Origin of the sequence: Rhodomicrobium udaipurense JA643 (assembly GCF_000636015.1) — a bacterium.
In the GTDB taxonomy this organism is placed as follows: domain Bacteria; phylum Pseudomonadota; class Alphaproteobacteria; order Rhizobiales; family Rhodomicrobiaceae; genus Rhodomicrobium; species Rhodomicrobium udaipurense.
Genome location: NZ_JFZJ01000015.1, coordinates 1 through 43,530, shown reverse-complemented (window position 1 = coordinate 43,530; position 43,530 = coordinate 1). Strand labels below are relative to the sequence as shown.

Here is a 43,530-nt window from a genome sequence, read left to right as displayed (position 1 = left end):
ATCCTCGCGCTCGGCGACGCGGCACTCGCTGCCCGCGTCGACGCGTGGCGCGCAAACCGCTCGGCCAAAGTGGCGGATAAGCCGAATGACGTTCCGTGAGCCTCTCCCGCCCGGCGCCACCATCGGCATTTTCGGGGGCGGGCAACTCGGGCGTTTTCTTGCCGTAGCAGCCGCGAAGCTCGGCTTCCGGACGGCCGTCTATTCCTCGAAGGAGGACAGCCCGGCATTTCAGGTCGCGTCGCAGCATTGGTGCGCATCCTACACGGACGAGGTCGCGCTCGCGGAATTTGCGCAGAACTGCGATGTGATTACTTTCGAATTCGAGAACGTGCCCGCTGCCGCGCTTCAGATCGCCGCGTTGCGCACGCCCGTTTGGCCACGTGCGCGCGCCGCCGCCATGACGCAGGATCGGATCGCCGAGAAGCGCTTCCTGACGGCGCTCGGCCTTGATACGGCGCCCTACGTTGTGGTCGAGACGGACGCCGATCTTGCCGCTGCCGCCTCGTTCCTCGCGCAGCACGGACGTGGCATCCTCAAGATCGCGCGCGAAGGCTACGACGGCAAAGGCCAGGCGCGCGTGTCGAGCGAGGCGGAGCTTCGCGACGCGTTCGCGGACTTTGGTGCCGCGTGCGTGCTGGAAGGCATGGTCGACTTCGCGCTTGAGATTTCCGTGATCGCGGTGCGCGGAGCCGATGGCGCGGTGTCGGCTTATGACTGCCCGGAGAATCGCCACCGGGACGGTATTCTTCATCGGAGCATCGTGCCAGCCGCTTGCCCGCCTGCGCAGCAGGTCGCTGCGCAGGAAATTTCCGCCCGGATCGCTGCCGCGCTCGACTATCGCGGAACGCTCGGGGTTGAATTTTTTGTCATGCCCGGCGGCGAACACGTTCTCGTGAACGAGATCGCGCCGCGCGTTCACAATTCCGGTCACTGGACGATGGAAGCCTGCGTCATCAGCCAGTTCGAGAACCACATTCGCGCCGTCGTGGGGTGGCCCATCGGCAGCGTGGAGCGGCACTCCGACGCGGTGATGACGAATCTCCTTGGCTCGGATGTGCTTGAGTGGCAGGACATTTTAAACCGCGATGCGGGTGCTTCCCTGCATCTCTACGGCAAGTCGGAGGTCAAGGACGGTCGCAAGCTTGGGCATGTGACCCAATTATCACCGGTGAAAAAACAACCGTGACGCTTCGCGCGCTACGTCAAGCTTAAATAGACAGACAGGGTAAAGCCTGATAGAGTGCGCGCAATAGCCTGCACTTGTGCGGGCTTTTTTATTCCAGCCCATCGAACCAAGGGAGTCAGCGTGCAGGTACACGTTCGCGATAACAATGTCGATCAGGCGCTGAAGGCGCTCAAAAAGAAAATGCAGCGCGAAGGTATCTTTCGCGAGATGAAGCTGCGCAACTACTACGAAAAGCCCTCCGAAAAGAGAGCCCGCGAAAAGGCCGAGGCCGTGCGCCGCGCCCGCAAGCTCGCTCGGAAGAAGGCTCAGAGAGAAGGCATCGTCGCTCCCGGCCGCGCCGCAGCACGATAAGTCTTCGTTTCAGTTTATACACAGCCGGCGAAAGGTTTCGCGCCGCCATTCCGATTGTGGCCTCATTCGAGGCCCAGTGTGGCGACACTTGAGAACCTTTCGCGAGGGTGGAGCCTGTATTGTGACGACGGGGACGATAAAACGAGCGTTGACGGCGGGTGGTGTGTGTCTTGCGATTTTCTCGCTAGCGGCATGCGAAACCCCCGGAGTGAGCGATCAGCGTGCCGCCGACCGTCTGAACAATCCGCAGGTCGATCCGAGAAATAACATCGCTTCCATCTCACAGGTTCTCGCGAAGAACCCGCGAGATGCGAGCGCTCTGAATCTTCGTGGCACCGCCTACGGTCAGGCGGGAGACGGTGAGCGAGCCATCGCCGATTTCTCGGCCGCAATTCAGATCAATCCGCAATTCTACCAAGCCTACAACAATCGCGCGCTGATCTATCTGAAGATGGGCCGCTACGACGCTGCTCTTGCTGATTACAATCAGGCGCTGGCGATCAAGCCGGATTACGCCGGAGCCTATGTCGGCCGTGGCAATGTCTACAAGGACCAGCGCAATTATCCGTTGGCCGTGGCAGACCTCAGCAAGGCCATAGAGCTAAAGCCCGACGATCCTGCACCGTACTACAGCCGTGGCTTGATCCATCAGGCCATGAATGACCATCGCAACGCGCTGGACGACCTTAACGTCGCCGTGAATTACCGGCCCGACGCGCCGGATCCGCACTTCGCGCGCGGCCAGAGCTACATGGTTATGCAGGACTACAAGAAGGCTTTCGAGGACTTCCAGGTTGCGGGAACCAACAAGGTCAACAATTATGAGGCGTGGGCCGCTGCAGGTCAGGCTGCGGAAGGCATGGGCGACCGGAAAGAAGCCGCAGTCGCTTACAAGCGCGCGCTTCAGATCAACCGGGAAAGCCGCGTCGCCTCTGAGGGGCTGCGTCGCGTCGGCGGCGAGGACGCGTAAAGCATTCGATTCGTGTTGGGTTCGCGTTGCGTGCTGACTTGCTGCGAGTGCGCTCTTGCACATGCGATCAGGTTTATTGCGCTCGGGAAGTCCCGCTTGGCGTCGGGCCAGAAAGCGGCCACCGCCCCGGTGATGAAAAGCGTGGGCGCTGTGTCAGTGCTTCGTTGAATAGAACGAAACGACCACCTCGCGTAAGGCGCTCAAATTCTGCTGACAGTGCCGGCGCGCGGCGGAGCGGTCTCCGCGTTCAAGCTATCGGCGCGGCTAGCCAACCCGGCGGGCACTGAAACGATTTTTTCTGACGTGCGCAGCCATCGGCTTGGCAGATTTGTTTCCTTAAAAATGCTCGTCTTCAGTCCCGTCGCTTTATATCGATGGATCTCAGCGTCCGCTTGCCGGTTTGGAGAACGAAAGTGACTGGCCTTGGTTTAATTCAGCTGAGGCACCCCATGTTGATGGGCGATGTGCTTAGAGTCTCGACATCGACTTGCGACAGTGGCTTCATCGCCGCCGGTCCTTCGGGCTTCGGGCGGCATTTATCCGATCTCGCTATACTTACTCACAAGCCAGGAGCGACCATGAGAATACACGTTGGCAGCGAAATGACATTCGACTTTCCTCAGCCGACGCCGATGATTGCTCTGCTCAATGTCCATTACTCGCGCTTTTCCGACCTCGAACACCCGGATTGTCTTGTGACGAGCCCGGCCGCGCCGATCGAAGGGTATCGCGACAGTTTCGGTAACTGGTGCAATCGGGTTGTTGCCCCCGCAGGCCGCTTCACGTTGCGGACCGATGCGGTCATCCGGGATAACGGCTCATCCGATCCCGTGGACGTCAATGCGTTGCAGCATCAAGTCGAACATCTGCCCGCCGAGACGCTGCAGTTTCTTCTCGGCAGCCGCTATTGCGAAACCGACGTCTTGTCCGAAGACGCCTGGCGGCTTTTCAAGGATCTGCCGTTGGGCTGGCCGCGCGTGCAAGCCGTATGCGACTTTGTGAATGGCCATCTTTCGTTCGGCTACGAACATGCCCGCGCCACCCGCACCGCCGCGCAAGCCTATGCCGAGCGGCGCGGCGTCTGCCGCGACTTCGCGCACCTCGCCATCGCCTTCTGTCGGTGCCTCAACATCCCCGCGCGTTACTGCACCGGTTATGTGAGCGACATCGGGCTTCCGCCGCCATACGCGCCGATGGATTTCGCGGCCTGGATGGAAGTCTATCTCGGCGGGCGCTGGTACACGTTCGACCCACGAAACAACGCCGTCCGGTTTGGCCGTGTTCTCATCGCGCAAGGCAGGGACGCCGCCGACGTGCCCTTGACGCAGATTTTTGGTCCCGGCACGCTTTCCAGCTTCCAGGTCTGGACAGAAGAACTCTAAGCTGCCCGAGCCGCACCTTAAGAAAAACCCCGCCGATACGACGGGGTTTTTCTATGAGCTGCCCCGCGATGGGGCGTAAACCTCAGACTTGCGAGCGGCTTTCACGGGATTTTCCCCCGTGGCTCGCCTGACCGCCCTTGCGGCCCGCCTGGGCGGCAAGATCGCGGTTGCGCGAGAAGCTGCGGTTTTCGTCCGACACGTTCTGCCCGCCCTTGCGACCGGCTTCGGCGGCAAGCGAGCGGTTCTGGCTGAAGCTTCTCTTCTCATTCGGGACGCTCTGCCCGCCCTTGGAGGCGATGGCGCGCTGCTTTTCGGCGTCCATGGAAGCGAAGCCCCTATTCGAGGTCGAACCCTTCTTGGGAGTTTGGGAGGCCATTCAAGCTCCTATCATGACTGTTTTGTAGCAGTCTCAGACTGAGACTTTACGCTGCTAACAGCCTGCTCCCGTCGTGGTTCCGCTGATACTGCGAAGAATTTGCGTCGGACACACAGATTTTCTTCACGTTTTCGTCAAGACAAGCTCCAGGTGGCACAACGAGAAAGGCCGTCGGACAGGGAAAATGTCCAACGGCCATCTGCGTCAAGGTTTCGCTTTACTTGGTAATTAGGTTGCAGGCAGAAGCTAAAGCGCGGCCTTCATCGAAGTTGCAGCCGCTTCCTCGCCATACATCGACAGCATCGGCTCATCTTCGAGAACAACCTCGTCATAATAACCGCAGCCATTGAAGTGGCTCGCCATCACGCGACCATACGCGCCGATATTGCCGATTTCGATGAAGTCGCCCTCATCGATGCTTTCCGGCAGCATGAACGGACCCGCCAGATAGTCGGCGCTGTCGCAGGTCGGACCGTAGAAGTCGAACGCCTTCTCGCGCCCGCGCATGGGAACCCCGTTCGACGCATAGGCGCGCGTCGGGAAAACCCATTTGCAATGCGCAGCGTCGTACAGCGTGCCGAACGCGCCGTCATTGACGTAGAGCGTATCGCCGCGCCGCGCGTCGACCCGGACGATCACCGACTCGGCTTCGGCCACCAGCGCCCGCCCCGGCTCGCACCAGAGCTGGCAGGTGTAGCCCACCGCCATCTTGTCGAAGGCGCCGCGGATCTCGTCCATGTAGGCGTCGAGCGCAGGTGGCTCCATGCCCGGATAGCGGGACGGAAAGCCGCCGCCGACGTCGACGATATCGACAAGCGTAGCAGCCCGCACGATCTGCTGCGAGACGGTCCGAAGCACCTGGCCATAGCCGACCGGGCACATCATCTGGGAGCCCGCGTGGAACGACACGCCCAGCATGTTGGAGTTTTGACGCGCGCGGCGGATCAGTCCCGGCGCTTCGCTCCATGGCGCGCCGAACTTCCCTTCGAGCGAGATTTCGCTGTAGGTCGACGGGCACGCCACGCGCACGACGAGCGTGAGATCCTTCGCATTGCCGGTGACGGCGAGGATCTTGTCGAGTTCCGAATCGGAGTCGAGCGAAAATGTACGGACGCCATAATCAAAATAGGCCTCCGCAATGAACTTGCGCGACTTGACCGGATGCATGATGTGCATGACCGCGCCCGGAAGATCCGCGATGGCGCGAACTTCCGTTGCGGAAGCAACGTCGAAATGCCGGATACCCGCATTGAAAAGCGCCGCTACGGCCTTGGGCGAATCGTTCGCCTTGACCGCGTAAAGCGTTTCCCCCGGAAAACTGTCCAAGAACCAGCGGGCAGCGCGGGCTGCCGCGTGCGGACGGAATCCAAGAACGGGGCGATCTACATGAAGCTTGCGGAGAACCTCCGCCGGCGTCGGGTAAATGTCCATCGCATGGGACCTCCCATTTAAGAGTTAATCCGATGCTGCTGACGAACGCTTCACCGCGCTATGCGGAGTTTGCCAGACAGGCGTATTTCTGCACGTTCAGCATACGGGAGGCGGGATTAGCCTCAGAGCGCAGCCTTTATGAGCAGAAGTCACCTCCCCGGCGCCCTGATATGGCGCAATCGTTTCGCAATCGAGCTGCTTTAAGTGGCCATATCGCCCCGAAGGTCAAGACCTTTTTTCGCGTGGGGGGAGAAAACCGCCGACGTGATGTTTGCTTCACGCAGTGAATCGACAAAAGCCGTTAATTATCAGGGGCATTTCAATGAGCGCGCTGGCGCGTCGGACGCGGCCGCAACAGCGGCGGAGGCGAGACGAAATCCCCATGGATTTCAGCCGAAGCGTCTGGCGTCCGAGGTTTGCGAAGGGGCGACCCGCGAATTGCGAACGCGAGGGCGGAAGCTAGGGAACGGTTCATCACAATCGACGGTTTCACTGCGAACGGGCACACGGCGTGGTACAACCACAGCCTTGTTTCGCTTGCCAATTCCAACAGTTCTCCGAAAGGATCGCGAGAGGACGGCGCTGCGACTCTCAACCCCAGGTGGTGATTGGAATTTTCGCAAGTGACCCTAGATGTGTTCTCGATGAATTATCGCTTTGGATATGCGGACAGAATGAGTTCCGATTCTGAGATGCCCTTGCAGGGAGCCAAGATACTCGTGGCTGAGGACGACGCAATCCTTGCATTCGATATCAGCATCCTGCTTCAGAAGGCCGGAGCGTCGATCCTGGGGCCGGCTGTTACCCTCAATCATACGATGACCATCGCCGCCAATACGCCGATGTCCGCCGCGTTGCTGGACGTGAGCCTGCGCGGTGAGGAGGTCTTTCCAGCCGCGCGCGTACTCACCGAACGCGGTGTGGGCGTGGTTTTCTACACGGGTTATGCCGAGGTGGACAAACTCAAGCGTGAGTGGCCGAACGCCGAGGTGCTGACGAAACCCGCGCCTCCGCGCCGCCTCGTCGACGCGGTCGCCCGCGCCTGGGGCGAAAGCACGGTCGTCTGACCCCTCCCGTACGGGCATCGGCGGCTGCGCGGCAGCAGTTCCACGCCGACCAGCGCAACAATAAAAGCAATAAAATCCGCGTCAAAATCCGATGCAGCAAGGCTGCTGTTGCGGAACTCCAGAGTAGCGCAAGTTTCAAGCATGGCGTCTGCGGTAAATTAATGGCGCGCATAAGAATTTGCCGAGTGGAGATTCGCGATGCCGATGCCGTTGAACGTGAAAGCCTCCCAGGCCATGCCTTTTCCGGCGCGGGCTATCGGTCTGGCGTGCCTCCTTCCCTTCACCTTGGGCGCTCTCGCCGTGTGTCTTGCACCCGAGATCAGGTCAGAAGCCGCTTCGGCGCTGATCGTCTACGGCGCTATCGTGCTATCCTTTCTGGGCGGTGTCCGTTGGGGTTTCGCGGTGCTCGAAGGAGGGGAGGCGAGTTGGAGCGCCTACGGGTTGGCGGCAATTCCGTCCCTGATGGCGTGGATCGGCGCGGTCTGTGGCGGCCCGGACGGGCTTGCCATTCTCGCGCTGGCGCTCACGGTCTGGTTCTTTGTTGAAAAGGCCGCTCCGCCCGCATTGCCGCTGCCCGCCTGGTACGGCCGAGTGCGCGGTGTACTCACCACCATCGCAACGCTCTCGCTCGGGGTGGCCGCCTTTTCATGGTAAAGAATCGGTAATAAGGTCAACCCTTGGCTGAACTGTGGAACCATCTTATCTAAAGATGTGTTGGGCGTTTAGTATTCAGAGAGGGTTAACATGTCCCAAATTTTCAAGGCGTCATGCATCGCAGCGGCGCTAGGTGCTGCAATGACGATGACATCGTATTCGGCGAGCGCGGCGCCGCTTGTATCAGGCTTGGAGGGCGCGCTGTCCTCTAACATCATGGCTGTGCAATACGGCCCCGGCAAGCACGGCGGCCACAAGCCCGGTTTTAGACCCGGTCCGAAGCATGGCCCCGGTTTCGGCCCCGGCCGGCGTGGCGGCAATTGGGGTCATCGTCGTCGCGGACCAGGCGGCGCGGCCATCGGACTTGGCATCGCGGGTGCGATCATCGGCGGCGCGATCATCGCCAACGAGGCCAATCGAGCTTATGCCGCACCGCCGCCAGCCGCTTATGACGACGGCTACGGTCGTTGTGCGGCCACGTTCCGGTCTTTCAACCCGAACACCGGCACATATGTCGACCTAAACGGCTACGAAAGGCCGTGCCCTTATCTTTAAGCTCTACGCCTGACGTGATCCTGCGGTCAGCTTTCCATGGCTGATCGCGGGAAACGGCGGTGGTACCGATTTCACGAAGTCATCGCCGATGGCCTTTGTCGCGCGCGAGCGCTTACCCCAACAGCTTGCTCTCGGGTGGCACCAGCCGCCGGGCGTCGCCGTCCCATCTCCACGGCGCGCGCGATGTGATGCGGACGCCGCCGATAGCGCGGTCGATGCGCCGATGCTGCAAGGCGTCGGCATGGCCTGAAAGCACTGATACGCCCAGATGCGTCAGCGAAAGCCGCGAAGCCATATAGTCGTCACGCGCGCCCTCAGGCAAGCCGGGTGAGAAGGCGCGGCCATTAAGCCCGGCAATAAACGGCGCCGAGGTATCGCCCAGCGCATCCAGCAGGCAATAAAAGCTCCAGTCGCCCATGAACAACGCCACCTCGCTCTCGCGATAGGCGTCATAGACATATGCCGGATGGCGAACGCCGTCGTGGATCAGCGTGAGGATGGTCGTTTCCGTGCGCGAAAGGCCGGTGCGATGATCCGGCAATTCTTCGAGGAGCCGCAGTATCGCGAGGCGCAGGAACGGCAGAACGTGCGTGCTGAGGCGCAGCAGGTTCGCCCACGGCTCTGGCGAAGGGGCACGGAACGCGTTCCAAGTAAGCCAGGCGAGCGCGAAATGTGCCTCCGTCGCGCGCTCCTGAAGGTGGAGATGCGGCTTCAGGCCGCGCGGCGTCTCGGTGCCGATGTAACGCCCCGACTGAATGAGCGACACGCCCTCGCGCCGCCCTTCGCCCGCGAGAAAATCGAGCACTTGAACGAGCTGCAACTGATCGTAGAGATCGTGCTCGAACCACAGCACGATTTCGCGAAATTCCGCGTGACCGCGCAACACGTCGTCACGAGCGCGGAACGCCGCGCGAAGCTCTTCCTCCGAGGTCCAGCCGCGCTGCGCGAGGAAGCGGGCGCGCACGTCGGAAAGCTCGTCGAGCGGCAGCGAGGGGACCGGCCCCTCATAGAGAATATCTCGCCACGGCAGAATTTCGCCGTCGATGCGCGCCTCTCGCATGCGCGCGACCGCCTCGTCGCCATTCGTGATGATCAGCCGGTCTTTCATGCGTCATTTTTAGCCGCGCCCACGGTAAGGCGCAACGCCCTGTTCGGGTACCCACAGGCCGTGCGGAAGATCGCCAACAGCAAAGAACACATCGATGGGCATGCCGCCTCTGGGATACCAGTAACCGCCGATCCTGAGCCAGTGCGGGTTCAGCGTTGCGTCGAGCCGCTTGCCGATGGCGACGGTGCAATCCTCGTGGAACGCGCCGTGATTGCGAAACGCGCCGAGATAGAGCTTCAGCGACTTCGACTCCACGAGCAGGTCGCGCGGGACGTAGTCGATCACGATGTGCGCGAAATCCGGCTGGCCCGTCACGGGGCAGAGCGAGGTAAATTCCGGCGCGGTGAAGCGCACGACGTAGAGCGAGCCCGTGTGCGGGTTCGGAACGGTTTCGAGCGCGGCCGCGTCCGGCGATGCGGGCAGATCGGCACGTTGCCCGAGTTGCGTCAGGTGAACCGTGGGGTCGTTCATGCGATTAACTCCGTCTTTGGCCGGGCGGTCCGGGCGCCCTCGTAAACGCGCGATTGGCCCAACAGGTGCCACATCGAAACCCTGCGCGCAAACGCCGCCTCGGCGCTGTTCACGGTGGACCGCATCTTCGACGCCTGGAGAGCTTGTGGCCGCCATGCCATAGTCGCTTCACAAAATGGCCATGCCGCCGCGCTTCAGTCTCGACCCATCGAGCGCCAGATCGGCTCCCGGTCGCGTTCGCCTTCGAGTACAGAGTCCATGCGCCGTTTTCTCATCCCGTTCCTCATCCTCGCGCTTCTCCTGCCGGCCAGCGCCGCTCCGCCGCCCGCAACCGCCAATTGGCCGGAGGCCGGTCAACGCTGGATCAAGAAATATCGCGCGAAGCACGAGCCGCTCGCGGTTCCCGCCGTGATCCAGATGCTGAGCCATTCCGGCGCGCTGAAGGAGCCGGATTCATCCGGCCTCTATGTCGGCTTCCTCGCCGGGGTCCTGAACGCGAACCCGAAAAAGGCGCAGGCCATCATCGAGAAAACGCTGCCGCTGCCCTTTGAGGATCAGTGGATCGTGATACGCGCCGTCGCCTATTCCCAGATTCCGGACTGGCGCAATCACATGAGCGTGCTGGCGGCGCGCCTGCCCGACCGGCGCGTGATGGCCGAACGCTATCTTTCGGGCGAGTTGCCGACGCTGAACCAGATCGCGCTCGAACCCTACAAGGCCGGCACGGTCGAGAAGGTTCAAAGCTTCTTCAACGGCGACATGTTCTTCAAGGACAAGGACAAGGAAAAAGAGGAGAGGAAGCGCCAGATCACCTTTGCCTCCAACGCGGAGCTGATCGACACGCTGTGGGGCATCTATTTCGCTACGGGCCGCGAGGGGCCGATCGCGCAGATCGTGACGCTGCTGCCGTGGTCGAAGGAGCGCGACAGCGTGGACAAGCTCACCATCGGCAGCATGGCGCGCTTCACGCTGGCGTCGAACGCGGCGCGCGACGCGGATCTTCTGCGCGTGCTGAAGAATTTGCAGGAGCGGCAGCCGAAAAAGGTGAAGCCCATCCTCGCGGAAGTGATCGAAGCGGCGGAACTCGCGGACACCGCGCGGCTCGGCAAGGACGCGCTCGCAGCGCTCGACGAGTTGAAGCGCAAAGGGCCCGGCTCGACGCGCGATCTTCTCACATGGGGCTCGGTCGGTCAGGCTGCTGTGTCGGCGGGGTGCCTCGGCCTCGCGGTGGCTAGCGTCGGGACGGCGGGCATACCGTGCGTGGTCGGCGGTGCGCTTTCAACCGGTGCGCTTCGTTATATCGGCAGCTCGGGCGGCGTAGAGTAGTGATGTGGACTTGGCAAAAATTCGATGACGACAGTGATGGCATTACCATCACACGTGAGATCGCTACGAATGACATCGGTGTTTCCATCGAGCCATGGGGAACTCAGGGGGCGGGGAAACAGATTATGTTTAAATATAGTCACGGAGATATTGAGATCGAACTTACAGCGCGGCGATCTCCGAAAAGCGTCACCCACCAGAGTGAAATCAAATTTGGTGGCGCGGATTTTCCTTTAGGCCCAATCTGTCAAGTCTGGTTCGATGATCGCAAGATGACGTTCATCAAAAAGCGACCGCTTACAGTAGTGCAACGACTAGCAATCGAGGAGACCTTCAGCGATTTTTTGACGACGACGTTTCGCGACTGTTCATACTCGGTTCCGCCATGCGCCGAACAGGTGGAATTTTACTAGAGCCTTTCGCAAGAAAAAAGCGCGAAATATCGGCCAACTATTCGCCATCGTGCCGCGTGCCCTCTTCGTCGAGGATCGCTACGCTTCGCATGTAGGACTGATAGGCCTTCTCCTGCGTATCGCCGATGGCCAGCACGCCGAGCTTTCCGAACTCCGACAACGCGCCGACGAGATGGAACACGACGCCCTCCTGCTTCGCAGCGTCGAAATGCAGCCCCTGCGTCGCGGCGATGTCGATAAGGTCGGTCGGCGTCAGCCCGCGGTAATGGTCCGCGTGGAGATTGTCCGACGCGTAATAGAAGCAAGGCTTGCCTGCCGCGCTGTAGAACAGGCCGGTTTCGTGCTCGTAGCGCCCCGCCGTGAGATATTGCAGCATGAGGAACGGGTGCGTCGTGCCGCCCTTGCGGAGGTTGATCTCGATGGCGTAATGCCGCCACGGCGCGCTCTCGTCGTCCTTCACCGACATGAAATCGATGGCGAAGCGGCCGAGCGCGCCTTTCGACGCGAGCACCTCGCCCGCGCGGCGGCCGAGTTCCTGAATGTCGAGGCGATAGCTTTCATCCGCAGGAAATTTGCAGCCGAGAAATACCTGCTCGTTCGCCCCGCCGAGCACCTGATCGTGCGTCGAGATGGTCTCAAGCGTGCCCATGGGATCGACGCGGAATTGCGATGAGGGCGAACGCTTGATCTTGCCCTCAAGGAACTCCTCCGCGATACCGCCCATCAGCTCGAATTTTTCCATGAAGGCGTCGAACGTCATTTCCGCCGATTGAAAGCCGAGATGCGGAAGCTGCTCACCCACCCACTCGCGAAGGCCGGTTTCCGGCGCGCCCTGGAAGCAGAACACCGCGTTGCCTTCGCCTGAAAAGCCGTCGTTCAGCTTGACCACCGCGCGGCGCAGCGCCGGATTCCGCTCCTTCAGCGTGACGAGCGCATCCACGATGTCGTCCGCGTTCTTCAGGTCTTCGAAGCCTGCGGGCATGGCGATGCCCGCTTCCCTGAAAATCTTGCGCGATCCGCTCTTCGACCCCCAGCAGGAAACCTCGGGATCGGAGCCGTAAATCGGCAGGTCGAGCTTCAGTGCGAGCTTTTTTTCGAGCGGCGTCACCGTGAAAAAGGTTACATGCGCCGCGTGCGGATCGGGGATCGCGGCCTTGATCCGCTCGATGAGGCGCGGGCGCGCGAGGATCTTCGCGGAAAGCGGCGCGTCGGAACTGTCGTAGCAGGAAAGAAGCACGAGCCGCTTCTTGGCGTGCTGGGCCGGGATGCCTGGGAGAAGATGCAGGTAATAGTCTATGATCGGCGTGGCGATCGGCGTGCTTGTGACGTAGATCACACGGGTGCGCGGGAAGCGCAGCAGCAGAAGCAGGCAAAGCAGCCGCTCCTCGTAGTGATGCACGCCCGCTATGCGCGCCATCACTTCGCGGTCGAAGGTGATGCTCGGCACGATGACAACGGTGCGCGGGGTATTCGGGTCGGCGAAAATCTTCGCGTAGGTCTCGCGGAAGTGATCCTGCAAGACTTTCGATCTCGCCAGTTCGACCGGCTCGAAGGTTACCCCATTAGCCCCGCTCAAGCGCGCTTTCCCGTGGTTCTTCCGCTCTTTATCGAGCGTTCCAATATTATACTGAAAAGGTACCGGCATTGCTTCCAGACGACAAGCGAAGCCATGCGGCACGTTCCCTGCTCGTTAAGGAAAAATCGATGACTTCAGTTCCCGAGACCGGCTCTATCCCCCGCGATGTCCGCGCGCTGCTCGAAGATTTGGGTGTTGCAAGCGAGACTTGGTCGGGCGGCGCGTTCGAGGCGAAGACCCCGGTCACGGGCGAAATCATCGGGCGTGTGCGGCTCGGCGGTGCGGCGGACATGAACGCGGCGGTTGACGCGGCGCACGCGGCGTTTCTCACGTGGCGCAGCGTTCCGGCGCCCGTGCGCGGCGAACTTGTGCGGCTGTTCGGCGAGGAACTCCGCGCCAACAAGCCCGCGCTCGGCCGCCTCGTCACAATCGAGACCGGCAAGATCGTTTCCGAAGGTCTCGGCGAAGTGCAGGAGATGATCGACATCTGCGATTTCGCGGTCGGGCTCTCGCGGCAGCTCTACGGCCTCACCATCGCGAGCGAGCGCGCCGATCATCGCATGATGGAGATTTGGCATCCGCTGGGCGTCGTCGGTATCATCTCGGCGTTCAACTTTCCCGTGGCGGTGTGGGCGTGGAACGCGTCGCTCGCGCTCGTCTGCGGCAACGCGTGCGTGTGGAAGCCGTCCGAGAAGACGCCGCTGACCGCGCTCGCCACGCAGGCGCTGTTCGAGCGGGCGGCGGAGCGATACCGCAAGGCGGGTCACGTCGCGCCGGACGGGCTTTCGGCGGTCGTGATCGGCGCGCGCGAGGCCGGCGAGGCGCTGGTCGATAACCCACGCGTGCCGCTCGTCTCCGCCACCGGTTCCACGGCGATGGGCCGCGCGGTCGGCCCTCGGCTCGCCTCGCGCTTCGCCCGCGCCATCCTTGAACTCGGCGGCAACAACGCGGCCATCATCTGCCCTACGGCCGACATCGACCTGAGCCTCCGCGCGGTGGCCTTCGCAGCGATGGGCACGGCGGGCCAGCGCTGCACGTCGCTGCGGCGGCTGTTCGTGCAAAATTCGGTCTATCACAAGCTCGTCCCGCGCCTGAAGCAGGCTTATACGACCGTGAAGGTCGGCAATCCGCTGGACGACGGCACCCTTGTCGGCCCGCTGATCGATGAGGCGGCCTATGCCTCGATGTATAAGGCGTTCGAGGAGGCGAAAGCCTCGGGCGGGAGTCTGTTCACCGGCGGCGAGCGCATTCGCGCGGGCGTGCCGCAGGGCGGCGTCTATGTGCAGCCGACGCTGATCGAAATGCCCGAGCAGGTGGGACCTGTGCTGAAGGAGACCTTCGCGCCGATCCTCTATGTGATCCGCTACAACGACCTTGAGGAAGCCATCCGCCTCAACAACGAGGTGCCACAGGGGCTTTCGTCGTCCATCTTCACGAACGATCTGCGCGAGGCGGAACGGTTCATCTCGGCGCGCGGTTCGGATTGCGGCATCGCGAACGTCAATATAGGCCCATCCGGCGCGGAGATCGGCGGCGCGTTCGGCGGCGAGAAGGAAACGGGCGGCGGCCGCGAGGCTGGCTCCGACTCATGGAAGGCGTATATGCGCCGTGCAACCAACACCATAAACTACGGCTCGACACTGCCGCTCGCGCAGGGCGTCAAGTTCGAGGTCGGGCGGTAGAGAACGCGGCACGGCGAACGGAGGCGCAACAGGCCTCCCCGCGCCAGCCTTCGCGCGCTCAGCTTCGCCAGTCGATGTAGACGTTGCCGCGTGCATCCGCGCCGATCACGACATCATCGAACTTGGCGAGGCGTAGCTTGCGGACTTCGCCCATGGCGGTGCGTTCGGTCGTGACCTCTTCGATGAACGGGAAGTCCTTCAGGTTGCGCCAATCGACCTGCTCTTCGAGCGGGCCACGCGGCGTCGAGATTGTCAGCGTGCCCGCTTCTTCTTCGCTGGCGACGATTGAAACACTCGTCTCATTGCGCGAAATGGTGATGTTCGCGCCCTGCGTCTCAGGGGCCGGGCTGACGTTGATGTGCGAAGGCCAGACGCTGCGATGGAACGGGATGACTTCTCCGGCGCGCATAGTTGTGATCCTCCAGGTTCGTTGGAGGACAGTCTTTACGAAGAACCCTGCGCGGGGCTTTTTCCGTTATTCGCATTCAATTAAAAGTTGAATCAATGCGTGCGGGATCGCCGCTCCTTCACCCGCTCGATCAGCTTTTCGACGTCGGTCAGGATGTTGCGCACAACGACCGCGACGCCGTCGCCGGTCGGATGCAGGCCGTCCGGCTGGTTGAGCGCGGGGACCGTTGCGACGCCCTTGAGAAAGAACGGATAGAGGATCGCGTTGTAGTCTTTCGCGAGGCGCGGCCACATCGCGCGGAATTTTGCGGCATAATCTTCGCCCCAGTTGCGCAATGGCTCCATGCCCGCGATGAGAAGCTCCACGCGCTTGTCGGATAGCGCCTTAAGGATCGCATCAAGCGAGGCTTCCGTCTGCTTCGGATCGAGGCCGCGCAGCATGTCGTTCGCGCCGAGTTCGACAATCGCCGCATCCGCCGGCTCGGACAGGCTCCAGTCGAGCCGCGACGCGCCGTCCGCCGCCGTGTCGCCCGAGACGCCCGCATTCAGCACGCGCACGGCGTGGCCCTTCGCCCGGAGCGCGGCTTGCAATTGCGCCGGAAACGCCTTGTCGGGCGGCAGTTGAAAGCCCGCCGTCAGGCTGTCGCCAAGCGCGAGGATCACGATTTCCTTCTCCGGCTCGGCGGCGCGCGCGGGCGCGACGTCGAAAGCGGTTACAAAAATCCCGGCGCACGCGGTCGAAATTGCGAACAATCCTATCCATATGAAGCGCGGCAAAGAAGTCTCGAAACGGTGTCTCATTTGCAATTCCCCTCGGTTTCCGAAGCGCCGCACGCAGGCACCCCTCGCCGCGCCGCACCCGTCATAGATCTGAAAGGCGTAACGCTCACGCTGAAAAGCCGCGCGGGCTCCGTCGACATCCTGCGCGGTATCGATCTCGCCGTGCCGGAAGGCCAGTCCGTGGCGCTTGTCGGGCCGAGCGGTTCCGGCAAATCGTCGCTGCTCATGGTGATGACCGGCCTTGAAGCCGCCACCTCGGGCCGCGTCGTCGTCGCGGGCGAGGATTTCACGACGCTTGGCGAGGACGCGCTCGCCGCGATCCGGGGCCGCTCCATCGGCATCGTGTTCCAGTCCTTCCACCTGATCCCGACCATGACAGCCATCGAGAATGTGGCTCTGCCGCTCGAATTTCTCAATCGCGCCGATGCGTTCGAGCGCGCGGAGGCGGTGCTTTCCGAGGTTGGGCTGTCGGGCCGCTTTCACCACGTGCCGGGGCAACTTTCGGGCGGCGAACAGCAGCGCGTCGCGCTGGCACGGGCGCTCGTCGCCGAGCCGAAAATCCTGTTCGCGGACGAGCCGACCGGCAATCTCGACGGTGAGACCGGGCGGCAGATCATGGATCTGATCTTTTCGCTGCATCGCCGCTTCGGCACGACGCTTGTGCTCGTGACGCACGACACGGCGCTGGCGAAACGCTGCGAGCGCGTCGTTGCCATGCATGACGGGCGGATCGCGGCGTCGATCCATGAAACGGCGTCGGCATGACGGTCGCCGCCGAAACGCGTGCGCCGCATTCGCGCGGCCCGGCGCTGCCGCTCGCCCTTCGCCTTGCGCTGCGCGACCTTCGCGGCGGCGTGGCGGGCTTCTGGATCTTCCTGATCTGCGTCGCGCTCGGCACGGGCGCAATCGGCGCGATCAACGGGCTTTCAGGCGCGATCCGCGATGCGCTGGCGCGCGACGCGACGCTGCTGCTCGGTGGCGACGTCGAGGCGACGCTCATCCATCGGCAGGCCAACGCCGACGAACGCGCCTTCCTCGAAAGCGTCGGCCGCGTCAGCGAGGTCGCCACCATGCGCGCGATGGCGCGGCGGCCCGACGCGAACGCGCAGACGCTGGTCGATCTCAAGGCCGTGGACAGCGCCTATCCGCTTTACGGCGCGGTGAAGATGGATGAGGGAGCCGACCTCGATACGCTTCGGCGCGGCGGGCTGGCCGTGGACCGCACCATCCTGGACCAACTGGGCCTCAAGCTCGGCGACGAGATCACGCTCGGCAAGGCGTCTTTCCCGGTCGTCGCCGTGCTCGGACAGGAGCCCGACCGTTTCGCGGCGGGTCCGGCTTTCGGCGCGCGCATCCTAATGTCAGCCGACGCGTTGAAGGCGACCGGGATCGCGGAACCTGGCGCGCTCGTGCGCTGGGCCTATCGCATCAAGGTCGAAGGCGGCGCGCCGCCGACATTCAAGGCGGCGCTGTCCACGGCGTTTCCCGAGGCGGGCTTTCTGGTGCGCGACACCTCCGACCCCACGCCCGGCATCCGCAACACGCTCGACCGGCTCGCCGAGTTCCTGACGCTCGTCGGGCTGACGGCGATGCTTACCGGCGGCATCGGCGTGGCGAACGCGGTGTCGGCCTTCGTCGAGCGGCAGCGGCGGACTATCGCGACGTTCAAGGCGCTCGGCGCATCGCAGCGCACGATCTTTCAGGTATTTTTCATCGAGATGGCGCTGTTCGCCGCGCTCGGTATCCTCATCGGCTTCGGGATCGCAATCGCCGTGCCGTGGCTTGTCGCGGGGCTGGCGAGCGGCCTCCTGCCGGTGAGCCTTGAGCCGGGTTTCCAGCCGGAAGCGCTCGGGCTCGCGGCGTTGTTCGGTGCGCTGACGGCGCTGCCCTTCATCCTGTGGCCGCTCGGCCGTGCGCAACAGGTGCGGGCCGCCGAACTGTTCCGCAATGGCAGCGAGGACGCGACGTGGTTTCCGCCGCGCGCCTATCGCTATGCCTCGCTCGGCGCGGTGGCGCTGCTCGCTGCCGCCGCCATTCTTCTGTCGCAGAACCAGAAGATCGCGGCCGTGACCGCCGCGGCCCTGTTCGGGGTCTTCGTGCTGTTCTGGTTTATTGGAGCGGGCATACGCCGGTTCGCCGCGCGGCTTCCGAGACCGAAGCGGCCTGAAGTGGCGCTCGCGCTCGCCAACATCGCGGGACCGGCGAGCCTCGCGCGCACCATCGCGCTGTCGCTCGGCGCGGGGCTGACGCTGCTGACCGCCGTTTCGCTGGTCGACGCATCGCTGACGAACGAACTCAAGACGCGGCTGCCGGAGCACGCGCCGAGCTATTTCTTTATCGGCATCCCGAAGCCCAGCCTCGTCGCGTTCGAGGACTTGCTGGAAGAAAAGGCGCCCGACGCGCGCATCGCCACCGCGCCCATGCTGCGCGGACGGCTCGTCGCGTTGAAGGGTGTGCCGGTCGAGCAGATCAAGGCTCCGTCGTCGGCGGAATGGGTGCTGAACGGCGACCGTGGCATCACCTATTCGGACGCTGTGCCATCCGGCTCGCAGATCACCGAGGGCGCATGGTGGCCCGCCGACCATAATGGCGAGGCGCTCGTTTCGTTCGAGGCGGAGATTGGCAAGGCGCTCGGGCTCGCGATCGGCGACACGGTGACGGTCAACGTGCTTGGGCGAAACATGCAGGCGAAGATCGCCAACTTCCGCAGTGTCAAGTGGGGTTCGATCGACATCAACTTCGTGATGATCTTCTCGCCGAACGCGCTCAAGGCCGCGCCGTTCACATGGCTCGCGACGCTGTCATGGCCGGAGGGTCAGACGCCCGACGCGAAGGCGGAAGCCGAGGTGATGAAGGCGGTCGCGGGCGCTTATCCCGCCGTGTCAGCCGTGCGCGTGCGCGATGCTCTCGCCGCCTTCAACGGCGTGTTCGAGAAAATCATGACGGCCGTTCGCGCGGCGGGCAGCGTCACGCTCATCATGGGCGCGCTGGTTGTGGCAGGCGCGCTGCTCACGGCGCAGCGGCGGCGAATCTACGAGGCGGTTGTGCTGCGCACTCTCGGCGCGAGCAAGCGCCGCGTCATAACAGCGCACATCCTTGAATATCTGATCCTCGCGATGTGCCTTTCGACCGTCGCGGCCGCGCTTGGGCTTCTGGCAGCGTGGGTTATCGTGAAATATGTCATGGGATTAACTTTTGTAGTCTCGCTATCGGCGCTATTGCAGCCATCGGTGATTGAAACCATATTCGTCACTGCGCTGGGTGCGTTGGGGACGTTCAAGGTCCTTTCAGCGAAACCGGCGCAATATCTGCGTTCCGAGTGAACGTCTGGATGGCGACGACAGGGCAGGCCGCCTGACAATGGGCCGTGCTCCAGGCCGTCCGGGGTGAAACCTGGAAGACCTTCTGCGCAGACCTTTTGAGAAAAATGTCAGGGACCAAAGAGGACAATGGCAGACTACGACACGTCTCGAGCATATAACACGAGTGCTCGCGCGCGCACGGACGCCTTCGCGATTGACGAGGGTCTGCGCGCTCACATGATCCGCGTTTACAGTTACATGGGCATCGGGCTGCTGGTGACGGGCATCATGGCCTACACCATCTACAGCCAGTCCGTGATTACCAACGATGCCGGCAAGATCGTCGGCTTGACCTCACTCGGCACGGTCATCTTCAAGAGCTGGGTGAAGTGGCTTGTTATGTTCGCGCCGTTGATCGTGGTATTCGCCTTCTCGGCGACGATCAACAGGATGAGCACAGCAACCGCGCAGGGCGTATTCTGGCTGTTCGCAGCGTTGATGGGCCTGTCGCTTTCGAGCATTTTCATCGCCTATACGGGCACCTCGATCGCGCGCATCTTCTTCATCACCGCCGCGACCTTCGGCGCCGTCAGCATCTACGGCTACACCACGAAGGCTGATCTTACGAAGTTCGGCTCGTTCCTGATCATGGGTGTCATCGGCCTCGTGATCGCGAGCATCGTGAACGCGTTCCTTGGCTCGACGGGCCTTCAGTTCGCGATCTCGGTTCTCGCCGTGCTGATCTTCACGGGCCTCACCGCCTACGACACGCAGCAGATCAAGGATAACTACCTTGCGCAGGCGCAATATGGGGAACAGAGCCTCGGGCACGCGGCCATCCTGGGCGCGCTTAGCCTGTATCTCGACTTCATCAACATCTTCGTTGCGTTGATGCAGCTCTTCGGCGAGCGTCGCGAATAGCTTCTCCACAAGTGCAGCCAAAGGCCCCGCAAGGGGCCTTTTTTTCGCCCGCCGCTCAGAGCTTAACCGGTCACCGGGTCATCTCTTGACGAGGCGGAGCTTGCGGTCGAGCACGAGGAGCACCTTGACGACCAGAGTTTGAATGAGACCGAGGCAAAAGAAAAAGATCGAACCCAGCCGTCGTTGAAATTGGGACGATCCTTGCAAGACGCCGTTCTGCCGCGACCTCAAGTTGATGGCTCCATCAAAACGGAGCCATCAACTAAATTGTCCTTCAAGAATCGGCCCGAAGCGCTTTCGCCGCCGCGACCATATTGGCGATAGCCGGTCGCACCTCCTCCCAGCGGCGCGTTTTCAGGCCGCAATCCGGGTTGACCCAGAGCTGGCCGTCCGCCAGCCGCTCGCGTGCGAGGCGAAGAAGCGTCGTCATTTCCTCCACGGCAGGCACGCGCGGCGAATGGATGTCGTACACGCCGGGCCCGATCTCGTTCGGATATTTGAAGCTTTTGAACGCATCCAGCAGTTCCATCTTCGAGCGCGACGTTTCGATGGAGATCACGTCGGCATCCATGGCCGCAATGGCGTCGATGATGTCGTTGAACTCCGAGTAGCACATATGCGTGTGGATCTGCGTCTCGTTGGCGACGCCCGACGACGCGAGCCGGAATGACGTAATCGCCCAGTCGAGATAGGTCTGCCAGTCGGCGCGGCGCAGCGGAAGCCCCTCGCGGAGCGCGGCCTCGTCGATCTGGATCATCGGCGCGCCGGCCTTTTCGAGGTCCGCCACCTCGTCGCGGATGGCGAGCGCGATCTGGCGGCAGGCGACGCTTCTCGGCACGTCGTCGCGCACGAACGACCAGTTGAGGATCGTGACCGGCCCTGTCAGCATGCCTTTCATCGGCCGGTCGGTCTGCGACTGCGCGTAGAGCCACCAGCCGACCGTCATCGGCTCGGGGCGCGACACATCGCCGTAGAGAATCGGCGGGCGCACGCAACGCGAGCCGTAGGACTGCACCCAGCCGTTCTTCGTGAACGCGAAGCCGGAGAGCTTTTCGCCGAAATATTGCACCATGTCGTTGCGCTCGAATTCGCCATGAACGAGCACGTCGAGGCCGACTTCCTCCTGCCAGCGGATCGTGCGCGTGGTTTCCTCGCGAAGGAACGCATCGTATTCGGCATCCGTCAGAGCGCCCTTGGCGTGGGCGGCGCGCGCCTTGCGCACCTCCGCCGTCTGCGGGAACGAGCCGATGGTTGTCGTCGGGAACAGCGGCAGGCCGAAGCGGCGACGCTGAAGCGCGGCACGTTCGGGGTACGGCGAGCGGCGGAGCGCCATCTCCGGCGTCACGGCCGCGAGCCGCTGGCTTACGGCGGCGTTATGCACCTTGGGCGATGCTCGCCGCGCGGCGAGCGCTGCGGATGCGGCTTCGAGCGCGGGCGCGACCGATGCGCGCCCCTCGGAAAGCGCTCGACCGAGCGTCGAAAGCTCGCCCATCTTCTGCACACCGAAAGCGAGCCAGCTTTTCACGTCGACGTCGAGATCGCGTTCAAGTTCCAGATCGACCGGCGTATGCAGCAGCGAGCAGGACGGCGCGAGTTGGACGTGATCGGTGCCGCGCTTCGCCACCACGGGCTCCAGCCGGTCGAGGATCGCGGTGATGTCAGCACGCCAGACGTTGCGGCCGTCGATGACACCCAGCGACAGCACGAGGCCGCGCGGCGCTTTCGCCAGCACATCGTCGAGTTGGCCGGAACCGCGCACGAGATCGAGATGCAGCCCCGCCACGGGGAGCGAAAGCGCCGTGTCCAGATTGTCGCCGAGCGCGCCGAAATAGGTCGCGAGCATGATCTTGAGGCTCGGCAACGCGTCGGCGAAGCGGCGGTAGGTCTTCCGAAGCGCATCGCGCGTAGCGTCGTCGAGGTCGAGCACGAGGCACGGCTCATCGATCTGCACCCACTCCGCGCCGTTGGCGGCAAAGCGGCGCAGCACGTCGAGATAGACGGGGAGCAGAGCGTCGAGAAGGGTAAGCGGATCGAGCGATGGGTCTTTGCTCTTGCCGAGCTTGAGGAACGTCACCGGTCCGAGCAGCACGGGCCGCGTTTCGTAGCCCAGATGTTGCGCCTCGCGATATTCATCCACGGCCTTCAGCGAGGCGAGCGTGAAGCGTTGCTCCGCCGAAAACTCCGGCACCATGTAGTGATAATTGGTGTCGAACCACTTCGTCATTTCCTGCGCGGGCGCGCTGCCTGCGCCGCCCTCGCCATGCGCGCCGCGCGCCATCGCGAAATATGTGCCGAGGGTGACACCGCCGGTCTTCCAGCCGTAGACCTCGGGGATGGCGCCGACCATGACGCTTGTGTCGAGCACCTGATCGTAGAAGGAGAAGTCGTTCGACGGGATCACAGTCACGCCCGCCGCCTTCTGGCGCGCCCAATTGTCGGCGCGAAGCCGGGCCGCTGTCTCGCGGAGCTCTTTTTCGCCGATCTTGTGCGCCCAGTAAGCCTCAAGCGCGGTTTTCAACTCGCGGCGCGGACCGATGCGCGGCGTGCCAAGCGATGCGATTTTTATGCTGGAAGACACGTTCTAACCCCATTGCGTTGGGGCAAGGCTGTGATGGGACGCGCGCGAACGCCGCCAGTCGGCGGGCCGCAACCGCTCCATCGGGACACCCCGCCCGAGGACTTCGATTTCGTCGCGGCAGGTCTCCTGGCTTGCGGGTCAGCGCTCCGGCCCGTCTTCCCGAAGCGGTCGCTTCAGTGACATGGGTGGGCCGGAACTCGCCGCTTACAGTTGCGGGGGCAGCACCGGACTTGCACCGGCTTCCCTCTTGGCTTCGGGCTAGCGCCCGAAGACCGCGACAGTGGTGAGTGTGATCGAGATCGACGTCGCCGTCAATCTCGATATAACGACATCTTTATATGCTGATTCCGTTCTATGCTTGCGGCAGCACCGTCCGCACGATGGACGCGTCGAGCGCCTCGTAACGGGCGAGGCCGATGGTGTCGTAAAGCTCGGCGCGCGTCTGCATCTCGGGCAGCATCGCCTCCGTGCTGCCGTCGCGGGCGAGCGTGGCATAAAGCTTCGCCTGCGCCTTGTTCGCGACCCGAAGCGACGAGACGGGCCAGATGACCATGGCGTAGCCCCAGGCCTCGAACTCGGCGGCCGTATAGTGCGGTGTGCGGCCGAACTCCGTCATGTTGGCCAGCAGCGGCACGCCGGGCAGACGCCGCGCAAACTCCTGGAACATGGCCGCGCTCGTCAGCGCTTCGGGGAAGATCGCATCCGCACCCGCCTCGACATAAAGCCGGGCGCGCGCCACTGCCGCGTCGATCCCCTCGCTTGCGGCGGCATCGGTACGGGCCACGATGACGAGATGGCGGCGCGCCTTGGCAGCGGCGGCAACCTTGGCGGCCATGTCGCGCGCATCGGCGAGCTTCTTGTCGTTGAGGTGCCCGCACTTCTTCGGCAGAAGCTGGTCCTCGATATGCACCGCGCCCGCACCCGCATCCTCGAAGGTGCGGACCATATGCATGACGTTCAGCGCCTCGCCGTAGCCCGTGTCGCCATCGACAAGGAGCGGCAGGCCGCTCGACCGCGCGATCTGGCGGATGAAGAACGCGACCTCATCCACCGTGATGATGCCGAGGTCGGGCAACCCCATGGAAGCCGTCATCGCCGCGCCTGAGAGATACAGCGCGTCGAAGCCAGCCGCCTTTGCCTGAAGCGCCGCCATGCCGTTATGCGCGCCGGGAAGCTTCAGGATGCCGCGACGCTCCAGCAGCTCGCGGAAGCGGAAACCCGCCGTCTGGTCCGGCAGGTCGAAACCGTTGAGATAAGGCATCGCCGCTCCTTACGCCGCACGCGCGGAAGACGGCGCAGGCGCGCGCCCGCGATCTTCCAGCGGCACGAAAGCCACGTTTTCCGGCCCGACATAGTTCGCGGACGGGCGGATGATCTTGTTGTCCTGCCGCTGCTCGATGATATGCGCCGCCCATCCGCTCGTGCGCGCGATGACGAAGAGCGGCGTGAACATCGCCGTTGGCACGCCCATCTGATGGTACGAGACGGCGCTGAACCAGTCGAGGTTCGGGAACATGCGCTTCGTCTCGGCCATCACGCTTTCGATGCGCTCGGCGATCTCGAACATCTTCGTCGCGCCGACCTCGCGGGAGAGCCGCCGCGCGACCTCCTTGATGACCTTGTTGCGGGGATCGGCGACCGTGTAGACCGGATGGCCGAAGCCAATGACCACCTCTTTCGCCTCGACGCGGCGACGAATATCGGCTTCCGCCTCGTCGGCCGAATTGTAGCGCTTCTGGATCTCGAAGGCCGCCTCGTTCGCGCCGCCATGCTTTGGGCCGCGCAGGGCGCCGATCGCGCCTGTCACCGCAGAATAAAGGTCCGAACCCGTGCTCGCGATGGAGCGCGCGGTGAAGGTCGAGGCGTTGAACTCATGCTCGGCATAGAGGATCAGCGAAGTATGCATCGCGCGGACGTGGCTTTCGCGCGGACGCTCGCCGTGCAGCAGGTGCAGGAAGTGCCCGCCGATGGAATCATCGTCGGTGTGCACGTCGATGCGGCGACCGTTATGCGCAAAGTGATGCCAGTAGAGCAGCATCGAGCCGAGCGAAGCCAGGAGCCGGTCGGCCACATCCCGCGCAGCTGGATGGTTGTGGTCGGCCGGCTCCGGCAGCACGCAGCCGAGCGCCGAGACGCCCGACCGCAGTACGTCCATGGGATGCGATGCGGCGGGCAGCGCTTCGAGCGCGGAGCGAACCGCCGAGGGAAGGCCGCGCAGGGCCTTCAGTTTCGTCTTGTAGGCGTGAAGCTCGGTCGGCGTCGGGAGCGCGCCGTGAATGAGGAGATGCGCGATCTCCTCGAATTCGCAGGTCTCGGCCACATCGAGAATGTCGTAACCGCGATAATGCAGGTCGTTGCCGGTGCGGCCCACGGTGCAAAGCGCGGTATTGCCCGCGATGATCCCGGAAAGCGCGACCGACTTTTTCGGCTTCGGCCCAACGGCCTTCGTTGCATCCTGTAACATGGTGTCCTCCCTAAGCGCCGACGACGGTGCAGCGGCCCGTCTCGCGCGATGTGCCGTTCCATTCGAAAAGGCCGGTCGTCCGCCCGGCGCCGAGCGCGGCGGGATCGACGGTGAAGTTGAGGCCGAGAAGCTCGTCGCCGCGCAGCCGTTCGAGCCGGTCCACGGTTTCGAGGAAGCGCTGCTGCTCGGCGGGCGAGACGATGCCTGCCGAAAGCGTGAGGAACTTCCCGATGTATTGCGGGCGAGCGAAGGGGCGCGCGCCGAGCGGGTTGGCGTCGGCAATGGCAAGCTCGTCCTCGATCACGCGGCCGTCGCGCAAGGTGACGACGACGCGGCCGCCGAACGCCTTTTCCTTCGGGTCGCGGCTGTGATAGCGACGCGTCCATTCCGCGTCTTCGACGGTCGAAATTTTGTGCCACAGCGCGACGGTTTCGGGGCGCTTCGCGCGCTCCGGCGCATAGGAATTGACGTGGTGCCAGCCGCCGTCTTCCAGCGCGACCGCGAAGATGTACATGATGGAATGGTCGAGCGTTTCGCGGCTCGCATTCGGGTCCATCTTCTGCGGGTCGTTCGCGCCCGTGCCGATCACGTAATGGGTGTGATGGCTCGTGTGGATCACGACGCTTTCGATGGCCGCGAGATCGCCGATCTTGTCGCGCATGCGCCGGGCGAGATCGATCAGCGCCTGGCTCTGATATTCCGCCGAATATTCCTTGGTGTAGGTGTCGAGGATGGCGCGCTTCGCCTCGCCCTTCTCCGGCAGCGGCACGGTGTATTGCGCCTTGGGGCCGGAGAGCAGCCACGCGATGAAACCGTCCTCGCCTTCCCATGCGGGGGACGGCGCACCTTCACCGCGCATCGCGCGGTCGACGGCCTCGACCGCCATCTTGCCCGCGAATGCAGGCGCGTAAGCCTTCCAGCTCGAAATTTCGCCCTTGCGCGACTGACGAGTCGTCGTCGTCACGTGCAGCGCCTGCTGGACGGCCTGCCAGATCGTCTCGGTTGGAAGCCCTAGCGCCGCGCCGATGCCTGCCGCAGCCGACGGCCCGAGATGGGCGATATGGTCGATCTTGTGCTCGTGCAGGCAGATGCCTTTCACGAGATTGACCTGAATTTCGTAGCCCGCCGCGAGACCGCGCACGAGCGCTTCGCCCGAAAGCCCGCAATGTTGCGCGACGGCGAGGATCGGCGGGATGTTGTCGCCCGGATGCGAATAGTCGGCGGCGAGGAACGTGTCGTGGAAATCGAGTTCGCGCACGGCGACGCCGTTGGCCCATGCGGCCCATTCCGGCGAGAAGCGGCGATGCGAGGCGATGCCGAACACGCCTGCGCCGGGCTTGAAGGGATGGGCGAGCGCCTGATTGCGCGCGTTGGCAACCGGGCGGCGCGCGAGCGAAGCGGCGGCAACGGCGGCGTTATCGATGATGCGGTTGCCGATCATCTCGACCACGGTTGGCTCAACCGCAACCTGGTCGGCGGCGACTTCGGCAATCTTCCACGCGAGCTGTTCGGCGCGGGGCAGAGGCTCGGCGGATTTGTATGTGCGAACGGTATTCGACTTCACGGGGCAGGTTCCTCTCTTGGGCAGCGGCGGCTGGGAAATTGGATCTGGAATCAGGGGCGGAACGCCGTGGGGCGCCCGGCTTCGTCGACGGCGACCATCTCGAACGAGCCACGCACGGCGAGGCGGCGCTCGCCCGAAAGCAGTTTCTCGGCGACCATGTCCACGTTGACGGTCATCGACGCGCGGCCGACGCGCACGACGCGGGCGGAAAGCTCGACGAGTTCGCCGACCTTCACGGGCACGTGGAATTCCACCTTGTCGGACGTCGCCATCACCACGGCGCGGCGCGCGCGCCTTGTGGCCGCGACGAAGGCCGCCTTGCCCATAAGGTTCAGCGCATTGCCGCCGAACAGCGTGCCGTAGTGGTTCGCCTGCTCGGGGAAGACCATCTCCACAAAGGTGGTCGTCGCCTCGGTGGCGGCTTCATCGATAAGGGTTTGCATTCAAGCGCCCGGGGTTCGTTTCAGGCTTCACAATATCCGCAACGACGAACACGCCGTAAGGGCTGAAAATGTGGATGTTTGCGAAGGCTTCGCCGCAAATCTGCGAGCTTTGCGAATTTGCGGCTTTCGCAAACGACGGGTTCGCAAGCGGCAATATTGCCCATTCCCCGCTGTTCACATGTTTGAATGAATTTTCTAGCTCCGCTCGTGACTCGACAAAGCGAATCACACCCTAAATGTGGGGGTCACGGTGCCCCGATAGCGCAAGATTCGGGAGCCAAGAGGGAAGCCGGTGCAATTCCGGCGCTGCCCCCGCAACTGTAAGCGGCGAGCCGCCGTCGATAGCGTCACTGGTGCGAAAGCGCCGGGAAGGCCAGACGGAAGCATTGACCCGCGAGCCAGGAGACCTGCCGCGACACGAAACGAACGTCCTTGGGCGGGGTGTCCTGCAGGTCGTGCCGTAACCGATGTGCCGGTTGCGTTCGCGTCCCTGTCGCTCCCGCCCCCATGATCCAACGGGGGTTTACTTGTCTTCCAGTCCTGACTCCACGGCGGTCGTATCCGCCGCCCGCCTGCCGCTCAGCATCGTGAAGCGCTCGGGCGCGCTCGCACCGTTCGATGCCGCGAAGATCCGCTCCGCGGTCGAGCGCGCGGGCCGCGCCACCGGCGATTTCGACGCCACCGAGGCGCATCTCCTCGCCATTCAGGCGGTAAAGGTGATCGCGCATCGCTTCGCGAGCCGGTCGCCGCACATCGAGGAAATTCAGGACATCGTCGAGCAGGTGCTCATCTCCGCGAACCACTTCGCGACCGCGCGCGCCTACATCGTCTACCGCGAGCAGCGCGCACGCCTTCGCGCCGACCGCCACGCCGCCATCGACGTGGAAAGCTCGATGAACGAATATCTTGAGCGGGCGGACTGGCGCGTGAACGCGAACGCCAATCAGGGCTATTCGCTTGGCGGCCTGATCCTGAACGTCTCCGGCAAGGTCGTCGCGAATTACTGGCTCAGCCACGTCTACCCGCCGGAAGTGGGCCGCGCGCACCGCGATGGCGACATCCACATCCACGACCTCGACATGTTGGCGGGCTATTGCGCGGGCTGGTCGCTGCGCACGCTGTTGCAGGAGGGGCTCAACGGCGTGCCCGGCAAGGTCGAGGCCGCGCCACCGAAGCACCTGTCGAGCGCGGTCGGCCAGATCGTGAATTTCCTCGGCACGCTCCAGAACGAGTGGGCGGGCGCGCAGGCGTTTTCCTCGTTCGATACCTACATGGCGGCGTTCATCCGCAGGGATCAACTGCCCTATCATGAGGTGCGCCAGTGCATTCAGGAGCTGATCTATAACCTCAACGTGCCGTCGCGCTGGGGTACGCAGACGCCGTTCACGAACCTGACTTTCGACTGGACCTGCCCGGAAGACCTTCGCGATCAGGTGCCGGTCATCGGCGGCGTCGAGATGGATTTCACCTACGGCGATCTTCAGGCCGAGATGGACATGATCAACCGCGCCTATATGGAGGTCATGATTGCGGGCGACGCGAAGGGCCGCGTCTTTACCTTCCCCATCCCGACCTACAACATCACGCCGGATTTCCCGTGGGAGAGCGAGAACGCGACGCGCCTCTTCGAGATGACGGCGAAATACGGGCTACCCTACTTCCAGAACTTCGTGAATTCCGAGCTGAAGCCGAACATGGTGCGGTCCATGTGCTGCCGCCTCCAGCTCGACCTGACGGAGCTTCTGAAACGCGGCAACGGGCTGTTCGGCTCGGCGGAGCAGACGGGCTCGGTCGGCGTCGTGACGGTGAACTGCGCGCGGCTCGGCTTCCTGCACAAAGGCGATGAAGCGGCGCTGTTCGCGCGCCTCGACGATCTGCTCGACATCGGCCGCACGAGCCTCGAAATCAAGCGCAAGGTCATCCAGCGCCACATGGATGCGGGGCTGTTCCCCTACACGAAGCGCTACCTCGGCACGCTGCGCAATCACTTCTCGACGCTCGGCGTAAACGGCCTCAACGAGATGATCCGCAACTTCACCGACGACGCAGAGGACATCTCGACGCCGTGGGGCCACGCCTTCGCGCTCCGCTTCCTCGACCATGTGCGCGCGAAGATGGTGGCGTTTCAGGAAGAGACCGGCCACCTCTATAATCTCGAAGCGACGCCCGCCGAGGGCACGACCTATCGCTTCGCGCGTGAGGACCGGAAGCGCTTCGACGGCATCTTGCAGGCAGGCACGGACGAGACGCCGTATTACACCAACTCCAGCCAGTTGCCTGTCGGCTTCACGGACGATCCGTTCGAGGCGCTGACCCGACAGGAACCGCTGCAAGCCAAGTATACCGGCGGAACGGTGCTGCATCTCTACATGGGCGAACGCATTTCTTCAGCGGAGGCGTGCAAGAAGCTCGTGCGCCGCGCGCTCGAAAACTTCCGCATCCCCTACATCACCGTGACGCCGACATTCTCCATCTGCCCGACGCATGGCTATATCGCAGGCGAGCACAAGTTCTGCCCGATCTGCGACGAGGAGCGGCTTGCGGCGAAGCGGGCACGGCTCGCCGCGCGCAAGGCGGCGGCGTAACCACATCAACAGAGGGAGCAAAGACATGAACGCACATTGGACCCCCACCGCCGACGACGTGACGCTGACCGACGAGGAGCGCCAGCCCTGCGAAGTCTGGACGCGCGTGATGGGCTATCACCGACCCGTCTCGTCGTTCAATCAGGGCAAGGTTGGCGAATTCAACGAGCGGCAGTATTTCCGCGAATGCAAGGCCGAGCGCGCCGACGCCGACAAGAGCGCGCGATGACACTCATCGAGATTGGCGGGTTCGCCCGCCTTTCCTCCGTGGATTGGCCCGGGCAGCTTGCGGCGACCGTGTTCTGTCAAGGCTGCCCGTGGGCCTGCCGCTACTGCCACAATACGTCGCTGATGCGGGCGGGCAGCGGCGCGGGGCCGTCATGGGCCGAGGTGCGCTCCTTCCTCCAAACGCGGCGCGGACTGCTTGACGCGGTGGTGTTTTCCGGCGGCGAGCCGACCTTGCAGACGCATCTGCCGGAGGCGATGGCCGAGGTGCGCGCGATGGGCTTTCGCGTCGGCCTCCACAGCGCGGGGCCATATCCGGCGCGGCTCGCGGCCGTCCTGCCGTTGGTCGACTGGGTGGGCTTCGACGTGAAAGCGCCGTTCGCTGAGTATGAGCGCATCACCGGCGTGCCAGGCAGCGGCGAGCGCGCGGCTGAAAGCTTGCGGCTGCTGGTGGCGAGCGGCGTGGCGTTCGAGACGCGGACGACCGTTCATCCCGCCCTGCTGGACGACGCGGCGCTCGCGCGCATCGCCGCCGAACTGGCCGCACTCGGCATCGCGAACAACCGAATCCAACCGTTTCGCTCGCTTGGATGCACAGACGCCGCGCTTGCTGCATGAAACAAGCGCGGCGTCGCCGCATGCCGACGGCCTTGCGCCGCCTGCCCTTGGCTCGACGGCATGCGTTTGGGGTCAGGCGAGGGGAAGCCTGGCGCCCGATGTGAACGGCACCGTCCTATCGGGGCGCGCGCGTCGCTCCGTCGAATTGGCGCGGAGCATCTCCAAAGCTTGCGCTACGTTCGCGCGGGTCAGGCTCGCGCCAGTCCGCGTCGCAGCCGAGGGGACACGCCGAGAGAGCGAACTCGGCGGGACGATCCGGCCAGCGAGGCGGCTCCATCGTGTGCGCGGGCTGTGCTTCCGCCGCCGTCGCCTTGTAAACCGGTCGCATCGTCATGAACCCCCTTGTCGCCGAGCCGTGGGTGTTACAATATTCGCCGACGAGATTTTTTCGAAGGGCTGAAAATGCAGGGTTTTGCGAATGGGTCTCGCTCGTTTTGCAAATTTTGCGAATGGACGACTGAATGAAGAAGGTCTTCGTCGGCGTAAAGCTGAAGCGGCTGCGCGAAGAACGCGGATTGACGCAAATCGCTTTCGCTGAAGCGATCGGGCTGTCGGCGAGCTATCTGAACCAGCTTGAGAAGAACCAGCGGCCGCTCACAGTGCCGGTCCTGCTGCGCATCAACGCGGCCTTCGGCGCCGACATGCAGCTTTTGTCGGACGGCGACGAAGCGCGCATGATAGCAGACCTGAAAGAGGTCTTCTCGGACCCGGCGAGCGGCGAGAACGTCAGCCTAGCCGAGATCCGCGAGATCGCCGCCTCGATGCCTGCTGCGGGCCGCGCGATCGTGGCGCTTCACCGAAGGTTGCGCCACGTGACGGAACGGGGCGACGCGATGGCCCATGAATTGGGCCTCGGTGCTGCCGGTCTTGCAACCGTCGCGCCTATGCCGTTCGAGCAGGTGCGCGACTTCTTCTACCGCCACCACAACTACTTCGCCGAACTGGACGAGGCTGCGGAAAAGCTTTTCGCCGAGGCTGAGCTGGTCGAGGGCGAAGTCGTCGAGGGGCTTGCGCGCTATCTGGAGCAGCGGCACGGCGTCCGCATCGGCGTGAGAAAGCCCGAGGGAGAGGCTCCGAACCGGCAGGCCAACCGCGACTATAATCCGAACGAGCGCGTGCTTCGCCTCTCCGCGCGCCTCGATCAAGGCCAGCGCGCCTTCCAAATGGCGACGCAACTCGCGTTCCTTGAGATGGGGGAGCCGCTGAACCGGCTCGCGAGGGAAGCGGCGCTGGGCTCGCCCGCGACGCACGCGCTTGCGCGTATCGGCCTTGCCAACTATTTCGCGGCCGCCCTTCTGATGCCCTACCGCGCTTTTCTTGCTGCCGCCGAAGCCGTGCGCTACGACATCGACAGGCTCGCGGAGCAATTCGGCGTCGGCTTCGAGACGATCAGCCACCGACTTAGCTCACTTCAGCGGCCATCGGCGGCAGGCGTTCCCTTCTTCTTCATCCGCGTGGACCGCGCGGGAAACATCTCGAAACGCCAGTCCGCCACCGATTTCCATTTTTCGCGTGTCGGCGGCGCATGCCCGCTCTGGAATGTGTACGAAGCTTTCGCGCAGCCGGGTCGCACGTTGACACAGGTGGCGCAGATGACGGACGGACGCACCTACCTATGGATCGCCCGCGCGGTGCGGCATACGGTTGGCGGCTATGGCGAGCCGGACAAGACCTTCGCCATCGGGCTCGGCTGCGACATCCGCCACGCGCCGCGGCTCGTCTATTCGAAAGGGCTCGATCTCGACGACCCCGCCGCTGCCACGCCCATTGGCGCAGGCTGCAAGGTGTGCGAGCGCCCGGCCTGCCCTCAGCGCGCCTTCCCGATGATCGGACGGCCACTCGTGGTGAATGAAAATCGGAGCACTTTCCTGCCTTATGCGGCCAAGCCTGCGTAAAGCCAAATCGCTGAAATCGAAGCGAGGCTCGAACGCGACGAGCCATTTCGGCTGTGCGGGACAACCGACTTTTCATCGTGGATAAAGTTTAGACGCGACTATGCTGTCCGCTACCCAGCCGCCGCGCAGTCTTCGCCGGACGGCTACCGCCTCACGGTCGCGCGTGCGGACGGCTCGTCACTCGCGCTCTGGCTGACCCCGCCAGTGTAGGCCTGCAAAACCTTCACCTTGGTCCCGATCTTCGCGATCGAGGCCAGATGCACGACGTGCTCGTTCTTCAGGCGAAAGCAGCCTGACGAGTTTGCCTGTCCGACGGTGCGCTCGTTGTTGGTGCCGTGGATGCGATAGACGGTATTGCCGAGGTAGAGCGCTCGCGCTCCTTGCGGATTGCGCAGGCCTCCTGACACCGTAATCGGCAGACCGGGCTGGCGCTTGTGCATCTCCTGCGGCGGCGTCCAGGACGGCCACTCCGCGATGCGCGTGATACGTTCCGTGCCCGACCAGGTAAACCCATCGCGACCGACCGAAATCGGATACTCATAGGCTCTTCTGCCAGGGAGCACAAAATAGAGCTTGCGGCTCTGCGTATCAACGATGATGGAGCCGACTTCCTCGTTCTGGTTGAAGTAGATGATCGATGGTTCGGCCGGCGCAATGTCGGGACGAGCGCCGCCATCCATGAACTTCGGGTAGACGACCGGTTTGCGCCGCTCGCTACGCTGGGCCTCATCCTGTTCCGCCTGCCTTCGGATGTCGCTCTCGAAAACCGGGCGGCCGTCGGCCCAGTTCTCCAGCGCGAGTGCCGAAACCTGCCCAGCCATGAGCCCGGCAGCAAGCGCCGATAGAAACGCGCTCCAACGTCTCATACCTTCCCCCCGTACTTGCCCAGACGCCGCCATGCCCACTGCGTCGATATGCCGACAATCCAATACCGAGCCTGGCTCGCAGCAACAAGTCCGTGCCGACTTTCGCGGCCCATTGCCACCCGAGACTGTGGCTATTTCGCCAATGACGCTATTCGGATAAGCTCTGCCCCGGGAATTTCTCGCCCAGCGCATACCCCGCGCCGCGAACGGTGCGGATCGGGTCTTTTTCCTTGCCCCGATTTATTGCCTTGCGCAGGCGTCCGATGTGCACGTCCACCGTGCGTTCGTCCACATAGACGTCACGGCCCCAGACACCGTCGAGCAACTGCGTCCGCGAGAACACGCGGCCGGGGCTTTCCATCAGAAATTCGAGAAGCTTGAACTCGGTCGGCCCGAGGCGCACCTCTCGGCCGCTTCGCATCACGCGATAGGTTTCGCGGTCGAGTTCGATGTCCTCAACCTCAAGCGTTTGCGAAATGCGCTCAGGCGCGGCACGGCGAAGGATCGCCTTCACGCGCGCCAGAAGTTCCGGCACCGAAAACGGCTTCACCACATAATCGTCCGCGCCGACGGTCAGGCCGCGAATGCGATCCGTCTCTTCGCCGCGCGCCGTCAGGAGCAGGATCGGAATTGTTCGCGCAGTTTTCCCCGCGCGCAGGCGGCGGCATAGCTCAATGCCGGAGAGGCCCGGCAGCATCCAGTCGAGGATGATGAGATCCGGCGGCTCTTCGCCGATGGCAACTTCCGCCTCGTCGCCGCGCTGCGAGATGGATACCGAAAAGCCCTCTGCTTCGAGATTATATTGAAGGAGAAGAGCGAGGGCCTCTTCGTCTTCGACAATCAGAATCTTGGCATTCATCGTCTGCTCTTGCTACCCGCGCCAGCACTCCCCTAGCAAAAAGGGGCGTGCGGTTGGCTCGTCCTTCTATCGCGAAAAAGCCCGTTCATCGTTTCAAAGCGCTCGCTTCACGCGCAAGCGCTTCAGGCCTTCGCCGGCATCAGGCGACCGAGCGTCAGCGAACTCGTGCTGTCCGCTTTCGGGCGTTCATCGCCGAGTGCCTTTCCGTGAATCAGGAAATATATGGTCTCCGCGATGTTGGTCGCGTGATCGCCGATGCGTTCGATGTTTTTCGCGCCGAACAGAAGATGCGCGTACACGCTGGCACTCTGCGGCTCGTCCATCATCGTCGTCAACAGTTCGCTGTAGAGCGAATTATACATGGCGTCGATCTCTTGATCGCGCTGCCAGACCGCCAGCGCCGCGTCCGCGTCTCGCTGCGAATAGGCGTCCAGCACGTCCTTCAACTGACGCAGCGCCGCCTCGCCGATATGCACGAACCCGGTCATGACCTGCTTCGGCCGAGGCTCAGCGGCAATCGCGATGGCGCGCTTGGCGATGTTTTTCGACAAGTCGCCGATGCGTTCAAGGTCGAGCGCGATGCGGATCGCGGTGACGATCTGACGAAGATCGGACGCGACCGGCGCGCGGCGGGCGATGATGGAGATGGCGAGTTCGTCGACGAGCCGTTCAAGCGTGTCGATGCTGCGATCGTTGGCGAGCGTCACCTCGGCGAGGTCGGGGTCGCGATGATAGAGCGCGTCGATGGCCTGTCCAAGGGCCTGTTCGGCGAGGCCGCCCATCTGCGCGATCATCGTGTCGAGCGACTTCAACTCCCCTTCGTACGATCTGTCGACATTTCCAGACACTGCCGTTTCCTCCGGTGCGGTCGCGCAACCACGATGCGCGCCGCCCTTTTTATGGTGAGGGGCCGGGCCGCAGCCTGCCCCGTTGCGGATGCCAGGGCTTTAGCCAAACCGCCCGGTGATGTAGTCCTGCGTGCGCTTGTCCTTCGGATTCATGAATATCTGATCGGTCGTATCCTCTTCCACAAGATAACCCAAATGGAAGAAGGCCGTCCGCTGAGAAACGCGCGCCGCCTGCTGCATGTTATGCGTCACGATGACAATGCAGTAGTTTTCGCGAAGCTCGTCGATCAACTCTTCGATCTTTGCAGTCGCAATCGGATCGAGTGCCGAGCACGGCTCATCCATCAGGATGACTTCCGGGCTGACCGCGATGGCGCGAGCAATACAAAGCCGCTGCTGCTGGCCGCCGGAAAGGCCGGTGCCTTCGCCGTCGAGGCGATCCTTCACCTCATTGAACAGGCCGGCGCGTTGCAGGCTCTTGACCACGATTTCTTCGAGATCACCCTTAGACTTGGCGAGCCCGTGAATGCGCGGCCCGTAGGCTACGTTCTCGAAGATTGTTTTCGGAAACGGGTTCGGCTTCTGGAACACCATGCCGACGCGCGCCCGCACCTGCACCGGGTCCACATCGGGACCATAGATGTTCTTTCCCTGGACGAGGATTTCGCCCTTCACGCGCGCGCTGGCAATGGTGTCGTTCATGCGGTTGAAACAGCGCAGAAACGTGCTCTTGCCGCAGCCCGACGGACCGATGAAGGCCATGACGCTCCGATCCGGGATGTCGATACCGACGCTGAAAAGCGCCTGCTTCTCACCGTAAAACACCGAGACGTTGCGCGCCGTTATCTTGTAGTCGACCGGCTGTCCCGTCGGCAAAGCCGGAGCGGCGAGGCTGGAATTGAGGGCACCCGGTTCGATAGAGAAATCTACCATTTGCGTTCGTACCTTTTCCGCAGGACCATGGCGAGAATGTTCATGACGGCAAGAATGCCGAGCAGGACGATGGTTGCGCCCGCTGTCTTTTCAACGAAGCCGCGTTCGGCCTCCGTCGCCCACATGTAGATTTGCACCGGCAGGGCAGTCGCGGGATCGAGCGGCGAACTTGGCACGTCCACCACGAAGGCAACCATGCCGATCATCAGAAGCGGCGCCGTTTCACCGATGGCTTGAACGAGGCCGATGATCGTTCCGGTGATGATGCCGGGAAGCGAGAGCGGCAGTACGTGGTGGAACACGCTTTGCACTTTCGAGGCGCCGACGCCGAGAGCGGCCTCGCGGATCGATGGCGGTACTGCGGTAATCGAGGCGCGCGTAGCGATGATCACTGTCGGCAGCGTGCGAAGCGTGAGCACGAGCCCGCCGACCAGCGATGCGGAGCGCGGCAGCCCGGCGAAGTTGATGAACACCGCCAGACCGAGGAGGCCGAAGACGATCGACGGCACGGCGGCAAGGTTATTGATGTTCACTTCTATGATGTCGGTGATGCGGTTCCGTGGCGCGAACTCTTCAAGATAAATGGCAGCCGCGACCCCCAATGGCACCGACAGCAACACCACGATCAACATGATGTAGAACGAGCCGAGCAGCGCCACCGCAAGCCCCGCCGTCTCCGGCTGGCTCGAAGCGGTGTTGGTGAAAAGCCCGGTGTTGAACGATTTCTCCATCGCCCCCGACGCGGTCAGCTTGTCGATCCATGAGATCTGCTGATCGGAGATTTGCCGGTTCTCCTGGGGCAATTCGCGGTCGATCTTGCCCTTCGCGAAGGCATCGACGTTACCGCTAGCTAAAACCCAGACATTTTGCGTCGTGCCGATGATCTTGGGATCGGAGGCGACCATGGCGCGGAGCTGCGAGTCGACATCCCGTGAGACGAGCGCATTCGCGGCCTGACGCTGTGCCCGGCTCGACGGGTCGACGCCGAGCTGCCCGTAGAGCGCCTGGTTCGCCAGCTTCTGGTAATTCGCCTGGGCCAGCGCGTTTGCGTTCCGCGTTCCGTCCGGGTCGATCTCGGCGGCGTCGAACTTGATCGGCAGTTCGATCGACGTCTGGAAGAAGGCCGTCCAGCCGTCGCGAATGATGGTGCCGAAAAGAATGACGAGGAACGACATGCCAAGCGCAATGGCGATCAGGCCGTAAGCCTGAAACCGCACTTCCTCGCGGCGGCGCCGACGCATCAGCGCTGGATTATCGAACCGACCGACAGTTTCGGCTGCGTCGCTATCGGACATGCTGGAATCTTGGGCCACCGCGCTCATTCGTATTGCTCCCGGTATTTCCGTACGATGTAGAGGGCGTAGACGTTCAAGCCCAGCGTGAGAATGAACAGCGTAAACCCGAGCGCGAACGCGACCAGCGTTTGCGGCGTGTTGAATTCAAGGTCGCCCGTAAGCTGGCTCACGATTTTCACCGTAATGGTGGTCACGGATTCAGCCGGGTTCAATGTGAGGTTCGCGGCGATGCCCGCAGCGAGCACCACGATCATCGTTTCGCCGATGGCGCGCGAGGCAGCCAGCAGGATTGCGCCGACAATGCCGGGCAGCGCCGCCGGCAGGACCACGCGCTTGATGGTTTCCGATTGCGTCGCGCCGAGCCCGTAGGAGCCTTCGCGCAGCGCGTTCGGGATGGCGGAGATGATGTCGTCGGACAGCGATGACACGAAGGGAATGATCATGATCCCCATCACGATGCCCGCCGTGAGCACGCTTGTCGGCTGGATCACCAGCCCGATCTCGGACCCTACGAAGTTGAGGAACGGACCGACCGTCACAACCGCGAAGAAGCCGTAAACGATGGTCGGGATACCGGCCAGCATTTCCAGCGCCGGCTTCACGGTCGCGCGCACTTTCGGGTGAGCATATTCAGACATGTAGATGGCGGCGAGCAGGCCGATCGGCACGGCGACGACCAGCGCCACGATAGAGATATAGAGCGTGCCCCACATCAGCGGCAGAAGGCCGAACTGCCCCTGGCCGCCCGCATCGCCTGCGCTCGCAAAACGCGGATCCCAGATCGTGCCGGTCAGGAAGTCGATGATGGAGACATGCTTGAAGAATTCAACGCTCTCGAACAGCACCGAAAGCACGATACCGACCGTCGTCATGATCGCGACCGAAGACGCGGCCATAAGCGCCAATATGACGACCTGCTCCACGCGATTGCGCGCGCGCAAGTTTGGCGAAAGTTTCCGAAAGGCGAAAATGAAGCCGAAGATCGCGAGGAACGCCGCAACGGCCGTCTTCGCGAGGCGGCTCAAGTGGCGAATGTTGTTCAGCTCTTCGGCGGAGGCGATGACCACCGCATTGGGCGGGGTGGCGATCACGACGCCCTTGCTCTCGAACAGACGCTGAGCTTCCTTCGGGCTCGCCTTGGCAGCGGCAACCTCTGCCGGCGTAAGCCGTTCAAGACCGGTCGCGACGCTGCGAACGACGCCCATCGCAAGACCGATTTGCCCTTCCGAGCCTTCGAGCACTTGCGCGGGCAGATTGGATTCGACTTCAGCCTGGATGAAGCGCGGCTCGACAGCGGACCAGACCAGCAGCACAAGGATGGCGGGAAGTGCCGTCCAAAGCGCGAGGTAGCCGCCATGATAACCGGGGCGCGAGTGAACCGCGCGGGGATTATCGGGGGATAACCGCTTGGCTCGCCAGAAGCCTATAACGAAGGCAACCATTGCGGCGAGCAGCAGACAAAAAAGCAATGCGCTAAGTGACACGACCGTCTCCGACAGGGAGTTCGACGATTTCGATCATAGGCAGGCGCGGCGAGGTTTTCGTCATCGCAAATGCGCCATTCGAGCGGCGTTGGAGCGTTCCGCTGCGGGGTCCGGCTGTCTGCATTTCCGCATTGAAGGTGTCCTGCGCGCAGTCCTCGCCGGAGAAGATACTACAGACGGCGCATTTCATAGAATAGAATGACGAAACAAAGCAACTCGCGTGTGGCGTAATCATTGTGGGGTTGATGCACGCCACACGCTTCCGTTCGGGGTGCCGGGCAGAGCCGCGACACCTAGGCAGTCTTAGCTGAGCGGAGCCAGCGGCTTCAGATCCTTAACCGTCTCGCGAACAGCCTTGGCTTCGGCTTCCGGCAGCGGAACGAGGCCGTACTGAGCAAGCGGACCGTCTTCGCCGATCATCTTGTCGCTGACGAAGAATTCAGCATACTCCTTCAGGCCCGGGATAACGCCGACGTGAGCCTTCTTCACGTAGAAGAAGAGCGGGCGGGAGACCGGGTACTTGCCAGACGAGATGGTCTCGACGGACGGCGTCACGCCGCCAACGGTCGCAACGCGGAGCTTGTCGGTGTTGTTCTCGTAGAAGGCGAGGCCGAACACGCCGATCGATTCCTTGTTCGCCTGAAGACGAGCGAGGGTTTCCGTGTAGTCGCCGTCGATGTCGATGGCATGCTTGCCGCCGTCATCCTTGCGAACCTTCGCGCAAGCCTTTTCGGCCGCCGACTTGACCTTGTCTTCAGCCGTGCCAGCCGCCTGCAGCTTCTCGGCAATCAGCTTCTCCGCGCCGGTCGCCTTGCAGCCGGCAACGAGAACCTTCTCTTCGAAGACTTCGCGCGTGCCATGCTTTTCGCCCGGGATGTAGGCGACGACTTCCCATTCCGGGAACGCGGCGTTGACTTCTTTCCAGGTCTTGTTCGGGTTCGCGACGAGCTTGCCGTCAACGACGATTTCGGGAGCGAGGGCGTTGAACCAATCCTTCGCTTCATACGCGAAAGCCGCGCCCTTCACGTCGGACGCGAACACGATGCCATCATAGCCGAACTTCACTTCGACCACGTCGGCGACGCCATTCTTCGTGCAGGTTTCCTGCTCGCCCTTCTTGATGCGGCGCGAGGAGTTCGCGATGTCGATCTTGTCTTCACCGACGCCGTCGCAGAACTGCTTGAGGCCAGCGCCCGAGCCGCCGGATTCGACGACGGGAGCCTTCAGACCGGCATTCGCCTTCGCGAAATTCTCGGCAACGATCTTCGCATATGGGAAGACCGTCGAGGAACCGGCAATTTTAACCTGATCGCGGGCAGAAGCGGAATCGGCTGCAAAGAGGCCGACAGCCGCCGTAGCCGCCACGAGTGCGGTGACACGATAATTCAATGTGCTCTCCCTTGAGATTGGAACCAGCCTTTTTGAGCGGTTCAACGCGCTGAAACCCTAGGGCAGCGCCATGTCTCTTTTATGTAAGGGCAGTGAACCTTTAATGACAAATTAAAGCACTGATTTCTAAACCAATATTATTCCTCAAGAGTGGGCTGAGCAGTTGGCTTGAATACAACTTCAAGTAAGCCAAGATTGCTCTTATGCTCGGCAAGAAGCACCGTAAACTTCGACCCGGAGCCCACTTCGGAAGCGATGCGAAGCTCTCCACGGTGGCGATTCACGACATGCTTGACGATGGCGAGCCCTAGTCCCGTGCCGCCTTTTTCATGTCCCGCAGCCCCGGCGACGCGATAAAACCGCTCGGTCAATCTCGGCAGGTGCTGGCCGAGGATACCCGGCCCGTCGTCCTCGACGCTGATCGCTATCATATCCTGCGATCCGCTTCTCTGGCGCTTGAGCTTCACCTGTACCGAGCCGGCTTTCCGTCCATATTTGATCGCGTTGTGCACGAGATTGATGAAAACCTGGGTGAGTTCATCCCGGTCGCCCAACACGGTCACGTCGCCGACCTCGGACTCGACCGCCACCGTGACATCCGCCTCGGCCGCCATCGGTTCCAGAGCCTCGCACGCCTGTTCGACAAGGTCCGCAATCGCAACCTCGCCCTGCGGCTTCAGATGCGCCCGCATCTCCACGCGGGAGAGCGACATCAGATTGTCGATGAGCCGCGCCATGCGTTCGGCCTGCTTGGCCATAATCGGCAGGAAGCGATCGCGCGCCGCTTCGTCGTGGCGGGCGGCGCCGTGAAGCGTCTGGATGAATCCCGACAGCGAGGCCAGCGGCGTCTTGATCTCGTGGCTCGCGTTGGCGATGAAGTCGGCGCGAAGTTGGTCGAGGCGGCGCTGCTCGGTCAGGTCGCGGAGATAGACGAGGATTGACGGCCCTGCGTCGGACGGCAGCACGAGCCACGAAACCGTGGCCGCCATGTGCCGCTCGACGGGGACACGCTCGCTGAAAGTCACCGTCTGCTGCCGGTTGGCTGGCCCACACTCCATCACCGCGTCGAGCACCTGCGGGCTGCGCGTCGCGCTGGATATGTGCGCGCCGTTCTTAAGCCCTTCAAACAGATCGCGGGCCTTGCCGTTGAAGGCGAGGATCGTTCCGTCACGGGCGAGAAGAATGGCCGGATCGGGCAGGGCGTCGGCGATGGGCTTCGCAACCGCCAGCGTCTCTTCCTTCGCGCGGTCGACGCTAACGGCATCGTAACGGAGACGAGTCCGTGACACCGGGATGAAGGCGGCTCCGGCCACGAAGGTCAGAATGGCAGCCGTGGGCGCTCCCAGCGGCAGACCGTGGAAGAGTGACAGCAGGCCGATCACCGCCGCAGCGAGCAAAACGAGCCAGCGCCGAAGATAGAGGCGCGACAGAACACCGTGCCGTGGCAGCAGGCCCGAGCCAGGAGCGGCGGGGACGACCCTCGGCCGAAAGATGCCGTCCGAAAAACGCTTGCTGTCGCTATCCCGATAGACTTCGAGCATGCCGGTCCGTGGTCCTTCGCCGCTTGAAACTTTTATTGTAGAAGAATTATCGGCCATGGCGTCAGGATAACCAACATCTGCGACAGTTTTTCGACGCTCCCGTTAAGCTTTAGACAAGGTCGCGACTGAGGCTTGCCGCTTGCAGGCGGTCGAGATATGCACGCCAGACAACGTCTTTGTTGCGCGCAAGCTCGTGAAAATACACCCAGGAATAGATGCCCGTGTGATGCCCGTCGCTGAACACGAGTCGCACCGCATAGTTGCCGACGGGCTCGATCGAAAGGATGGTCACGAGACGCTTTCCGGGGACGAGTTTTCGCTCGGACGGCGAATGCCCCTGCACCTCGGCGCTCGGACTTTCGACGCGCAGAAGTTCGGCCGGAAATTCCGCGTCCAGCCCATCCACGAAGGAAATGCGGAGCGTGGTCTTGTCCGCGCTGAGCCGTAATTCTGTCGGCACCGGCCCCTCACCGCTGGCTTGCAACATCGCTTTCGCTCCTTTTTTTGTGATCGTTACACTTTGATATGTCAGCGTTACCCTTTTTTGCCGCATTCCGGTTTAATAGATTTGTCTACAAGGAACCCACGGTTCGACAACCATAAGGTTTCGTTTTCCGCGTATGAGGTAGTGTGCAATGCCGGCTATTCGGATGTCCCGCAGCGAACGGTCTTCGCTCGAAAAGATCATCAAACGCCCCTGCCTCGTTACCGACATTCCGGCGGATCACGCTGAAAAGCTGATGAATTACGGGTTGATCAAGCGGCAGGTCATGCTTCTGCATTCGACACAGCGCGGCCAGCTCGAAATTCTGCGTCAGCGTTTTCGCGGCGACGATTTTGCCCCGGCCATGGGCCTCGAATCCTACGCCTGACGTAATTTTTACTTAGTGGCAAAACCTCACTAGTAAGATGCACTCTCGCGCCTATACTGAAAAGTAAGGGCGGTAGCGTCGGAACTTCGCTCCCGCTTAGGCTTTCATGAAGGCATGCGTTAAGCGGGAGATCATGATGTCGCGACTTCTTTTCACTGCCCTTTTGGCCGCTGCCGTCGTCGGAACGACTGTTCAGAGCGACGCGGCACCCCGGCGTGGGCAACAGCCCCGGTCCTACCAGCTCTATGTCGCGCCGCAAGAGCCTACGCTGGTTGAGCGCTTCTTCGGCGCGTCTGCCCCGCGTTGGCAATATCAGCGGCCGTTCGCGTGGTACAACACCAGCCTGTATAATTATCCCGGCCCCCACTACAACAATACGACGTTCTGGGAACGGGTGAACACGCAGGCGAACTTCCCGGTTCAATACTGATCCGCCGGAAGCACATGGCGTTGCGGTAAGCGCAGCGCTTTTTTTATGCCCGTCGAGGCGCGCGCTACCGCCCGAAGATCGCAGCCAGCGACGGCACCGGCAAAGTGCTTATCATTAGGGCCGCCGCCGTCAGCGTGGCAACCGCCATCACGGGATTCGCCTCTGCGGGGAAGAAGGACACGACGGCCGTATCGAGCGCGATCATTGAAAGCGCCGCCGCCGTCGATGGCAGACCGCAAAACCATTTCGGTTTGTCGGTGTGGCCTTCCTTGAGAAACGCCTTCTGCGCGCGCGCCTGTATGTTGAACCGCGCGAGCCTCAAGCCCGTCGTTAGGACATAGGCCGCCGCGATCGCCCAACCCGCCAGGCCGAATTCATGGAGGTGCCGGTCGTAAAGCAGCATCGCGGGCGCGACGCCGAAGTTCAGGAAGTCAGCGAGCGAGTCGAGTTCCGCGCCCATTGCGGATTCGGCCTTGAGACGCCGCGCGGCATAGCCATCCGCCACGTCGAGCACGACGGCGCCGAGGATCGCGATCATCGCCAGTGCATAATTTCCGTCATGTGAGAGCCTGATCGCCGTCAGCCCGCAAACAACGGCCGCAAGGGTGAACGTGTTCGGCACGAGCAGAGCGACCCTTCGCTTCAGCGAAGTTTTCGCGAGAGGAGCCTCGTTTCTGCCGAT

43 protein-coding genes and 2 riboswitches are annotated in these 43,530 nt (G+C 62.8%); of the genes, 20 read left to right on the top strand and 23 right to left on the bottom strand.

Annotated elements, in window-relative coordinates:
* The first annotated feature begins 85 nt into the window (after window positions 1–85).
* The 4 genes from T281_RS04265 (at window position 86) to T281_RS04250 (ending at window position 3,889) form a co-directional block, all read left to right on the top strand.
* On the top strand, window positions 86–1,186 hold the full coding sequence (locus tag T281_RS04265; protein WP_037234760.1) for a 5-(carboxyamino)imidazole ribonucleotide synthase: 1,101 nt from the start codon (window positions 86–88) through the stop codon (window positions 1,184–1,186).
* 120 nt (window positions 1,187–1,306) lie between these two features.
* On the top strand, window positions 1,307–1,537 hold the full coding sequence (rpsU, locus tag T281_RS04260; protein ID WP_013419901.1) for a 30S ribosomal protein S21: 231 nt from the start codon (window positions 1,307–1,309) through the stop codon (window positions 1,535–1,537).
* A gap of 208 nt (window positions 1,538–1,745) precedes the next feature.
* Window positions 1,746–2,507: a tetratricopeptide repeat protein gene (locus T281_RS04255; RefSeq protein ID WP_052037011.1), complete on the top strand. Its 762-nt coding sequence runs from the start codon at window positions 1,746–1,748 to the stop codon at window positions 2,505–2,507.
* A gap of 578 nt (window positions 2,508–3,085) precedes the next feature.
* The gene (locus T281_RS04250) at window positions 3,086–3,889 is read left to right on the top strand and encodes a transglutaminase-like domain-containing protein (RefSeq protein WP_037234755.1); all 804 of its coding nucleotides are present in this window, start codon (window positions 3,086–3,088) and stop codon (window positions 3,887–3,889) included.
* A gap of 82 nt (window positions 3,890–3,971) precedes the next feature.
* On the opposite strand, the gene T281_RS04245 is transcribed toward T281_RS04250, so the two are convergent.
* Both T281_RS04245 and T281_RS04240 read right to left on the bottom strand, forming a co-directional pair.
* The gene (locus T281_RS04245; protein WP_013419904.1) at window positions 3,972–4,265 is read right to left on the bottom strand and encodes a con-10 family general stress protein; all 294 of its coding nucleotides are present in this window, start codon (window positions 4,263–4,265) and stop codon (window positions 3,972–3,974) included.
* Window positions 4,266–4,511: 246 nt separating this feature from the next.
* Window positions 4,512–5,696, bottom strand: coding sequence for a type III PLP-dependent enzyme domain-containing protein (locus tag T281_RS04240; protein WP_037234752.1), 1,185 nt, complete (start codon window positions 5,694–5,696; stop codon window positions 4,512–4,514).
* A gap of 32 nt (window positions 5,697–5,728) precedes the next feature.
* Here T281_RS04240 and T281_RS18645 point away from each other — a divergent pair, with 32 nt between their 5' ends.
* From T281_RS18645 to T281_RS04225, 4 genes are all read left to right on the top strand, one after another.
* Entirely contained in the window at window positions 5,729–5,983 is a 255-nt protein-coding gene (locus T281_RS18645; RefSeq protein WP_155955095.1) for a hypothetical protein, read from the top strand.
* A gap of 387 nt (window positions 5,984–6,370) precedes the next feature.
* On the top strand, window positions 6,371–6,763 hold the full coding sequence (locus T281_RS04235; RefSeq protein ID WP_155942437.1) for a response regulator: 393 nt from the start codon (window positions 6,371–6,373) through the stop codon (window positions 6,761–6,763).
* A gap of 198 nt (window positions 6,764–6,961) precedes the next feature.
* Window positions 6,962–7,417 carry a DUF3429 domain-containing protein gene (locus T281_RS17415; protein ID WP_052037010.1) on the top strand — a complete coding sequence of 152 codons (456 nt, stop codon included), beginning with the start codon at window positions 6,962–6,964 and terminating at the stop codon, window positions 7,415–7,417.
* A gap of 141 nt (window positions 7,418–7,558) precedes the next feature.
* Window positions 7,559–7,972 (top strand): BA14K family protein, encoded by a 414-nt coding sequence (locus T281_RS04225; protein ID WP_081796587.1) that lies wholly within the window; start codon window positions 7,559–7,561, stop codon window positions 7,970–7,972.
* A gap of 112 nt (window positions 7,973–8,084) precedes the next feature.
* Here the strand turns inward: T281_RS04225 and T281_RS04220 are convergent, their stop codons facing one another.
* Both T281_RS04220 and queF read right to left on the bottom strand, forming a co-directional pair.
* On the bottom strand, window positions 8,085–9,080 hold the full coding sequence (locus tag T281_RS04220; RefSeq protein WP_037234742.1) for a DUF1835 domain-containing protein: 996 nt from the start codon (window positions 9,078–9,080) through the stop codon (window positions 8,085–8,087).
* A 9-nt stretch (window positions 9,081–9,089) separates the two neighbouring features.
* Window positions 9,090–9,551 (bottom strand): preQ(1) synthase, encoded by a 462-nt coding sequence (gene queF / locus T281_RS04215; protein ID WP_037234739.1) that lies wholly within the window; start codon window positions 9,549–9,551, stop codon window positions 9,090–9,092.
* A gap of 258 nt (window positions 9,552–9,809) precedes the next feature.
* On the opposite strand from queF, the gene T281_RS04210 reads away from it, so the two are divergent.
* A complete protein-coding gene (locus T281_RS04210; RefSeq protein WP_037234736.1) occupies window positions 9,810–10,877 on the top strand; it encodes a hypothetical protein in 1,068 nt (355 codons plus the stop codon).
* Between the two features lie 2 nt (window positions 10,878–10,879).
* Window positions 10,880–11,290, top strand: coding sequence for a hypothetical protein (locus T281_RS04205; RefSeq protein WP_037234722.1), 411 nt, complete (start codon window positions 10,880–10,882; stop codon window positions 11,288–11,290).
* 37 nt (window positions 11,291–11,327) lie between these two features.
* On the opposite strand, the gene T281_RS04200 is transcribed toward T281_RS04205, so the two are convergent.
* Entirely contained in the window at window positions 11,328–12,866 is a 1,539-nt protein-coding gene (locus T281_RS04200; protein ID WP_052037013.1) for a peptide ligase PGM1-related protein, read from the bottom strand.
* Window positions 12,867–12,994: 128 nt separating this feature from the next.
* Between T281_RS04200 and amaB the strand changes: the two genes are divergently transcribed.
* Complete coding sequence (amaB, locus tag T281_RS04195) at window positions 12,995–14,548, top strand: L-piperidine-6-carboxylate dehydrogenase (RefSeq protein WP_052037012.1); 1,554 nt, start codon at window positions 12,995–12,997, stop codon at window positions 14,546–14,548.
* Window positions 14,549–14,606: 58 nt separating this feature from the next.
* Here the strand turns inward: amaB and T281_RS04190 are convergent, their stop codons facing one another.
* Window positions 14,607–14,957 (bottom strand): hypothetical protein, encoded by a 351-nt coding sequence (locus tag T281_RS04190; RefSeq protein ID WP_037234718.1) that lies wholly within the window; start codon window positions 14,955–14,957, stop codon window positions 14,607–14,609.
* A gap of 92 nt (window positions 14,958–15,049) precedes the next feature.
* Window positions 15,050–15,757 (bottom strand): arylesterase, encoded by a 708-nt coding sequence (locus tag T281_RS04185; RefSeq protein WP_037234717.1) that lies wholly within the window; start codon window positions 15,755–15,757, stop codon window positions 15,050–15,052.
* On the opposite strand from T281_RS04185, the gene T281_RS04180 reads away from it, so the two are divergent.
* The 3 genes from T281_RS04180 to T281_RS04170 all read left to right on the top strand — a co-directional run bounded on the left by T281_RS04180 (window position 15,758) and on the right by T281_RS04170 (window position 19,959).
* Entirely contained in the window at window positions 15,758–16,501 is a 744-nt protein-coding gene (locus T281_RS04180; RefSeq protein WP_013419916.1) for an ABC transporter ATP-binding protein, read from the top strand.
* Window positions 16,498–19,059, top strand: a complete 2,562-nt coding sequence (locus T281_RS04175; protein WP_037234715.1) for an ABC transporter permease — start codon at window positions 16,498–16,500, stop codon at window positions 19,057–19,059. The genes T281_RS04180 and T281_RS04175 overlap by 4 nt, the downstream gene beginning before the upstream one ends.
* A gap of 126 nt (window positions 19,060–19,185) precedes the next feature.
* Window positions 19,186–19,959: a Bax inhibitor-1/YccA family protein gene (locus T281_RS04170; protein WP_037234712.1), complete on the top strand. Its 774-nt coding sequence runs from the start codon at window positions 19,186–19,188 to the stop codon at window positions 19,957–19,959.
* 274 nt (window positions 19,960–20,233) lie between these two features.
* Here the strand turns inward: T281_RS04170 and metE are convergent, their stop codons facing one another.
* The 5 genes from metE to T281_RS04145 form a co-directional block, all read right to left on the bottom strand.
* Window positions 20,234–22,537 (bottom strand): 5-methyltetrahydropteroyltriglutamate--homocysteine S-methyltransferase, encoded by a 2,304-nt coding sequence (gene metE / locus T281_RS04165; RefSeq protein WP_037234711.1) that lies wholly within the window; start codon window positions 22,535–22,537, stop codon window positions 20,234–20,236.
* Window positions 22,538–22,636: 99 nt separating this feature from the next.
* Window positions 22,637–22,829: riboswitch (cobalamin riboswitch) on the bottom strand.
* A 60-nt stretch (window positions 22,830–22,889) separates the two neighbouring features.
* Window positions 22,890–23,798, bottom strand: coding sequence for a methylisocitrate lyase (gene prpB / locus T281_RS04160; RefSeq protein WP_037234710.1), 909 nt, complete (start codon window positions 23,796–23,798; stop codon window positions 22,890–22,892).
* Window positions 23,799–23,807: 9 nt separating this feature from the next.
* Complete coding sequence (gene prpC / locus T281_RS04155) at window positions 23,808–25,001, bottom strand: bifunctional 2-methylcitrate synthase/citrate synthase (protein ID WP_037234708.1); 1,194 nt, start codon at window positions 24,999–25,001, stop codon at window positions 23,808–23,810.
* 10 nt (window positions 25,002–25,011) lie between these two features.
* Complete coding sequence (locus tag T281_RS04150) at window positions 25,012–26,565, bottom strand: MmgE/PrpD family protein (protein WP_037234705.1); 1,554 nt, start codon at window positions 26,563–26,565, stop codon at window positions 25,012–25,014.
* A 50-nt stretch (window positions 26,566–26,615) separates the two neighbouring features.
* The gene (locus tag T281_RS04145; RefSeq protein WP_013419465.1) at window positions 26,616–27,008 is read right to left on the bottom strand and encodes an acyl-CoA thioesterase; all 393 of its coding nucleotides are present in this window, start codon (window positions 27,006–27,008) and stop codon (window positions 26,616–26,618) included.
* Window positions 27,009–27,239: 231 nt separating this feature from the next.
* Window positions 27,240–27,437: riboswitch (cobalamin riboswitch) on the top strand.
* Window positions 27,438–27,535: 98 nt separating this feature from the next.
* Here T281_RS04145 and T281_RS04140 point away from each other — a divergent pair.
* From T281_RS04140 to T281_RS04130, 3 genes are read left to right on the top strand one after another with little or no spacing between them, the layout of a single operon-like run.
* Entirely contained in the window at window positions 27,536–29,593 is a 2,058-nt protein-coding gene (locus tag T281_RS04140; protein ID WP_052037008.1) for a ribonucleoside triphosphate reductase, read from the top strand.
* Window positions 29,594–29,618: 25 nt separating this feature from the next.
* Window positions 29,619–29,822 (top strand): anaerobic ribonucleoside-triphosphate reductase, encoded by a 204-nt coding sequence (gene nrdD, locus T281_RS04135; protein ID WP_037234702.1) that lies wholly within the window; start codon window positions 29,619–29,621, stop codon window positions 29,820–29,822.
* On the top strand, window positions 29,819–30,436 hold the full coding sequence (locus T281_RS04130) for an anaerobic ribonucleoside-triphosphate reductase activating protein (protein WP_037234700.1): 618 nt from the start codon (window positions 29,819–29,821) through the stop codon (window positions 30,434–30,436). Before nrdD ends, T281_RS04130 begins: the two co-directional genes overlap by 4 nt.
* Window positions 30,437–30,551: 115 nt before the next feature.
* Here T281_RS04130 and T281_RS04125 read toward each other — a convergent pair whose 3' ends face one another.
* On the bottom strand, window positions 30,552–30,770 hold the full coding sequence (locus T281_RS04125; protein ID WP_037234697.1) for a hypothetical protein: 219 nt from the start codon (window positions 30,768–30,770) through the stop codon (window positions 30,552–30,554).
* A 127-nt stretch (window positions 30,771–30,897) separates the two neighbouring features.
* Here T281_RS04125 and T281_RS04120 point away from each other — a divergent pair, with 127 nt between their 5' ends.
* Window positions 30,898–32,331: a short-chain fatty acyl-CoA regulator family protein gene (locus tag T281_RS04120; protein ID WP_037234694.1), complete on the top strand. Its 1,434-nt coding sequence runs from the start codon at window positions 30,898–30,900 to the stop codon at window positions 32,329–32,331.
* A gap of 143 nt (window positions 32,332–32,474) precedes the next feature.
* On the opposite strand, the gene T281_RS04115 is transcribed toward T281_RS04120, so the two are convergent.
* The 9 genes from T281_RS04115 to T281_RS04070 form a co-directional block, all read right to left on the bottom strand.
* Entirely contained in the window at window positions 32,475–33,197 is a 723-nt protein-coding gene (locus T281_RS04115; protein WP_037234691.1) for a L,D-transpeptidase, read from the bottom strand.
* Between the two features lie 148 nt (window positions 33,198–33,345).
* On the bottom strand, window positions 33,346–34,056 hold the full coding sequence (gene phoB / locus T281_RS04110) for a phosphate regulon transcriptional regulator PhoB (RefSeq protein ID WP_037234688.1): 711 nt from the start codon (window positions 34,054–34,056) through the stop codon (window positions 33,346–33,348).
* Window positions 34,057–34,178: 122 nt separating this feature from the next.
* Window positions 34,179–34,904, bottom strand: coding sequence for a phosphate signaling complex protein PhoU (phoU, locus tag T281_RS04105; protein WP_013419984.1), 726 nt, complete (start codon window positions 34,902–34,904; stop codon window positions 34,179–34,181).
* A 99-nt stretch (window positions 34,905–35,003) separates the two neighbouring features.
* Window positions 35,004–35,837, bottom strand: a complete 834-nt coding sequence (gene pstB, locus T281_RS04100; RefSeq protein ID WP_037234686.1) for a phosphate ABC transporter ATP-binding protein PstB — start codon at window positions 35,835–35,837, stop codon at window positions 35,004–35,006.
* Window positions 35,831–37,132 carry a phosphate ABC transporter permease PstA gene (pstA, locus tag T281_RS04095; RefSeq protein ID WP_245269146.1) on the bottom strand — a complete coding sequence of 434 codons (1,302 nt, stop codon included), beginning with the start codon at window positions 37,130–37,132 and terminating at the stop codon, window positions 35,831–35,833. The genes pstB and pstA overlap by 7 nt, the downstream gene beginning before the upstream one ends.
* A gap of 23 nt (window positions 37,133–37,155) precedes the next feature.
* Window positions 37,156–38,616 carry a phosphate ABC transporter permease subunit PstC gene (pstC, locus tag T281_RS04090; protein WP_037234680.1) on the bottom strand — a complete coding sequence of 487 codons (1,461 nt, stop codon included), beginning with the start codon at window positions 38,614–38,616 and terminating at the stop codon, window positions 37,156–37,158.
* Window positions 38,617–38,919: 303 nt separating this feature from the next.
* Window positions 38,920–40,005 carry a substrate-binding domain-containing protein gene (locus tag T281_RS04080; protein WP_081796586.1) on the bottom strand — a complete coding sequence of 362 codons (1,086 nt, stop codon included), beginning with the start codon at window positions 40,003–40,005 and terminating at the stop codon, window positions 38,920–38,922.
* Between the two features lie 137 nt (window positions 40,006–40,142).
* Complete coding sequence (locus T281_RS04075; protein ID WP_052037006.1) at window positions 40,143–41,546, bottom strand: ATP-binding protein; 1,404 nt, start codon at window positions 41,544–41,546, stop codon at window positions 40,143–40,145.
* Between the two features lie 109 nt (window positions 41,547–41,655).
* Window positions 41,656–42,033, bottom strand: a complete 378-nt coding sequence (locus tag T281_RS04070) for a gamma-butyrobetaine hydroxylase family protein (protein WP_037234770.1) — start codon at window positions 42,031–42,033, stop codon at window positions 41,656–41,658.
* 148 nt (window positions 42,034–42,181) lie between these two features.
* On the opposite strand from T281_RS04070, the gene T281_RS04065 reads away from it, so the two are divergent.
* Together T281_RS04065 and T281_RS04060 are read left to right on the top strand one after the other, a co-directional pair.
* Window positions 42,182–42,418: a hypothetical protein gene (locus tag T281_RS04065; protein ID WP_013419991.1), complete on the top strand. Its 237-nt coding sequence runs from the start codon at window positions 42,182–42,184 to the stop codon at window positions 42,416–42,418.
* A 133-nt stretch (window positions 42,419–42,551) separates the two neighbouring features.
* The gene (locus T281_RS04060; RefSeq protein ID WP_162173111.1) at window positions 42,552–42,848 is read left to right on the top strand and encodes a hypothetical protein; all 297 of its coding nucleotides are present in this window, start codon (window positions 42,552–42,554) and stop codon (window positions 42,846–42,848) included.
* A gap of 64 nt (window positions 42,849–42,912) precedes the next feature.
* Here T281_RS04060 and T281_RS04055 read toward each other — a convergent pair.
* Window positions 42,913–43,530 (bottom strand): CDP-alcohol phosphatidyltransferase family protein (locus tag T281_RS04055; RefSeq protein WP_202901739.1); only part of this gene is annotated, 618 nt, incomplete at its 5' end.

Excerpts from the sequence above, each read along its gene's own strand:
- T281_RS04265 (WP_037234760.1), top strand. The coding sequence starts at position 86 with ATGACGTTCCGTGAGCCTCTCCCGCCCGGCGCCACCATCGGCATTTTC.
- T281_RS04250 (WP_037234755.1), top strand. The coding sequence starts at position 3,086 with ATGAGAATACACGTTGGCAGCGAAATGACATTCGACTTTCCTCAGCCG.
- T281_RS04245 (WP_013419904.1), bottom strand. The coding sequence starts at position 4,265 with ATGGCCTCCCAAACTCCCAAGAAGGGTTCGACCTCGAATAGGGGCTTC.
- T281_RS04240 (WP_037234752.1), bottom strand. The coding sequence starts at position 5,696 with ATGGACATTTACCCGACGCCGGCGGAGGTTCTCCGCAAGCTTCATGTA.
- T281_RS18645 (WP_155955095.1), top strand. The coding sequence starts at position 5,729 with ATGCTGCTGACGAACGCTTCACCGCGCTATGCGGAGTTTGCCAGACAG.
- T281_RS04235 (WP_155942437.1), top strand. The coding sequence starts at position 6,371 with ATGAGTTCCGATTCTGAGATGCCCTTGCAGGGAGCCAAGATACTCGTG.
- T281_RS17415 (WP_052037010.1), top strand. The coding sequence starts at position 6,962 with ATGCCGATGCCGTTGAACGTGAAAGCCTCCCAGGCCATGCCTTTTCCG.
- T281_RS04225 (WP_081796587.1), top strand. The coding sequence starts at position 7,559 with ATGACGATGACATCGTATTCGGCGAGCGCGGCGCCGCTTGTATCAGGC.
- T281_RS04220 (WP_037234742.1), bottom strand. The coding sequence starts at position 9,080 with ATGAAAGACCGGCTGATCATCACGAATGGCGACGAGGCGGTCGCGCGC.
- queF (WP_037234739.1), bottom strand. The coding sequence starts at position 9,551 with ATGAACGACCCCACGGTTCACCTGACGCAACTCGGGCAACGTGCCGAT.
- T281_RS04210 (WP_037234736.1), top strand. The coding sequence starts at position 9,810 with ATGCGCCGTTTTCTCATCCCGTTCCTCATCCTCGCGCTTCTCCTGCCG.
- T281_RS04205 (WP_037234722.1), top strand. The coding sequence starts at position 10,880 with ATGTGGACTTGGCAAAAATTCGATGACGACAGTGATGGCATTACCATC.
- amaB (WP_052037012.1), top strand. The coding sequence starts at position 12,995 with ATGACTTCAGTTCCCGAGACCGGCTCTATCCCCCGCGATGTCCGCGCG.
- T281_RS04190 (WP_037234718.1), bottom strand. The coding sequence starts at position 14,957 with ATGCGCGCCGGAGAAGTCATCCCGTTCCATCGCAGCGTCTGGCCTTCG.
- T281_RS04185 (WP_037234717.1), bottom strand. The coding sequence starts at position 15,757 with ATGAGACACCGTTTCGAGACTTCTTTGCCGCGCTTCATATGGATAGGA.
- T281_RS04175 (WP_037234715.1), top strand. The coding sequence starts at position 16,498 with ATGACGGTCGCCGCCGAAACGCGTGCGCCGCATTCGCGCGGCCCGGCG.
- T281_RS04170 (WP_037234712.1), top strand. The coding sequence starts at position 19,186 with ATGGCAGACTACGACACGTCTCGAGCATATAACACGAGTGCTCGCGCG.
- prpB (WP_037234710.1), bottom strand. The coding sequence starts at position 23,798 with ATGCCTTATCTCAACGGTTTCGACCTGCCGGACCAGACGGCGGGTTTC.
- prpC (WP_037234708.1), bottom strand. The coding sequence starts at position 25,001 with ATGTTACAGGATGCAACGAAGGCCGTTGGGCCGAAGCCGAAAAAGTCG.
- T281_RS04145 (WP_013419465.1), bottom strand. The coding sequence starts at position 27,008 with ATGCAAACCCTTATCGATGAAGCCGCCACCGAGGCGACGACCACCTTT.
- nrdD (WP_037234702.1), top strand. The coding sequence starts at position 29,619 with ATGAACGCACATTGGACCCCCACCGCCGACGACGTGACGCTGACCGAC.
- T281_RS04130 (WP_037234700.1), top strand. The coding sequence starts at position 29,819 with ATGACACTCATCGAGATTGGCGGGTTCGCCCGCCTTTCCTCCGTGGAT.
- T281_RS04125 (WP_037234697.1), bottom strand. The coding sequence starts at position 30,770 with ATGACGATGCGACCGGTTTACAAGGCGACGGCGGCGGAAGCACAGCCC.
- T281_RS04120 (WP_037234694.1), top strand. The coding sequence starts at position 30,898 with ATGAAGAAGGTCTTCGTCGGCGTAAAGCTGAAGCGGCTGCGCGAAGAA.
- T281_RS04115 (WP_037234691.1), bottom strand. The coding sequence starts at position 33,197 with ATGAGACGTTGGAGCGCGTTTCTATCGGCGCTTGCTGCCGGGCTCATG.
- phoB (WP_037234688.1), bottom strand. The coding sequence starts at position 34,056 with ATGAATGCCAAGATTCTGATTGTCGAAGACGAAGAGGCCCTCGCTCTT.
- pstB (WP_037234686.1), bottom strand. The coding sequence starts at position 35,837 with ATGGTAGATTTCTCTATCGAACCGGGTGCCCTCAATTCCAGCCTCGCC.
- pstA (WP_245269146.1), bottom strand. The coding sequence starts at position 37,132 with ATGTCCGATAGCGACGCAGCCGAAACTGTCGGTCGGTTCGATAATCCA.
- T281_RS04075 (WP_052037006.1), bottom strand. The coding sequence starts at position 41,546 with ATGCTCGAAGTCTATCGGGATAGCGACAGCAAGCGTTTTTCGGACGGC.
- T281_RS04070 (WP_037234770.1), bottom strand. The coding sequence starts at position 42,033 with ATGTTGCAAGCCAGCGGTGAGGGGCCGGTGCCGACAGAATTACGGCTC.
- T281_RS04065 (WP_013419991.1), top strand. The coding sequence starts at position 42,182 with ATGCCGGCTATTCGGATGTCCCGCAGCGAACGGTCTTCGCTCGAAAAG.
- T281_RS04060 (WP_162173111.1), top strand. The coding sequence starts at position 42,552 with ATGATGTCGCGACTTCTTTTCACTGCCCTTTTGGCCGCTGCCGTCGTC.